We start from the raw sequence: 52,095 nt of genomic DNA on the forward strand, positions 1-52,095 counted from the left end.
GTAGCCGAGCATCGTGGTCGGGGAAGACGGCACGAACGGCGGGTTGTGGTGCTCGCCCGTCGCGAAGACGTCCAGACCGACCTCCTCCGCCTTCAACGCGATGGCGACGATCGCCTTGATGCGTTCGTGCTCCGACGGGGTACGGCCGTTGGTCGGATCGGGGGTGAGGTCCCCCACCGAGAAAATTCCGAACTGCATGGGCGCCTCTTCGTTCCGGCAACTGTCTGGGTTCCGGAAATGTAGGCACCGGCCGGACGGTCGTCGTGCCTGTGCGTGCAGAGGGGCTTGCCCGTCAGCGCCCTCTCCCTGACCCGGCGTGGTGGGCCGCGCTCCGTTCGACCCCGAGTGTGCGGCGTCGGACAGCGGCCGGAGACATGCGGGAGCCGGGCCGCCTTCGTCACGGACAGACTTGAGCCGCGCCTGAGGCAGGTGGCGTACGTGGGGCACATGACGCACGGACGCGCCTGATCCGGCCCTTCCGGCCGGGAGGCAGCCGTGAGCTCACTGCGAGCGGTCCTCCAGATACCGGGTGTGGGTCTCCTGCCGCCGTGCCTCGGTCTCCCGTACGGCCGCGGCCAGTCGGGCCGCCTCGTCGTGGAGGAGGCCCAGCTGTCGTTCCAGGTGGCGCTCCGGGGGCTCCTGCCCCGGCGCCAGCCGACTCCACCAGCGGGTTCGCACGAACGTGTCGACGGCTTCCGGTACGTCCTGCCGCACGGCCCGTGACAGCATGTGCACGCCCTCGGGGTCCTGGGCGAGCACCTCGGCGGCCCAGCCGGGGTCCAGCAGCGCGGCCAGCAGCTCGGTCAGCTCGGTCAGCCGCCCGGAGGCGGCGGGCGGCAGCTCGACGTCCGCCAGATAGCCGCGCAGCTTCTCGAAGTCGGCGCGCAGTTCGCCCAGTTGTGCGGAGGGGTCGGGGAAGTCGGGCGGCGCCGGGCGCTCGGGGGGCGCGATCAGTGCGCCCACTCCGTAGAGACCGGCGACCACGAGGGGCCAGTACGCGCCCGCGACGCCCGTGAAGGTGAGGACGAGGCCGACGAGTCCCAGGGCGCTCCCGCTGAGGTTCTTCCGGGACTCGACGTAGCGCATGAGCCTATTGGTAGCCACGGATCTCCTCGAAGGCTCCGTCGAGCGACTCCTTCCGGGAGTCGAAAAGGCGGCCGCCGGTGAGTTCGGCGATGTGCTCCAGCTCCGCCCGGTCGGAGTCGCCGAAGAGGATGGGGAAGACGGGGATGTCGCGCTGGTGGCCGTCCAGTCGGCGGTGGAAGGTGTCGAAGTCGCCGGCCTCGGATCCGGTGGTGTTCTCGCCGTCCGTCATCAGCACGATCGACGTGAAGGTGTCGCGGTCGTCGCCGAGCTGCCGGTACGCCTTCTCCAGGGAGGTGTAGATCGCGGTGTCGCCGCCGGCGTCGAGAGCGCGGGTGTCCTCGCGGATGGCGCCCAGGCCCTGCTGCGGATCGGCCGGCTCGACGACATGCGTCGTCACGTTCTTCACGTCCGACCCGAACGGCATCAGCGTGACCTCCTCGCGGTCACGGAAGTCGCCCGTGAGACCGAGAAGGGCCTTCTTCAGCCGTGCGAGGCGGTCGCCCTCCATCGATCCGGAGGTGTCCAGGACGTAGACCGTCCGGGAGGGCCGGCGCAGCGTGTTCTCGTAGGAGTCGAGGAGGTGGTCGGCGACGGAACGGGTGCCGGGAAAGGGCAGTTCGCGCCGTCGACCGGTGTCCAGACCGGCGGCCGGCGTCACGGACGCGACCACCGGGCGGCGGTGCGTACGGTCGGTGATCAGCCGCTGCACGGCCGGGGTGCGCAGGGCGTCGGCGAGGCGGCGGACGTCCTCGCGGATGCCCGGGCTCGTCGACGCCAGGGAGGAGAGCGGGTAGTCGGCGGTGACGACGCCGTCGCGGGGGCGGATCACGGTCAGGCCCGGAATGCCCTTGAGGACGGACTCGTAGTTGAGCAGGGCGTCGACGTCGTCTCGGCGGGCGTAGGCGGAGGCGAGCCATCCGGACGAGCCCGACGTGAGCTTCTGTCCCTTGAAGAACTCCTTGAGCTGCGGGGTGGCCCTGGCGACGTCCGCGTCGGTGAGGGCGGACTGGGCGCCGGACAGCCCGGAGGCCACGGAGATCAGCGTGGAGAAGCCCGAGTTGGAGCGGGCCGGGTCCGTCATGCCGTAGGTCAGCCTGCCGTCCCGCACTGCCTGCTCGATCTGCGACCACGTCACGTGGTCGGGCTTCCAGCGCAGGGCGTTCACCGTCTGCGGCTTGACCCCGATGGCGACCGGACTGGACATGACCGGCGTCTCGGAGACGATCTTCTTCGCGGCGTCGGGGCGCAGCCGGAGGTAGTCGTCGGAGGAGAGCCACAGCGCGTCGTAGCGCCCGTCCACCTTCCCCTTGGCAAGCAGGTCCACGGCGTCGAGGGTGCCCATGTAGGTGGGGCGAACAGTGATGCCGGTGGACGTGCGAACCTGGTCGAGGACCGGGGTCATGTCGCTGAGTTCGCTCGATGCGAGGATGCGGAGGGTGCCGGGTTGCGGGGCGCCGTTGTCGACGTTGCCCTCGGCGCTGTGCTTCTGTGCCGTGCACGCCGTCAGCAGGGCGACGAGCCCGGCGAGCACTGCCGTATGCCGTCTCCGTCTCATGCGAGCCCTCCCTCCAGCGCCCCCTGCGACCGGCTCCGCTCCAGATACGCGCTCGCCTGCTGCAGTTCCGCCGTCAGCGACTCCACGGTGGCCGCCATGGTCTCGGTGGCCTGGACCTTGTAGGTGTCGATGGCGTCGAGGGTGCGGTAGATCTGCTGGAAGGCCGAGCGGAGGGTCTCCGCGCCGACCGCCGGATCGGCGGCGATGCGCTGGATCTCGCCGCTCTGGGTGGCGAGCATCTCGGAGTTGCCGCGGACCAGGTCCTCCGTCGTGCCGCGCAGGGCGTTCACCTGGTCGACGACCTTGCGCTGGTCGTCGAGGGCGGAGGCCAGCATCACCGAGATGCGCAGGGCGGAGACGGTGGTCATGGCGGCGCGGTCGACGCCCTTGATCAGTTCGTCGTTGTTGCGCCGTACGACGTCCATGGCGAGGTAGCCCTGCGCGCACACCGCGAGCTGGGTCAGCAGGTCCTGGTGCTTCTGGCGGACGGGGAAGAGCACGTCGGCGCGGAGGGTGTCGGCCTGTGCGGGGTCGGTCGCCTCGACGCCGGAGACGTGCTGCTCGACGGCCGTGTCCAGGGCCTCGGTGAGCACGACGTACTCCTGGAGCTTGCCCATGGTCTCCCACAGGCGGACGCGTTCGGTCTGCAGGGCGGCGTTGTCACGGCGCAGTTCGTCCTGACCGCCGCGCAGGGATCCCACGATCTTGTTCAGGGTGCCCTGTGCGGAGGCGTACTTGGCGACGTGGTCGCGCAGCTTGTTGCCCCCGGGCAGCCGGGAGAGGAACTTCCGCCCCTTGCTCGCCGGCAGGTCGCGCGGGTCCAGGTCCTCGACCACACGCCGCAGTTCGACGAGCGAGCCGCCGACCCTGGACTGGGCGTCCTCGCCCTTGCCGGGCAGGCTGCGCAGGGTGCGTTCCAGCATGCGGTTGGACTGGGCGGCGGCGGTGCGCATGTCGCTCGCGCCGAGAGCGGTGATCTCCCCGACCTTGCCGGCGAACTCGGGGGAACGGGCGTCGAGGGCCGCGAGCCCGTCCACGTAGGCGGCGGCCTTCTGGGCCATCTCCGCACGGACGGAGGCGTCGAGCGGTACGAGCCCGCCGGCCTTCTCGCGCGGCACGGGCGCGACGGGCTCGGGCGGCGTGAGGGTGAAACTGTCGTTGTCGATGCCGGTCATGTCTGGTCCCCCTGGTTCCGGGCCCGGCGCGCCATCTCGTGCAGCACCGCGGAGGTGGGCACGGGCGCCTGCCGGATACCGGTCAGCTTCTGGTTGAGGTACGAGGTGTACGGGGCGGTGGCCGCCGTGAACTCGGCGGCGTCGCCCTGCGGCCGGAACCCGTGCCGGACGGCGAGCTCGCGCAGCGTGGGGTCGGCGCCTAGGAGTTCCCCGAGGGCGCGGCCCGTCTGAGTGAGCGGCACGACCGTGTGGTCGCTGTTGGCCGTGGTGTCCGGGTACAGGACGGTGAGGTCGTCCGCGCCGTGGCCCTCGCGCAGCAGGGACGCCACCTGGGACTCGTACACCAGGACGAGCGGGTTGCCGACGCCGCTGACGAAGTCGCGGAACGCGGCGTCCGTGCTGGGTTGTTGGGCGCCCTGGACGCTGATGAGTTTGCGCAGGAGGGGCGCGGTGCGGTCGACGTCGGCGTCTCCGGCCGCGACCCGGCCGCCGTTCGCCACGTAGCCGGCGGCGGCGAGGTAGAGAGCGCCGGAGTTGGAGGTCTCCGGATCGGTGGTCGCGATGTAGAGGGTCCCGGTCAGCTCAGCGTGCGCCTGGGCACCCTTGAGCTGCTGCCAGGTGCGGTCGTGCCGCGCGGCGTCGAGGTAGGCGGTCATGTGGAGGGTGCCGCGGTCGTGGTCGAGGGTGGCGAGCCCGTTCTCGGCGAGCACCTGGGCCGCGCTGCGGTGCGCGACGACGACCAGCGGCGAGTAGAAGGGCCGCGGCAGGGGCTGCCGCGCGTGGTACTTGGCGGCCAGCGCGTCGGCCGGCGCCTGGCTGGAGGGCAAGGCGAAGTCGTAGCCCTTGAGGTTCAGTTCCTCCATGGCCCAGGAGCCGGACGTCTCGGTCCTGACGGTGTAGCCCTTGGCGGCAAGGGCCTTCACCACGGCGGGATCGGCGAAGAAGTCCGCCTTCTCCGATCCGATCACGCCTCGCACGGTCTTCGTTGCCGTGCCCGTGTCCCGTCCCTCACGGCCCGCCACGACGGCTGCCACCACGCCGCCGATCAGCAGCACCGCCAGGACGATTCCTGCGATACGTCTCACGCGAGGAGCGTTCTCCCGGAATCCAACATTCCACACGGCGTCACATGAACACCGGGTGACGGGCGGATCCCGGTATGCAACGGGAGCGGGGAGTTCCGGTGGAGGAGGAGTGAGAGGAAGAACGCAGGCACCCGCACTCCACGCCCCGGCAAACCCTGAACGCGACGCCTATGCAGGGAGAATTCTTGGCATGAACACTTCCCATGAGTGGTTGCCCGCTGTACGACATGAGAGCCGGCTTTCCCGCTCTGGGAGGTTTCGTGAGACGCATCAAGTCGCTGTCAGCCCTTGCCACGCTGAGCCTCGCGATCATGTTCAGCCTGGTACTCACCGGTCCGGCACATGCCGCCGGACCCGCGTACGTCGCGCTGGGAGACTCGTACTCGGCGGGCAACGGCGCGGGAAACTACGACAGTTCGAGCGCCGACTGCCACCGCAGCTTCAGCGCCTACCCCTACCTGTGGAAGAACGCCCACGCGCCATCCTCGTTCGCCGACACCTCCTGCTCGGGCGCGGCCACCACGGATGTCACGGGCAGCCAGCTCGGCCCGCTGAACTCCGGCACCGGGCTCGTCTCGCTCACCGTGGGCGGCAACGACGCGGGCTTCTCGGACGTCATGACCACCTGTGTGACCGGCTCGGACTCCGACTGCGTCAACCGCGTCGACCAGGCCGAGAGCTACGCCCGGAACACACTGCCCGCCCGCCTGGACGCCACCTACGACGCGATCCGCGCCAAGGCGCCCAACGCCAAGGTGGTCGTACTGGGTTACCCGCACGTGTACACCCTCGACGTCTTCTGCGTCGGCCTCAGCGACACCAAGCACCGCAAGATCGACGAGGCAGCGGACGTCCTGGACAGCGTCATCGCCGGCCGGGCCGCCGCCCACGGCTTCGTCTTCGGCGATGTGCGCACCACCTTCAAGGGCCATGAGCTGTGCTCCGGCGACGGCTGGCTGCACTCTCTGGTGGCATCGCCGAGCTGGGAGTCGTACCACCCCACCGCCACCGGGCACGCGAACGGCTACTACCCGGTCCTCAACGCCAACAGCTGACCGCAGGCGAGCCGCCGGAGCGTCCGACGCCGGACCAGTGGCGCACCTCACAACACTTCAGCGGTTGCGCAACTCTAAAGTTCAGACATGGATCTTCATGTCGCGACGAAGTGGGAGACGGCGGTGCTCGCCGGAGGGCCGGCCGACGGCCTGCGCATGCAGGTCGCGGGCCGGCCCTCGGTGCTGCAGGTGACGTACCCGTGCCGGGTGGAGTCCCCGGCGGACGGCGTACGCGTGGAGGCGCTGTACGTCTACCGGCGCCAGCTGGGCGTGAACTGCGAGCCACTGGCCTACGGCTACGACAGCGCCAGCCCCTGACGGGCGCGGCCTCAGCCGGCGGCGGCCGGCGGCCGCTCCGTGGCCGTCTCCGCGGAGGTCCGGACGGCCGTCGGCTCCACCGGAGTGGGCGCGGAGGCGGCGGGCGCGGACGCGTTCTCGTCCTTCATCGCCTTCGCCTCGCTCTTGAGGATGCGCATCGACTTGCCCAGCGCCCGGGCGGTGTCCGGGAGCTTCTTCGACCCGAACAGCACGATGACGACGATCGCCACGATCAGCAGGTGCCAGGGTTCCAGTCCGTTACGGAGCATGTCGCGCCCGCCCTTCCTCGCGTCGGCCGAGGACGCCTCTCGCCGCTCGCCCGTGCCATGTTGGTTGCTACGTTGCGCAACTGTACAACCCGTGGTCGGCGGCGAAGCCGAGCCGAAGACGAATCGAGCGGAAACGACAGAACCCGACCGGCCGGTCAGCGCTGCGCGCCGGACCGTCGTTCGTAGCGCGCTTTGACCGCCCACAGGGCGAGCGCGTACAGGGCGAGGACGGCGGCGAGCAGCAGGTAGTACGCCACCGGCAGCGCGGTCAGGCCGAGCACGGAGCCCAGCGGGGACAGCGGCAGCAGCAGCCCCACGGCGGCCAGAACGGCCGCGGCCCGTCCGAGCGGGCCCGGCGTGCGCCCCTCCGCGACACGCCGGCCGGACCTCAGCAGCAGCATCACCAGGGCCTGGGTGAGCAGGTTCTCCGTGAACCACGCCGAGTGGAACACCGCGTGGTCGTCGAGCGCGTCCGGCCCGTGCAGCGCGAGCGCCAGGACGCCGAAGGTGGCGAGGTCGGCGACCGCGTTGAGCAGTCCGAAGCCGGTGATGAAGCGCAGGAAGTCACGCGGTCGCAGCACGGTGGGCCGGGCGAGGGCCCGAGCCGCGGGGCGGTCGTAGGCGAAGGCGAGCTGGGCCGCGTCGAAGCACAGGTTCTGGGCGAGGACCTGGGCCGGGAGCATCGGCAGGAAGGGCAGCAGCAGGCCCGCGGCGAGCATCGCGACGACGTTGCCGAGGTTCGAGGAGAGCGTGACACGCAGATACGAGGCGATGTTGCCGCTGGCGTGACGGCCGGCGGCGACGGCGTGGTCGATCGCGGTGAGGTCCTTGTAGACGAGGACGACGTCCGCGCTCTCGCGGGCCACGTCGACGGCGTCGCGCGGGGCGACGCCCACGTCGGCTGCGTGCAGCGCGGGCACGTCGTTGACGCCGTCGCCGAGGAAGCCCACCGTGTGCCCGGCCGAGCGCAGGTCGGTGACGATCCGGGCCTTGTCCTCGGGGGTGCAGCGGGCGACGACGGTCGCGGCGGCGTCGTCCGGGGCGCCCGCGGCCCGCACCCGGCCGGGGTCGAGGCCGAGGTCACGGCAGACGCGGACCGCGGTGCCGGGGTGGTCGCCGGTGAGGATCCGCACGGTGACGCCGCGGGCGGCGAGGTCCCGCAGGGCGCGGGCGGCGGTCGGGGCGAGGGCGTCCCGGAAGGTGACGAAGCCGCGGAAGGTCAGGCCGCGTTCGTCGGCGGGGGTGTAGGGGCGGGTGCGAGCGGGACGGTCGGCGGTGGCGACCACGAGCACCCTGAGGCCGTCGCCGGCCTCGCGCGCGGCCCGTGCCAGCAGGCGCTCACGCTCGGCGGGCTCCAGCGCGCAGCGCTCCAGTACGTCCTCGGCGGCGCCCTTGACGACGAGGACGTGCCGGCCGAGGCCGCCGCGGACCACGGCGGTGGCGCGCCGGCGGACCGGGTCGAACGGCAGCGCGGCCACGCCCTGGCAGTCCTCCCAGGCACCGTCGGCCGCGTCAAGGATCGCCTCGTCCAGGGCGTCCGGGGCGGGCAGGTCGGCGAGCTGGAGGGTCCACCAGGCGCTGACGGCCGCCCAGCGCAGCGCCTCGGGCGCGTCCTTGCCGTCGCCGTCCAGGGCGCGTTCGACGACCGGCCGGCCCTGGGTGAGGGTGCCGGTCTTGTCCAGGCACAGCACGTCGACGGCGCCGAGGTCGTGCAGTGCCGGCAGACGTTTGACGATCACTCCGTGGCTGCGGGCGAGCAGGGAGGCGCCGCGGGCCAGGCAGGTGGTGACGATGACCGGCAGCATCTCGGGGGTGAGACCGACGGCGACAGCGACGGCGAAGGGCAGCGTCTGCAGGCCCCGGCCGCGCAGCGCCGCGCCCGCCATGAGGACCAGCGGCGGGGTGAGCAGCATGAACCGGATCAGCACCCAGGAGATGCCGTGCACGGACCGGTCGAAGGCGCTCGCCCCGCGTGCGGCGGGCGTGCCGTGGGCCCGCGCGAACCGGGTCCGGGCGCCCGTGTGGAGGACGAGCGCGGTGCCGCTGCCGGAGGCCACGCTGCTCCCCTGGAAGCAGAGGTGGGGCTGGGCGAAGGGTCCGCCGCCGAAGGCGCCGGGGACGTCGGGCGCGCTCTTGGCGACCGGCGCCGACTCGCCGGTGAGCGCCCCCTGGTGCACGGCCAGGCCGCCGACGCGCAGCAGGCGTACGTCGGCGGGGACGAGGTCGCCGGGCCCGAGCCGGATCACGTCGCCCGGCACCAGTTCGGCGGCCGGTATCTCGCGCTCGCACGGCGGACGATCCGCCTCCGGTCGGCGCACCACGGTCGCGGTGGTGGCGACCAGGTCGCGCAGCGCGGCCATGGAGCGGTCGGCCCGGTGCTCGCCGGTGGCGCGCAGGACGCAGCTGACCACGACGAGGGAGAGGATCACACAGGCGGTGCCCCAGGCGGTGACGGTCGCCGAGACCAGGCCGAGGCAGAGCAGCACACTTGTGAACGGGTCGCGCAGCCCGCGGACGAAGCGCCGGGCCCAGGAGGCCGTACGGGCCTCGGGGAGCACGTTCTCCCCGGCCTCACCGAGCCGGGCCTCCGCCTCCGCCTCGGTGAGCCCGCGCAGACTGCTCTCCAGGCGGCGCAGCTCCTGAAGGGACGTGGGGCCGCCGGCGCCGGGGTCCGGGCCGGGCGGGGGTGCCGGCGCCGCGGCGGTCTCAGAGACCACGGAGCCGGGGTGCCGGGACGTCGGCCCGGGCGGCACGGTCGGTCAGCCGGCCGACCAGGAGGCGCACCACGGTCACGACGTCCGCGTCGTCGACGAAGTACACCTGGCGGCGGCCCTCACGGCGGGAGCCGACGAGTCCGGCGAGCTTGAGCTTCGTCAGGTGCTGGCTCACGGCGGGCAGCGCGCCGCCGACCCGCTCGGCGAGCCCGGTGACATCGCTCTCGCCCTGCGCGAGCGCCCACACGATGTGCAGCCGCGCGGACGAGGCCAACAGCCCGAAGGCGGCGGCCGCCTGGGACAGCACCTCGGCGGACGGATCCTCGAAACCACCGCCGACTGCCGTCACCGTGGGCCTCCTGTTCACACCGGGGTCATCTCGTCCTTGCAAGGGGTCAGTCTAGGCGGGCTCGTCGGGCCACGGCCGCAGAGCCGGACGCCGGGGCGGTGCTGTCCCTACCGCTCCGCTGGCGACCAGCCCTGGCGGCGCAGGACCGCCGAGACGTCAGGGGCGCGGTAGTGGTCGCCCTTGAGGACCTTGCCGTCGACCCGGCGCGACACGGTGCCGTCCGGGCCGATCTTCGTCATGTTGGCGCGGTGGATCTCGGCGATGACGGCGTCGAGGTCGATGCCGTGCACCAGGGCCGTCCCGTACGCCACGTACACGAGGTCGGCCAGCTCGTGCGCCAGCCGGTCGAGCGGGCCGGTGACGGACACCTCGGCGACCTCCGCCGCCTCCTCGGCGAGCAGCTCACCACGGTGCGCGGCCAGCTCCGGGGAGACCTCCGTCGGCTCGGTACGCACGTCGAGACCGAAGGCGAGGTGGAACTCACGGACGAGGGAGGCGGGGGAAGGACGCATCCGCCGACCCTACCGTTCGCCTCCACCCGTCCTTCGCCCTCCCCTTGTCGGTCCCGGCCTGGTCAGAGGGGCCGCGGCCTGGCAGGATCGCGCGCATGCTTCAGGCACTCCCCCGTATCGGCAGACGCCGCGCGCTGCTGGGCTCGGCGGCCGCGTGCGCGGTCCTCGGGCTGCTGCTGTGGTGGCTGCTGCCGATCGGCGGGGAGTCCCCGAGCGGCACGGTCACCTTCAGTACGGGCACCCCGAGCGGCGTCTACGAGAAGTACGGCACCCTGCTGCGGCAGACGATCGCCCGGGACATGCCGCAGCTGGACGTACGGCTGCAGAACAGCGACGGGTCGCAGGAGAACGTGCGCCGGGTGGCCACCGGGAAGGTGGACTTCACGATCGCGGCGGCCGACGCGGTGGAGACGTACCGGCTTCAGAACGGGCCCGGCGCCGGCCGGCTGCGCGGCTGCGCCCGGCTGTACGACGACTATGTGCACCTGGTGGTGCCGCGGTCGTCCGCCGTGCGGTCGGTGGCGGACCTGAAGGGCCGCACGGTCGCCGTCGGGCCGGGCGGCTCCGGGGTGCGGCTGATCGCGGAGCATGTGCTGAAGGCGGCCGGGCTGGACCCCGAGAAGGACATCACGCCGCTGTCCGACGGCATCGGGACGATGCCCGGGCTGCTGAGGCAGCACCGGATCGACGCGTTCTTCTGGTCGGGCGGGCTGCCCACCGGCGCGATCACGGATCTGTCGCAGCACTTCCCGGTCCGCCTGGTGCCGATCGGCGGCGACCTGGTGGCGAAGCTGCACGCGCAGGGCGGCGCGTCCCGCTACTACCGTGCCGCGGTGATGCCCGCCGACGCCTATCCGCAGGCACAGCAGGGCGTCTCCGTGCAGACCGTGGCCGTCGCCAACCTCCTGGTCACGCGTCAGGACATGAACGCCGACCTGACCGACGAGCTGACCCGCGTGGTCATCGACAGCCGCGACCGGATCGGCGCGCAGGTGCACGCGGCACAGCTGGTCGATCTGCGCACGGCGATCTACACGGACCCGCTGGAACTGCACGACGGCGCGCGGCGGTACTACCGGTCGGTGAAGCCGTAGTTCCCGCCACGTGGTCGCGTGCTCCCCTGGAGGCTTGGCTCCAGACCCCCGATCGGCCTGAACGGTCTCGTCCTCGAACGCCGGACAGGCTGATGGCGCCCTGCCCCGGCCGCGCGTCCCTCAGACCCCGGCGCGCCCCGCCCCCGTCGCCGTCCGCGGGAGCGACACCGTCACCCTGAGGCCGTGCGGCTCGCGATGCGCGTACGAGATCGAACCCCCGCCCGCCGCCAGCAGCGTATGGGTGATCGACAGACCGAGGCCCGAGCCCTTGATGTTCTGGTGGGCGGCGCTGCGCCAGAAGCGGTCGCCGACACGGGAGAGTTCCTCGTCGCTGAGGCCCGGGCCGCCGTCGGTGACCACCACCGTGGCGGTGTCGCCGGCGGCCGCGACCTCCACTTCCACGTCCTGTCCCGCGGGAGTGAACTTCACCGCGTTGTCGATGACCGCGTCCAGCGCGCTGGACAGGGTCACGGGGTCCGCCCAGGCCGTGGTGGCCGGGCAGGTTCCGGTCAGCCGTACGCCCTTGGCCTCGGCGGCCGGCCCCCAGGCCGCGACCCGCTCGGCGGTCAGCGCGCCGATGTCGGTGAGCCGCAGGTCCGCCTCCGCGTGCTCGGCCAGCGCCAGGTCGAGCAGGTCGTCCAGGACCTGGGCGAGGCGCTTGCCCTCGGTCCGCACCGAGGCGATCTCCCCGTTGCCCTCCGGCAGTTCCAGCGCGAGCAGTTCGATGCGCAGCAGCAGCGCGGCCAGCGGATTGCGCAACTGGTGGGAGGCGTCGGCGACGAAGGCGCGCTGCTGCTCGAGGACCTGCTCGACGTTGTCCGCCATCTCGTTGAACGACCGGGCGAGCCGCCTCAGTTCCGGCGGCCCGCCCGCCGCCGCGACCCGGGACTTCAGGCGTCCGGTCGCTATGTCGTGGGTCGTCGCATCCAGGACCCGCACGGGCCTGAGCACCCATCCGGTCAGCCGCAGCGCCGCGCCGACGGCGAGCAGCATCGCGGCGACCTCCCCGGCGCCGATGAACAGCCAGCCGTGCAGGATCCCCGACCGCATCTGCCCGGTGGGCGAGTCGGTGACGACGACCGCGACGACGTCACCGTCGCGGATGACCGGCGAGGCGACCACGAGCCGGCTGCGCTGCCAGGGCCAGACCTGCTCGGGATCGTGGCTGCGCCGCCCGAGCAAGGCCTCGTTGAAGGCGTCGCGGCCCTCGCCCTTCTCGGGCAGGAACCAGTCCCCCGGCGCGTTGGCCATGGGCGTGTCGTCGCGGTAGAAGACGCCGGCCCGAATGCCGTACACGCTGTAGTACATGCGGAGTTCACCGGCCAGGGTCTCGCCGCGCTCGTCCGTGACGTCGGCCCGGGAGCCGGTGGGCCGGTCGGTGACGAACTGTGCGAGGGCGGCGAAGCGCGCCGTGTCGTCGATGCGGTCGACGACGACCCGCTGCTGCTGTGCGGCCGCGAGGCTCACCGCGAGCGGCACACCGAGCGCGAGCAGCACGGCCGCCATCAGGACGATGAGTAGCGGAAGGAGACGTGTGCGCACCCGTACCCGCTACGCGGCCGGGGCGACGAGCCGGTACCCGACGCCGCGCACGGTCTCGATCAGCGAGGGCATGCGCAGCTTGGAGCGCAGGGAGGCGACGTGCACCTCCAGCGTGCGCCCGGTCCCCTCCCAACTGGTCTGCCACACCTCGCTGATGATCTGCTCACGGCGGAACACCACACCGGGGCGCTGGGCCAGCAGGGCGAGCAGGTCGAACTCCTTGCGGGTCAGCTGGATGACGGAGCCGTCCACGCTGACGCGGCGGGTGGGGAACTCGATGTGCACGGGGCCGAGGCGCAGCGCGGTCTCGGTGACGCCGGTGTCGTCCAGGTGCGGGGTGCGGCGGCTGACAGCGTGGATGCGCGCGAGCAGTTCCCCGGTGTCGTACGGCTTGACCACGTAGTCGTCGGCGCCGAGGTTCAGGCCATGGATCCGGGACCGTACGTCCGAGCGCGCGGTGACCATGATCACCGGGGTGCCGGTGCGCTTGCGGATCTTGGCGCAGACCTCGTAGCCGTCCTGGTCGGGCAGGCCCAGGTCGAGGAGGACGACGCCGAAGCCGGCGCTCTCGGGGACCAGCGCCTGGAGTGCCTCCTCGCCGCTGCGGGCGTGTGTGACCTCGTAGCCGTGCCGGGCCAGGACCGCGGACAGGGCCGCCGCGACGTGGTTGTCGTCCTCGACGAGAAGCAGTCTCATGCCGGCCCCCTCCGGTTATATCGGCCCTACGGTCTCTGTGCGCTCCCTACGTGCGCGAGGGCGGTGCCCCCGCGCCGCACCGGAATGACGTCACCCACCCGAACGCGTGGGCACGCGCGCGTGCACCAAGGAAGTCACGCCGATGAACGAGGACGCCGTCAAGAGGCTTCGGGTCGCGGGCGGCTTCCGTTACCCAGCCGGTACGCGGTCCGCCGGATTCGCTACGACCCGTGTCCGGCCGCTACCGGATCGTGATGCTCAGATCTCCCTCAGATGTAATGACGCAGGTCGTGCGGCCTCACTACTGTCCTCCGAAACCGAGCGAGGACGGAGCCAGTGAGCACATGACCGAAGTATCGGTGGCCAAGGACTCGGTGGCCGCGACCGACGAACTGGTCGTCCTGAGGAGCGTCAACAAGCACTTCGGCGCGTTGCACGTGCTCCAGGACATCGACCTGACCATCGCGCGTGGTGAAGTCGTCGTGGTCATCGGCCCCTCCGGGTCCGGCAAGTCCACCTTGTGCCGCACCATCAACCGTCTGGAGACCATCGACGCGGGCGAGATCCTGATCGACGGCAGGCCGCTGCCCCAGGAGGGCAAGGAGCTGGCCCGGCTGCGCGCCGACGTCGGCATGGTCTTCCAGTCCTTCAACCTCTTCGCGCACAAGACGGTGCTCGAGAACGTGATGCTGGGCCAGATCAAGGTCCGCAGAACCGGCAAGCAGAAGGCCGAGGAGAAGGCGCGCGCGCTGCTCGACCGGGTGGGCGTCGCCACCCAGGCGGACAAGTACCCCGCGCAGCTCTCCGGCGGCCAGCAGCAGCGTGTCGCGATCGCCCGCGCGCTGGCGATGGACCCCAAGGTCATCCTCTTCGACGAGCCGACCTCGGCCCTGGACCCCGAGATGATCAACGAGGTCCTGGAGGTCATGCAGCAGCTCGCCCGGGACGGCATGACCATGGTCGTGGTCACCCATGAGATGGGCTTCGCCCGTTCGGCCGCCAATCGGGTGGTCTTCATGGCGGACGGGCGCATCGTGGAAGAGGCCACGCCGGAGCAGTTCTTCAGCGCCCCGCGCAGCGACCGCGCGAAGGACTTCCTCTCGAAGATCCTGCACCACTGAGGCCCCGCGCCGGGCGCCATCCGTCCGCGTCCTCTGTCCGCTCACCTCACCCCGAGCGTCCCACCGCCGACACCGCGCACGGCCCGCCTCCCGGGCGCCGGTCCCCGGTCCGCATCTCTTCACCACGCAAAGGATGTTCACCATGAAGCTCCGCAAGGTCACCGCGGCCACGGCCGTCGTCCTCGCCCTCGCCACCGCCGCCACCGCCTGCGGGTCGGACAAGAAGAGCGACAGCGGCTCGTCCTCCGGCGGCGGCAAGACGATCAAGATCGGTATCAAGTACGACCAGCCCGGCCTCGGCCAGAAGACGCCGCAGGGCTACTCCGGCTTCGACGTGGACGTCGCCACGTACGTCGCCAAGCAGCTCGGCTACAACGCCGACCAGATCGAGTGGAAGGAGTCGAAGAGCGCGGACCGCGAGACCATGCTGCAGCGCGGCGACGTCGACTTCATCGCCGCCACGTACTCGATCACCCCGAAGCGTCAGGCGAAGGTCGACTTCGCGGGCCCGTACCTGCTCGCCCACCAGGACGTGCTGATCCGCGCCGACGACAACTCGATCAAGTCGCCCTCGGACCTGAACTCCAAGAAGCTGTGCTCGGTGACGGGCTCCACCTCTGCCCAGAACGTCCACGACAAGCTCGCCCCGAAGGCCAACCTGCTGCAGTACCCGACGTACTCGGCCTGTCTGACGGGCCTGCAGAACGGTGCCGTCGACGCGCTGACCACCGATGACTCGATCCTCGCCGGTTACGCTTCGCAGGCCGCCTTCAAGGGCAAGTTCAAGCTCGGCGGCTTCAAGATGACCAACGAGAACTACGGCATCGGCGTCAAGAAGGGCAGCGACCTCAAGGCGAAGATCAACAGCGCCCTGGAGAAGATGGTCTCGGACGGCTCGTGGAAGACGGCCGTGGAGAAGAACTTCGGTCCCGCGAACTACAGGTACGAGCCCGCGCCGAAGATCGGCAACATCGTCCAGTAAGCAGGGCTCCGCGGGTGCGCCGTCCTCGGGGGAACGGCGCACCCGGGCCTGTCCGACACGCGGAAGCGCGGGACCTCATGTTCGACTTTCTTGATCACTACGACGTGCTGGGAGCGTTCTGGACGACGGTGCAGCTCGCCGTCCTGTCCGCGATCGGCTCCCTGATCTGGGGCACCGTGCTGGCCGCCATGCGGGTCGGCCCGGTGCCGCTGATGCGCGGTTTCGGGGCCGCCTACGTGAACACCGTGCGGAACATCCCGCTGACCGTGATCATCCTGTTCACCTCGCTCGGTCTCAACCAGACCCTGCAGGTCCAGCTCGGCGCGACCGACTTCAAGGTCGTCAACTTCCGGCTCGCCGTGCTGGGTCTGATCTTCTACACGGCGGCGTTCGTGTGCGAGGCGCTGCGGTCCGGCATCAACACCGTGCCCGTCGGGCAGGCGGAGGCGGCCCGTGCGCTCGGGCTGAACTTCACTCAGGTGCTCACGCTCGTCGTGCTGCCGCAGGCGTTCCGCTCGGTCGTCGGCCCGCTGACGAACGTCCTGATCGCGCTGACGAAGAACACCACGGTGGCGGCCGCGATCGGCGTCACCGAGGCGGCCCTGCTGATGAAGGAGATGATCGAGAACGAGGCCCAGCTCCTGCTGATCTCCGCGGTGATCGCCTTCGGGTTCGTGTGTCTGACGCTGCCGACCGGCCTGATCCTCGGCTGGGTGGGCAAGAAGGTGGCGGTGAAGCGATGACTTCCGTCCTCTACGACGCCCAGGGCCCCCGGGCCAAACGGCGCAACGTCGTCTACACGGTGGTGTTCCTGCTCGCCGTGGCCGGGCTGGGGTGGTGGGTGTTCACCAGTCTCGACGACAAGGGCCAGCTCGACTGGGAGAAGTGGAAGCCCTTCTTCGGTGGTACGGAGGCCTGGTCGACGTACATCTGGCCAGGCCTGCAGAACACGCTCGAGGCGGCCGCCCTCGCGATGCTCATCTCCCTGCCGCTGGGCGCGGTCCTGGGCATCGCACGGCTCTCGGACCACGCCTGGGTGCGGATCCCGGTCACGATCGTGGTGGAGTTCTTCCGCGCCATCCCGGTACTCGTCCTGATGATCTTCGGCCTCGCCCTGTTCGCCCAGTACACAAACGTCAGTTCGGACGATCGTCCGCTGTACGCGGTGATCACCGGCCTCGTCCTCTACAACGCCTCCGTCCTCGCGGAGATCGTCCGCGCGGGCATCCTGGCCCTGCCGAAGGGCCAGTCCGAGGCCGCCCTGGCGATCGGTCTGCGCAAGAACCAGGTGATGCGCTTCATCCTGCTGCCGCAGGCGGTCACCGCGATGCTGCCGGCGATCGTCAGCCAACTGGTGGTGATCGTGAAGGACACGGCGCTGGGCGGCGCGGTCCTCACCTTCCCGGAACTGCTGGCCTCGGTGTCACCGATGAGCTCGTACTACGGTGCCAACACCATCGCCAGCTTCACGATCGTGGCCGTCATCTACATCCTCATCAACTTCTCGCTGACGACGTTCGCGAGTTGGCTGGAGAAGCGGCTGCGGCGGGGCAAGAAGTCGACCGGCGCGGTGCTGCCGCCGGCGGCGGTCGGGGCGGCCGAGTCGACGGGCGCGGCCGCCTGACGGCTCCTCAATCCCTCGGGACCCGGAGGGCAGTGGCGTCACGCCACTGCCCTCGTGGCTTGACGGGCGCTGCGGCAATGGGTTGCATACGGTGTGTGATCGTGCACCCCGCTCCACCTGCCTGTTCCCGAACGTTCCCCCACACACCACGCAGGGCGGGGGGCGCCACACCGTGGACCCGGTGATCATCGTGGGAGCGGGGCCCGTCGGGCTCTCGCTCGCGTTGGCTCTGGCACGGCAGGAGGTGCCGTCCGTGGTCCTCGACGAGGGCCCGGGCAAGGACGAACAGCGGGCCGCACGCACGGTCGTGCTGCGCGAGGACACGGCCGCCCTGATGGAGCGCCTGGCCGGAGTGCCGCTCACCGGGCCGGGGCTGCGCTTCACCGGGTGGCGGTCGATGCGGCGCAAGCAACTGACCCGGAAGGTCGCCTTCGAGCCGGACGGCACGGCGCACGAGCGTGGCAGCGGATACGGCCCCACGGCCGAGCGGGCCTCCGAGGGCCGCAAGGGCACGGCGGAGGACCCCGGAGGGCCGGCACCGCTGCACATCGCCCAGCATGTGCTGACCGGAGCCCTGCGCACCGCCATCGCCGGACAGCCACTGGTCAAGGTCGCCGTCGAGAGCCGCCTCGACGCCCTCGAACAGGAGCCCTCCGGCGTCACCGCGCACACGCGCGGCCCCCGGAGCACCTGGTGGCGCGGCAGCCACCTGGTCGGCTGCGACGGCCCCCGCTCGACGGTGCGCAAGCTCCTCGACATCCGCTTCCCCGGCCGTACGGCGGTGGAACGGCACGCCGTCGCCGCCCTGCGCGCCGAACTGCCGTGGGCCGGCGAGGCGTTGCTGCACCGCATGCCGCCGTGGCGGACGTCGGGCCCCTCGGGCGGCGAGATCACGGCACGGCCCCTGCCCGACGGGGTGTGGCGGCTGGACTGGCTGCTGCCGCCGGGCAAGGACCTGGTCACGCCCGAACTGCTGGTGGCCCGCATCCGGGAGACCCTCGCCGGATGGAACGGGGGCACCGCCCCCGCCTACGACCTGCTGGACACCGGCGTCCACACCGCCCACCACCGGCTCGCCCGCCGCTGGCGCGCCGGCCGGGTCTTCCTCGCCGGGGATGCCGCGCACCTGCTCGGAGCGCTCGGCACACAGGGCCTCGACGAGAGCCTGCGGGACGTCGACAACCTCGCCTGGAAGCTGGCACTGGTCTGGCACCACGGGCCGCACGAAGCGCTGCTCGACAGCTACCAGGCGGAGCGCCGCGCCGCGGTCGCGGCCCGGCTGCGCGCCGCCGACCAGTCGCTGCCGCTGCTGCGCGGCGGCGGGGGCCTGCGGTCCTACGTACCCGGGTCCGCCCGCGGCCATGACGCGCTCCTGACGGACGGCCACCTGGGGCGGGGCGCGCTGGGCACGCCGGGGACGTACGCCGCCTCCCCGCTGGCGGCAGCGGACGGCGAGTCGACGGCGGTCGTGGGCACGGAGCCCGGAGCGCAGGTGGTGGACGTGCGGGTGACCGCGGAGGACGGGGCGTTCGTACGGCTGCGGGACCGGCTCGGCCGCGGATCGCTGCTGGTGGTGCTGGTCGCGCCGGGCACCGGCGTATGGGAGCGCAAGCACTGGGTGTCGGCCGGGATCATGCCCCGGCTCGCGGCGGCGGTGACGGCCCTGCCGCACCCCGCGGAACTGCTCGTCGCCGAGAGCTACCCGGGCGCCGCCGCCCACACCGTCCTGCTGATCCGACCGGACGGCCATCTCGTGACGGCGCTCGCCGGGGTGCGCCCCGCGGATCTGTACGCTGCGGCCGAGGCGGCACTGGGCGGCCCGGCGAAGACGCAGGCGACGGCGAGCGCGCGCTGAGGCGCCGTGCCGCCGTGTGAAGCAAGGCCGTTGCCTCAACGCACGGTCACCATGAGGTCCACATGGTGACCGTGAGTTGACCGGTCGGCACCGCCATGGTGTACTCCGGAGCATGACCGACACGTATGCGCGCCTGTGGCGGAGGGTCCATATGGACCTCGTCCGCTATGCGGGCTGCGTGTGTCGCCCGTCCTGTTGATCTCGCTTCCTTCACCGCGCGCAGTGCCCCTGCCGCCGCGCGCCCCGGCGAACCCTCAGGACGGTACCCCTTGTCTGTCTCCCCTTCTGTGCCCCTGTCCGCGGACTCCGCCCGGACCGAGGCTCCCACCCAGGCCGAACTCCTCGACTTCGCGCGCCGTACGGCCGCCGACGCGGAGCTGATCGCCTCACTCCCGCTGGACCCCGAGGGCCGTACCTGGGTACGGCTGGAGGGCCCCGGCGGCAGCGAGGCCTGGCTGATCGGCTGGCCGCCCGGCACGGGCACCGGCTGGCACGACCATGCCGAGTCCGTCGGCGCCTTCGTCACCGCATCGGGCGAACTCAAGGAGAACTCCCTCGCGGTCCGGCTGCCGTCCGACGGCTGGAAGACCCTGGAACTCACCGACGGAGTCGACCGCGAGCGGCGGCTGCCGGCCGGTAAGGGCCGCTCGTTCGGCCGGCATCATGTGCACGAGGTGCTCAACGAGTCCACCGAGCGACACGCCGTCTCGGTGCACGCCTACTACCCGCCCCTGCCGCAGATCCGCCGCTACAGTCGCACGGGGCAGGTGCTGCGTCTGGAGCAGGTCGAACGCCCGGAGGACTGGCATTGAGTTCCGCACCCGAACGCCCTATGGGCATCGACGAGTTGCTGGAGCGGGTCCGCGAGGACCTGGACCGGGTGGAGCCCGCGGAGGCCCACGAGGCCGCACGGGCCGGCGAGGCCCTGCTCGTGGACATCCGCTACGCCGCACTGCGGGAGCGTGACGGACTCATCCCCGGCGCGCTGGTCGTCGAACGGAACGAACTGGAGTGGCGCCTGGACCCGCAGGGCAGCCACCGCCTCCCCGAGGCCACCGGCCACGACCTGCGCGTCGTGGTCGTCTGCAACGAGGGCTACGCCTCCAGCCTGGCCGCCGCATCCCTCCGCCAACTGGGCCTGCACCGCGCCACCGACCTGGTGGGCGGCTTCCAGGCCTGGAGAGCGGCGGGGCTGCCGGTGGCGTCGTAGGGGGTTTTGCTGGGGTTGGACGTTGGGGGCTCTGGGCTTGTTGGGGCTTGGGCTTCGTGACGGGGAGGGCCCCGCCCCGCCCCCCTCCCCCGCCCCCGGCTTCAGAACCCCTCGTCCCCCAGCCCCTCCGTGTCCTCCCCCTCCTCCGCCAGGGCCTGGCGGACCACGCGCAAGGCCATCCCCTCGGAGTAACCCTTGCGGGCGAGCATGCCCGCGAGGCGGCGCAGGCGTTTGTCACGGTCGAGGCCCCGCGTGGCGCGCAGCTTGCGGTCGACGAGCTCGCGCGCGGTGGCCTCTTCCTGCTCGGCGTCCAGCTGTCCCACCGCCGCGTCGATCAGCGCGGAGTCCACGCCCTTCGTCCGCAGCTCCTGGGCGAGCGCCCGGCGGGCCAGGCCCCGGCCGTGGTGCCGGGATTCCACCCAGGCGTCCGCGAAGGCGCTGTCGTCGATCAGGCCGACCTCCTCGAACCGCGACAGCACCTCGTCCGCGATGTCCTCGGGGATCTCCCGCTTGCGCAGGGCGTCCGCGAGCTGTTTGCGCGTGCGTGGAGTTCCGGTGAGCAGACGCAGGCAGATCGCCCGCGCCTGCTCAACCGGGTCCCCCGGGTGCTCCCCCGTCCCGGCCCTCGACGAGAAGGAAGAGCCTCCGTCCTGTGGGGCGTCGGCCGCTTCCCCGCCACCGCGCCGCCGTCCTCGCCCGCGTCCGCCGCGCACGCGGCCCTCGCCGCGTGGAGCGTCCTCGCCGCGTGGAGCGTCCTCGCCGCGTGGAGCGTCCTCGCCGCGTGGAGCGTCCTCGCCGTGCGCGTCCGCGTCGCCGCGCACGTCGTCGTACGCCCCGTCACCGCCCCCGACGAACCCCGTGTCGCTCCCGCTTCCCCGCCGCTGCGGGGACACGGGGTGGGCGTATTCGGCCCAGTCGGTTCGCCGTGTCATGGGCTAGCTCTTGGCCGCCGGGGCCTTCGCCGCCTTGGCCGCCTTGGCCGCCGGTGCGGGCACCGCCTTGGCGGTGTCGTCGGCCGCGGGAGCGGCGGCACTCGCCGCGTCCGTGCCCGGCTCGGCGGCGGGCTCCTCCGGCCGGACGCCGACGCCCAGCTTCTCCTTGATCTTCTTCTCGATCTCGTTGGCCAGGTCGGGGTTGTCCTTCAGGAAGTTGCGCGCGTTCTCCTTGCCCTGGCCGAGCTGGTCGCCCTCGTACGTGTACCAGGCGCCGGCCTTGCGGACGAAGCCGTGCTCCACGCCCATGTCGATCAGGCCGCCCTCGCGGCTGATGCCCTGGCCGTAGAGGATGTCGAACTCGGCCTGCTTGAAGGGCGGCGCGACCTTGTTCTTGACGACCTTGCATCGGGTGCGGTTGCCGACCGCCTCCGTGCCGTCCTTCAGGGTCTCGATGCGACGGATGTCGATGCGCACCGAGGCGTAGAACTTCAGCGCGCGGCCACCGGTCGTGGTCTCCGGGGAGCCGAACATCACGCCGATCTTCTCGCGGAGCTGGTTGATGAAGATCGCGGTCGTCTTGGACTGGTTGAGCGCGCTGGTGATCTTCCGCAGGGCCTGGCTCATCAGGCGGGCCTGCAGACCCACGTGGCTGTCGCCCATCTCGCCCTCGATCTCCGCGCGCGGGACGAGCGCGGCGACGGAGTCGATGACGATGAGGTCCAGGGCGCCGGAGCGGACCAGCATGTCCACGATCTCCAGGGCCTGCTCGCCGTTGTCCGGCTGGGACAGGATCAGGTTGTCGATGTCGACGCCGAGCTTGCGCGCGTACTCGGGGTCGAGGGCGTGCTCCGCATCCACGAAGGCGACCTGACCGCCGGCCTTCTGGGCGTTGGCCACCGCGTGCAGGGTCAGCGTGGTCTTGCCGGAGGACTCCGGTCCGTAAATCTCCACGACGCGGCCGCGCGGCAGGCCGCCGACACCGAGGGCCACGTCGAGCGCGGTCGACCCGGTCGGGATGACCTCGATGGGCTCCTTGGACCGCTCGCCCATGCGCATGACCGCGCCCTTGCCGAATTGTCGTTCAATCTGTGCGAGGGCGGCGTCGAGGGCCTTCTCGCGGTCGGTACCTGCCATGGGTTCCACCCGGTTTGCTTGAGTCGATCGCTTCACGTCAAAGACGCTAACGCCTGCCACTGACAATGCGCCCCGACGCTCGTCCGGCTGTGGATAACTCGGGTACTTCTCCGTCAAAACCGTGTCGAAATCCCCGCCGTGAGGCCGCCGGAGCCTCCATAAGAATGGACGTTCGATTTTTGTGTCAAGCGCACCGGCAAGGACCTGCGGGCGTACGGTCGCGCGCTGACAGCGGCCCGGTGCGGGCTACTCCCCGCGGGGTACGGCGGGTGCCTTCGGCCGGAGGACGACGGGCCGAGGCCGCTCCCGGGAGCCTTGGCCCATGAAAACCGAGAGGATCGCTCTGGCGCGCGGAACCGGCATGCGCCCCGTGGAGCGTCTGTGCCATGCGACCGGCGCCTTCCTGGTCGTTTCCGGTCTGGCGCACCTGGTGGTCTTCCTCGTCGACGGTGGCCCCTGGGACGGTCCCGTCTCCTGGCGCAAGCCCTTCACGTTCGGGCTGTCCTTCGGGTTGACGCTGATCGCGGTTACCTGGGTGACGTCGTACCTCCGCGTCGGGGCGCGGCTCCGCGCGGTGCTGCTCGGCGTGTTCGCCGCCGACTGCGTCGTGGAGGTCGCCGGGATCACCCTCCAGGCGTGGCGGCGCGTACCCTCGCACCTCAACACCGAGACACCCTTCGACACGGCGGTGGCGATGACGCTCGCGCTGGGCGGCGCCGTCCTCGTCGTCGTGCTCTCGGCGTTCGCCGGCGCCGCGTTCCGGCACCGGCCGGGCGGCCCCCTCGGCATGGCGCTCGCGCTGCGCTCCGGGTTCGCGATGCTCATCGTGGCGCTGCTCTCGGGCGCCGCGATGATCGCGCGCGGGACCGTGCTGTCCCGCACCGGGCACCAGCAGGCGGCGTACCACTCCACGGCGCCGCTCAAGCCGCTGCACGGGGTCAGCCTGCACGCCGTGCTGGTGCTGCCCGCGCTGGCCTGGCTGCTGTCCCGCACGTCCTGGCGCGAGGCCACCAGGCAGCGGGTCATGTACGCGGCGGTCGGCGGCTACGCGGCCGCCGTGCTCGGCGCGGGGATCTGGGCGGCTCTCTCCTGGTGAGCGGGGCCCTCAGCGCGCGAACAGCCGCCGCACGCGCGCTGTGAGACTGCCCGAGCCGCGCGTGCGGTGCCCATGGACGCGGGGGTCGTCGGTGACGTCGTACCGCTTCACGTACGCCCCCAGGAAGGCCTGCAGCGTGGCGACCGCGGGGATGGCGATCAGCGCGCCCACCGCGCCGAGGAGGGCGGTGCCCGCTATGACGGACCCGAAGGCCACCGCGGGGTGGATGTCCACGGACCGCGCGGTCAGCTTGGGCTGCAACATGTAGTTCTCGAACTGCTGGTAGACCACGACGAAGATCAGCACCCACAGCGCGTACCAGGGGGCCACGGTGAAGGCGATCAGCATCGGCAGGGCACCCGCGAGATAGGTGCCGATGGTGGGGATGAACTGGGAGACCAGGCCGACCCACACGGCGAGCACGGGCGCGTACGGAATGCTCAGCGCCTGCAGCAGGACGTAGTGCGCGATGCCGGAGATCAGCGCCATCAGGCCGCGCGAGTAGAGGTAGCCGCCCGTCTTGTCGACGGCGATCTCCCAGGCGCGCAGCACCTCGGCCTGCCGGGCGGGCGGCAGCACCGAGCACAGCGCGCGCCGCAGCCTGGGCCCGTCGGCGGCGAAGTAGAACGAGAACAGGCCGATCGTCAGCAGCTGGAAGAGGCCGCCCAGGACCTGGGCGGAGACGTCCAGGACACCGGTCGCGCTGTTCTGGACGTACTTTCTGAGCCAGTCGGAGTGGACCACGCTGTCCTGCACGTCCACGCGTCTGAGGTGGGTGTGGAACGTGGTGTTGATCCAGTTGATCACCGAGTCGAGGTAGCCCGGGAAGCCCTCGACCATCTTGATGATCTGGCCGGCGAGCATGGAGCCGAGCAGCGTGACGAACCCGGCGACGGCGATCGCCAGGCCGAGGAACACGAGGAAGGTGGCCAGCCCCCGGCGCATGCCGTGCGCGGCCATCCAGCTGACCGCGGGCTCGATGGCGAGCGCCAGGAAGAACGCGATCAGGATGTTGATCAGCAGGCCGATGAGCTGGTGGAACGCCCAGCTGCCCAGTTGGAAGACGGCGATGAGCGCGAGGGCGAGCACCATGGCGCGCGGCAGCCAGCGCGGCATACGGGCGCCCGGCGCGGCGCCGCCGCCCGAAGGGGGCGGCTGGGGTGGTGTCGTGCCGAGCGGTGATGCCTGCTGGGGGACCTGTGCGGTCTCGTCTGTCGGGGCCACGGAGCAAGTCTCGCCCACACCGGCGGCATCCGGGGACCCCTGTGGATCTCGGCGCTTCTTCAGCGCTTCTCCCGCGGAACGTCCACGGCCGTGCACACGGCGCGCCACACGTCCTTGGCCTCCCAGCCGGCCTCCAGCGCCTGGTGCACGGTGCGCCCGCCGAGTTCCGCCATCACGTGGTCGCGCGCGAAGGTGTCGGCGTAGGCCTCACCGAAGTGATCCGCCATCCGCTGCCAGAAGACCGTCAACCGCATGACACCAGTATCCCGCCCCTGAGAGTGGGGCCGGGCCGGGACGGCTTGCCGAGAACGCTTTCCGTCCTACGGTCTGATCCATGGCCGAAACCGGAGCATCCCCACTCCTCCCCGCGCCCTCGGCGCGCACCCCTCTCTCCCGCGCCGAGCACTTCGTGTGGCTCACCGCGCGCGTGCTGGAGCAGCGCCGTTTCGCGTACCACTTCCTGGGCGGCGGCGCCGACCCCGTGGAGACCGCGCTGGCCGCCTACCGCAACGAGGACGAGGGGTACGGTCACGCCCTCGAACCCGATCTGCGCGGCCCGGTCAGCCAGCCCCTGCACACCGCGCACGCCCTGCGGGTGCTGGACTCGATCGGCCGGTGCGGCGGCCAGCGGGTGGAGCGCGTGTGCCGCTACCTGACCGCCGTGTCGACACCGGACGGCGCCCTTCCGGCGGTGCATCCCGTGCAGCGCGGCTATCCGGCCGCCCCCTTCGTGCCCATCACCGACAACCCGCCGAGCGACCTGCTCGCCACGGGCCCGGTGGTGGGCCTGCTGCACCGCAACGAGGTGTGGCACGCGTGGATGTTCCGGGCCACCGACTTCTGCTGGCAGGCGGTCGAGTCCCTGGACAAGTCGCATCCGTACGAGGTCGAGGCGGCCGTGGCGTTCCTGGACTCGGCGCCCGACCGCCCGCGCGCCGAGGCCGCGGCCCACCGCCTGGGCCACCTGGTGCGCGAACAGCGGCTCGCGGTCCTGGACCCGGACCGTCCGGGGGCGTATCCGGTCGCCTCCGGGTACGCACCGGGCGAGCACCACTTCCCGTACGACTTCGCGCTTACCCCGGACTCCCTCGCCCGCGCGTGGTTCACCGACGAGGAGATGGCGCGCGCCCTGGACTTCCTCGCGGCCGAGCAGCAGGAGGACGGCGGCTGGCCGGTCCGGTGGTGCCAGTGGGCTCCGGGCACCTCTCTGGAGGCCCGTCCCATGGTGACCATCGACGCGCTGCTCACCCTCAGGGCGTACGGACGGCCCATCGGCTGACGGAGGGCGGCCCCACGCCCGCGTGGGGCCCCGGGGCACACGGACGGCCGGCCGCCGGCCGCCGAGCCCGTCACCTCCGGCATCCTGGCCGTCATCGGGCACGAACCGCACCTGCCACGGCCCCTTCCGCGCGGCCGCTCGGCCCCGCCCACGATGGCCGCCCAGCCCCGGCGGGTCGCCTTGCCGTACGTCTCCGCAGGTCACGGGCATTGTCAGTGGGCGGGTGCAGGATGGATCCATGGTCAGCTCCGCACACCCGGCCCTCGACGGCTTCTCACCCGCGACCCGCGCCTGGTTCACGGGGGCGTTCTCCGCGCCCACCGCGGCCCAGGCCGGGGCGTGGCGTGCCATCGCCGCGGGCTCGGACGTGCTCGTGGTGGCCCCGACCGGCTCCGGCAAGACGCTGGCCGCCTTCCTCGCCGCGCTGGACCGGCTGGCGGCCACCCCGCCGCCCGCCGATCCCAGGAAGCGCTGCCGGGTGCTGTACGTGTCCCCGCTGAAGGCCCTCGCGGTCGACGTGGAGCGGAACCTGCGCAGTCCGCTCACCGGCATCCGCCAGGAGTCGGTCCGGCTCGGCCTGCCCGAGCCGGAGGTGAAGGTGGGCATCCGCTCCGGCGACACCCCGGCCGCCGAGCGCCGCGCCCTGGCCACGCGCCCGCCGGACATCCTGATCACCACTCCGGAGTCGCTGTTCCTGATGCTGACGTCGTCCACCCGCGACGCACTGACGGGCGTGGAGACGGTCATCCTGGACGAGGTGCACGCGGTCGCGGGCACCAAGCGGGGCGCGCACCTGGCGCTCTCCCTGGAGCGGCTCGACGAGCTGCTGCCGAAGCCCGCGCGCCGCATCGGCCTGTCCGCCACCGTGCGCCCGGTGGACGAGGTGGCCCGCTTCCTCTCCCCGCGCCGCAAGGTGGAGATCGTCCAGCCCGAGTCGGGCAAGGAGTTCGACCTCTCGGTCGTCGTGCCCGTCGAGGACCTCGGCGAGCTGGGCGGCTCCCCGGTCTCCGACGGCACCGGGGGCGCGGAGCGCCCGTCCATCTGGCCGCACGTCGAGGAGCGCATCGCCGACCTGGTCCAGGCGCACCGCTCCACCATCGTGTTCGCCAACTCCCGCCGCCTCGCGGAACGACTGTGCAACCGGCTGAACGAGATCGCCTACGAGAGGGCGACGGGCGAGACGCTGGAGGAGCACCACGCGCCCGCCCAGCTGATGGGGGGCTCCGGCGCGGCACAAGGGGCACCCCCGGTCCTCGCGCGCGCCCACCACGGGTCGGTCTCCAAGGAGCAGCGCGCTCTCGTCGAGGAGGACCTGAAGGCGGGCCTGCTGCCGGCGGTGGTCGCCACCTCCAGCCTCGAGCTGGGCATCGACATGGGCGCGGTGGACCTCGTCGTCCAGGTCGAGTCGCCGCCGTCCGTGGCGTCCGGGCTGCAGCGGGTGGGCCGGGCGGGACACCAGGTCGGCGCGGTCTCCACCGGCGTGGTCTTCCCCAAGTACCGCGGCGACCTCGTACAGGCGGCCGTGGTCACCGAACGGATGCGCACGGGCGCGATCGAGTCGCTGAAGGTTCCGGCGAACCCGCTGGACGTGCTCGCGCAGCAACTCGTCGCGATGACGTCGCTCGACACCTGGCAGTTCGACGACCTCCTCGCGGTGGTGCGCCGGGCGGCGCCGTTCGCCTCGCTGCCGGAGTCGGCGTTCACGGCGGTGCTGGACATGCTCGCGGGCCGCTACCCCTCCGACGCGTTCGCGGAGCTGCGGCCGCGCGTGGTCTGGGATCGCGTCGCGGGCACCATCACCGGTCGCCCCGGGGCCCAGCGGCTCGCCGTCACCTCCGGGGGCACCATCCCGGACCGCGGGCTGTTCGGGGTGTTCCTCGCCGGTGCCGATCCCAAGAAGGGCGGCGGCCGGGTCGGCGAGCTGGACGAGGAGATGGTCTACGAGTCCCGGATCGGGGACGTGTTCACCCTCGGCACCAGCTCCTGGCGCATCGAGGACATCACCCGCGACCGCGTCCTCGTCTCCCCCGCGCCCGGCGTCCCCGGCAGGCTGCCGTTCTGGAAGGGCGACCAGCTGGGCCGCCCGCTGGAACTGGGTCGCGCGGTGGGCGCGTTCCTCCGCGAGGTGGGCTCGATGCCCAAGGAGGACGCGCGCCTGAGGCTGCTCGCGGCGGGCCTGGACGCCTGGGCCGCGGACAACGTGCTGTCGTACCTGGACGAACAGCGCGAGGCCTGCGGCCACCTCCCCGACGACCGCACGATCGTCGTCGAGCGGTTCCGTGACGAACTGGGCGACTGGCGGGTAGTGGTGCACTCCCCCTTCGGCGCCCAGGTGCACGCCCCGTGGGCGCTCGCGCTGGGCGCCCGCCTGTCCGAGCGCTACGGCATGGACGCCCAGGTCATGCACGCCGACGACGGCATCGTGCTGCGCCTGCCGGACGCCGACCTGATGGGCCTGGACCTGCTGGACCAGGAGCCGATGAAAGCCGGCTCGGAGTATGACGCCGAGCGGGCACCCGTCGGCGCGGCCGACGTCGCCTTCGACAAGGGCGAGGTCGACCAGATCGTCACCGACCAGGTCGGCGGCTCGGCGCTGTTCGCGTCCCGGTTCCGTGAGTGCGCGGCCCGCGCGCTGCTGCTGCCGCGCCGCAACCCGGGCCGGCGCACCCCCCTGTGGCAGCAACGCCAGCGCGCGGCCCAACTGTTGCAGGTGGCGAGCGAGTTCGGCTCGTTCCCGATCGTCCTGGAGGCGGTACGCGAATGCCTGCAGGACGTCTTCGACGTCCCGGGCCTGATCGAGCTGATGGGCGACCTGGAGTCCCGCAAGGTGCGGCTCGTCGAGGTGACCACCCCCGAGCCGTCACCGTTCGCCCGCTCGCTGCTGTTCGGGTACGTCGCCCAGTTCCTCTACGAGGGGGACTCTCCGCTCGCCGAGCGGCGCGCCGCGGCGCTGTCGCTGGACTCCCGGCTGCTGGCGGAGCTGCTGGGCCAGGCGGAGCTGCGGGAGCTGCTCGACGCGGAGGTCCTGACCGAGCTGGAGCGGGAGCTGCAGTGGCTCACCGAGGATCGGCGCGTCAAGGACGTCGAAGGGGTCGCGGACGTGCTGCGGGTACTGGGGCCGCTCACTGACGCCGACCTGGTGGCGCGCGGGGCCGACCCGCAGTGGGCCCGTGAGCTGGCGGCGGCCCGCCGCGCGATCAAGGTCCGGATCGCGGGCACCGACCACTGGGCGGCGGTCGAGGACGCGGGCCGGCTCCGCGACGCGCTCGGCACGGCGCTGCCCGTCGGCGTCCCGGAGGCGTTCACCGAGCCGGTCAAGGACCCGCTCGGCGACCTCCTCGCCCGGTACGCGCGCACCCACGGTCCCTTCACATCGGCGACGGCGGCCACGCGGTTCGGACTCGGGGTCGCTGTCACCGAAGGCGCGCTGCAACGGCTGGCGGCGTCCGGGCGGATCGTCCAGGGCGAGTTCCATCCGGCGGGCATCGGCCAGGAGTGGTGCGACGCGGCGGTACTGCGCAGGTTGCGGCGCCGTTCGCTGGCGGCGCTGCGGCACGAGCTCGAGCCGGTCCCGGCACCGGCCCTGGCGCAGTTCCTGCCGCAGTGGCAGCACGTCGGCAGCGGGCACGGACTGCGGGGCGTGGACGGACTGGTGCGCGCCATCGAGCAGTTGCAGGGCGCCTCCGTGCCCGCGTCCGCCCTGGAGAAGCTCGTCCTGCCGTCCCGCGTCGCGAACTACACCCCCGCGATGCTGGACGAACTCACGGCCGCCGGCGAGGTGGTGTGGGCGGGCGCGGGCGCGCTGCCCGGAAAAGACGGCTGGATCTCCCTCTACCTGGCGGACGCCGCCCCCCTGCTGCTGCCCGCCCCGCACCCCCTGGAGCTGACCGCCCTGCACCAGTCGATCCTGGACGCCCTCTCGGGCGGCTACGGACTGTTCTTCCGGCAGATCGCCGACCAGGTCCGCGCCACCACCCACCCGGACGTCACCGAGCCCCAACTCGCCGACGCGATCTGGGACCTGGCGTGGTCCGGGCGGCTCACGAACGACACGCTGGCGCCGATGCGGTCCCTGCTCGGCTCGGGCCGCACCGCGGGAGCCACGGCCCACCGCGCCAAGCGCGCCGTCCCGCGCGGGCGCTACGGCTCACTGACGGCCGCCGCCCGGCCCCAGTCCCGTACGGGTCCGCCGACCGTCGCCGGCCGTTGGTCCCTGCTGCCCGCCCACGAGGCCGACCCCACCGTCCGCGCCCACGCCCTGGCCCGGACGCTGCTCGACCGGCACGGCGTGGTGACCCGGGGGGCGGTGGCCGCGGAGGGGGTGGAGGGCGGCTTCTCGGCCGTGTACCGGGTCCTGTCCGCCTTCGAGGAGAGCGGTCAGGCACGGCGCGGTTATGTCGTCGAGGGGCTGGGCGCGGCACAGTTCGCGATGGACGGCGCGGTGGACCGGCTGCGCGCGGTGGCGAACGCCCGCGAGCGGGGCGAACCGCTGCCGGGCGCCGGAGCGGGACCCGGCGCGGGGAACGGTTTCGCCGGAGCTTCCACAGACCCGTTCGCCTCCGACACGGGCCCGGCCGGCCCGGGCAGCGACGGACCCGAGGACCCGTTCGACATCGACTTCGCCGACGCCTTCGACATGGGCCCGGCCGCCCAGGACCCGCTGTCCGCCGCGGGCTTCGGAGGCCCCCGCTCGGGGTCCGGCTTCTCCTCCGGGGCTCCCGCCTCCCGGTCGCCCTACGGGCAGCACGGACGAGGGAGCCTCCCGCCGAACCGCACGCGCGCGTCCGGGCCGGCCCGGGCCGTGGTCCTGGCCGCCGCCGACCCCGCGAACGCGTACGGCGCGGCGCTCCCCTGGCCCGAGCCGCCGACGGGTGCGGGGCACAAGCCGGGGCGGAAGGCGGGTTCGCTGGTGGTCCTGGTCGACGGCGAGCTGACGCTCTACGTGGAGCGGGGCGGCAAGACCGTGCTGGCCTGGCCCTCCGCCCCGGAGGCCGGGCCGACCGAGGACGAGCGGCTGCGCATGGCCGCCGAGGCCCTGGGGACGGCCGCCAGGGCGGGTTCCCTCGGCACCGTGACGGTGGAACGGATCAACGGAGCCTCGGCCCTGTCGTCCCCCTTCGGCGTCCTCCTGGAAGGAGCGGGCTTCATAGCGACCCCACGGGGGCTGCGGATCCGTGCCTGAGCCCGACGTGCCACTCTTGACCCATGCCCGAAGGTGACACCGTCCACCAGGCCGCGAAGCGTCTGCACGGCGCGCTCGCGGGGAAGGTGCTGACCCGTTCCGACCTCCGGGTGCCCAGGTACGCGACGGCCGATCTCACCGGCCGTACCGTCCTGGACGTCACCCCGCGCGGCAAGCACCTGCTCACCCGTATCGAGGGCGGGCTCACCCTGCACTCGCACCTGATGATGGACGGGGCGTGGAAGGTGTTCGCGGCGGGGCAGCGCTGGAGCGGGGGTCCCGCCCACCAGATCCGGGCGATCCTCGGCACCGCCGACCGCACGGCGGTCGGCTACCGCCTGCCCGTCCTGGAACTGCTGCGCACCCACGACGAGCACCGCGCCGTGGGGCACCTCGGCCCGGACCTCCTCGGCCCCGACTGGGACCCCGGCACGGCCCTGGAGAACCTGTTGCGCGACCCCGCCCGCCCCCTCGGCGAGGCCCTGCTCGACCAGCGCAACCTGGCCGGCATCGGCAATGTCTACAAGAGCGAGCTGTGCTTCCTGCTCCGGGTGACCCCGTGGCTCGCCGTCGGGGAGCTCCCGGCCGAGCACGCCGCCCACCTGCCCACCCTCGCCAAGAAGCTGCTGGAGGCGAACCGCGACCGCCCGGCCCGCAACACCACCGGACGGCGCGAACAGAACCTCTTCGTCTACGGCCGCGCGCCCCGCCCCTGCCTGCGCTGCGGCACCCCGGTCCAGGTGGCGGAGCAAGGCGACGGCTCCCGGGAGCGGCCCACCTACTGGTGCCCGGCCTGCCAGTGGGGCCCGGCTCCCGCCCCGGGCGTGGCGGACCACCGCCACAGCCGCACCCGCCCCGCCAACTGACGCCGCCCAATTGACGGACCGTCAGATGGGGTTCGTAGCGTCGCTGTCATGCCCGTCACGGCGTACGACCTCAGCGAACGCACCGTCTTCGTCACCGGCGCCGCGAGCGGCATCGGCCGGGCCTCGGCCGTGCTGCTCGCCGAGGCAGGCGCGTCCGTGCACTGCGCCGACCGCGACGCGCCGGGACTGCGCGAGACGGCGGCGCTGATCGAGGACCGGGGCGGCACGGCACACACCCACCACCTCGACGTGACCGACCGGGCCCGGCTCAGGCAGGCCGTCGCTTCCTGCGAGCGCCTCGACGCGCTGGCGGCCGTCGCCGGGATCATGCACAGCAGCCCGGTCCTCCAGACACGGGACGAGGACCTGGACCGGGTACTGGGCGTCAACTTCAAGGGGGTCCTGTAGGCCTGCCGGGAGGCGGCGCTCCGGATGATCGCGGACGGGACCCGCGGCAGCATCGTCACGATGGCGTCGAGCGCCGTCGACACCGGCGGCCCAGGGGTGCTCTGCTACGGCGCGGCGAAGGCGGCCGTGGTGCAGCTGACGAAGACCCCGGCGACCGAGGTCGGGTCGCACGGCTACGGGTCGACGCGGTGGCACCGGGCTGGACCCGTACGCCGATGACCGACCGGCACGGGGAGGCGCAGGAGCGCACGGAGGCCTTCATGGCGCGGCTGTCGCCGCTGGGCCGGATCGGCGAACCGCAGGACATCGCGCAGGCGCCTGGCCGGCGACGCCTCGTCCTTCGTCACGGGACAGATCCTCCGCCCGAGCGGCGGCGTGGCGATGCCCTGGTGACAGCCACAGGTGACAGCCTCAGCGCCAGGGCCCGGGGGCGGGCGCGGCCGGACCGGTCACGAGCCGCCCTCCAGGAGTCCCCTGAACACCCCCGGACGCCGTCGTACCGACCCCGCACACTCCCCCTGCGTCCCGCCCCCTCACCCTGGTTGCGCGCCCCTCCCGCGCCCCCTCACGGCCTGCCACCGCCGCCAGGCCCGAGCCCACTGATCCGACCCGGCCGCCCCCACGGCCCTGGTCTTCGGCACACAGTGCACCGGCAGCAGACTCAGTCCCCATCCCCCGATGGCGACCGCACCTTCCAGCACCCCTGCGTCGGGTGCCAGCACGAGTCGGAGTACCCCCCACCACCACAGCGCACCCAGCGCCAGCGCAACCCCCCAGCGCGCCGTGCGCCCCGCCATGGCCGTCACCTCCAACCCGAGGAACCAGACCCTAGACCGGGCCGTCAGCGCCAGGGAGGGCGCACCAGCGGCACACAGGCGCACCGGACCCAGCGCATGCCCCCGGCATCTGGCGCACGCGGCGCACCCCGCGCACACCCCGGTCGGGCCGCCCCGGATCGCTGTGCGCTCACGCGTTCTCCGCCTGGAACATCCAGTGGTGCTTCTCCAGCTCCGCGGTGACGTTGATGAAGATGTCCTGGCTCACCGGGTCGGCGTCGGCGGTCGTCTGCACCCGTTCCCGCATGCGCGTGATGACCGCGCCGAGGGCGGACACGAGGGTTCCCACCGCGTCCGTGTCCTTGACCCAGCCCTGGGGCACGGAGCCGATGCCGCTGCTCTGGGCGACCGTCGCGGCGCGGCCGTCGGGCGGGACGCCGAGCGCGGAGGCCCGTTCGGCCACGGTGTCGGAGTGCCGCCGTGCGGTGTCGACGACCTCGTCGAGCTGGAGGTGGATGGAACGGAAGCGCGGCCCGATGATGTTCCAGTGGATCTGCTTCGCCACGAGGGAGAGGTCCAGCAGGTCGACCAGGGCGCCCTGCAGCGCCCCGGAGACGGTCTTCAGGTCCGTCTCGGGCAGCGGGCTCTTCACGACGTACATCGGCATCCTCCTCGAGCGTTCGTACGACCCCGAGCCCCCGCCCCTCCACCATGACGGCCTCGCCCGAACCCGGCAAACGGGAGTCCCGCCGGCGCCGGGAACGCGCAAGAGCCCCGGCGGTCCCCTCCAGGTCTCCCCGGAGAGGCCCCGGCCGGGGCTCTCGTAGAGTTTGCCGCCTCACCCGCTCCCGCGCGTGAGGATCAGGCGGCCACCACGTCCACTGCTTCGGCGGGGGCCTTGATCGTGACCCGTTCCGGTGGGACACCGGTGACGGACACGGAGTTGAGCATCGGGCGACGCACCGGTGCCGGCACCGGCTCGGTGGCCGCCGCCGACTGTGCCAGCTCGGCGAGCGCGAGCTCGTCGCTCACTTCCCGCATGAGCTCGGACATCCGTACGTCCAGCGCGTCGCAGATCGCGGAGAGCAGTTCGGAGGACGCCTCCTTCTGCCCCCGCTCCACCTCGGAGAGATAGCCGAGCGAGACTCGGGCGGTCGAGGAGACTTCGCGCAGAGTACGGCCCTGGCGCTGGCGCTGCCGACGCAGCACGTCACCCAGCAGGCGACGGAGCAGAATCATCGGTGGCTCCCTCCTCGGACCGCGTAGCCGCATCCTTCTCGCCCCACCGTACCGCCTTGCGCCGCGGCCGTGCGGGGAGCGCTGTTGTGTTCACTGAAAGCTGCAAACATCAAGTCCCCCCGTTCTGTTCCGTATCCTGTGCCCGCTCGTTCCCGGTCTGTTCGCCCGCAAGCTGCTCCAGGAGCAGTGCGAGCACGCTCCGTACACTCTCCATACGGATTTCCGCACGGTCGCCGTTCAACCGCAGGGAGGCCACTTTCTCGCCACCAAGTTCGTCGGAAACCTCTTCGAAGGGCCCGGCGACGGCCACGAAGACCGTGCCGACCGGCTGTCCGTCCTGTGGGTCGGGGCCGGCCACTCCTGTCGTGGCGAGCCCCCAGTCGGCGCCGAGCGCCTTGCGCACGCCGGTCGCCATCTGCCCCGCGACCTGCGGGTCCACCGCACCACGGGTATCCAACAAGGTACCGTCCACACCGAGCAGGTCCCGCTTGAGATCGGTGGCGTACGCGGTCACGGAGCCGCGGAAGACCGCGGAGGCCCCGGGCACCGCCGTGAGCTCCGCGGCCACCAGGCCACCGGTCAGCGACTCGGCGACGGCGAGCGTCTCGCCTCTCACCGTGAGTAGTCGCAGCAACTCGGCGGCCATGGAATTCACCGTTTCGCCTCCTCGGCCGCAGCCCGGCGCTCGGCGATGCCGCGCCTGCGCAGCACAATGGCCTGTCTCACATAGTCGAGCCCGGTGACCACCGTCAGCACGATGGCCACGGCCATCACCCAGAACCTCAGAGTCGCCAGCCAGCCTGTGAGCGCCAGCACATACATGCCGACCGCCACGCCCTGCGTCAGCGTCTTCAGCTTGCCGCCCCGGCTCGCCGGGATCACCCCGTAGCGGATGACGAGGAAGCGCAGCAGGGTGATACCGAGCTCCCGGCCGAGTATGACGGCCGTCACCCACCACGGGAGATCACCGAGGGCGGACAGACAGATCAGCGCCGCACCCATGATCGCCTTGTCGGCGATGGGGTCGGCGATCTTCCCGAAGTCGGTGACCAGGTTGTAGGTGCGGGCCAGATGGCCGTCGAACAGGTCGGTGATCATGGCGATGGCGAACGCCGCCCAGGCGAGCGAGCGCCATGCCGGGTCATACCCGCCGTCGGTCAGCATGAGGGCGACGAAGCCCGGGACGAGGAGCAGGCGGAGCATCGTCAGGAGGTTGGCGACGTTCCAGACACTGGCCTGGTTGACCGCGGCGGCCGTCAGCTTGCCGCCCCGCGCCGGGCGAGCGCCCTCCTGCCCGTCGGCAGGGCTGGAGCCGCCGGGTGCGTCCGGGCCGTCCGGGCGGCTGACCGACTCGGCGACCGAGGCGCCGGCGGGCCCTTTGGCCGGCTTGGCCCCGGACCTGCCGGTCGCGCCCGAGGCGCCCGGCGTGGACGCCGCTCCGCGCGCACCGGAGGAGCCACCCGCCGCGGAGGCTGGGATTCCAGTCATCTGCCCGCCTCCTCAGGACACCCGAGCGCCCCCGCGAGGGGCTCGGCCACCAGATCGACACCTTCCGTACCGACCACCTTCGCCTCGACCATACGGCCGACGCTCAGGCCCTCGCCCCTCGTGAACAGCACCTGGCCGTCCGTCTCGGGCGCCTGGTGCGCGGCTCGGCCGTACGCGGCGACCTCGTCGTCGTCCTCGTCCACCGACTCCACGAGCACATGGACGGTCTCGCCGACGCGCTCCTCGGCGCGCTGGGACACCAGTTCCTCGGCGAGCCGCGAGATGTGCGCGAGCCGCTCGGCGACGACGTCCTCGTCGAGCTTGTTGTCGTACGTGGCGGCCTCCGTGCCCTCCTCGTCGGAGTAGCCGAAGACACCGATCGCGTCCAGCCGGGCACCGTTAAGGAAGCGCTCCAGTTCGGCCAGGTCGGCCTCGGTCTCGCCGGGGAAGCCCACGATGAAGTTGGAGCGCACGCCCGCCTCGGGCGCCTTGCCGCGGATCGTGTCGAGCAGCTCCAGGAAGCGGTCGGTGTCACCGAAGCGCCGCATGGCGCGCAGCACGCCGGGCGCGGAGTGCTGGAAGGACAGGTCGAAGTAGGGCGCGACCTTCGGGGTCGAGGTCAGCACGTCGATCAGGCCCGGGCGCATCTCGGCGGGCTGGAGGTAGCTGACACGGACCCGCTCGATGCCGTCCACCTCGGCCAGCTCCGGCAGCAGGGACTCCAGGAGGCGGATGTCGCCCAGGTCCTTGCCGTAGGAGGTGTTGTTCTCGGAGACCAGCATGATCTCCTTCACGCCCTGTTCGGCCAGCCAGCGGGTCTCGTTCAGCACGTCGCTCGGGCGGCGTGAGATGAAGGAGCCCCGGAAGGAGGGGATGGCGCAGAAGGAGCAGCGCCGGTCGCAGCCGGAGGCGAGCTTGACCGAGGCGACGGGCGAGCCGTCGAGCCGGCGGCGCAGCGGCGCCCGGGGGCCCGAGACCGGGGCGACGCCCTCGGGGAGGTCCGCCGGGGCACCGTGCCCGGGCAGGGCCACGTCGGCCGCCGACTGCCGCTCCGCGGGGCTGATCGGCAGCAGCTTGCGGCGGTCGCGCGGGGTGTGGGAGGCGTGGATGCCGCCGGACAGGATGGTCTGGAGCCGGTCGGAGATGTCCGCGTAGTCGTCGAAGCCGAGCACGCCGTCGGCCTCCGGGAGGGCCTCGGCCAGCTCCTTGCCGTACCGCTCGGCCATGCAGCCGACCGCCACCACGGCCTGCGTTCTGCCATGTCCCTTGAGGTCGTTCGCCTCCAGGAGGGCGTCCACGGAGTCCTTCTTGGCTGCCTCGACGAAGCCGCACGTGTTCACCACGGCGACGTCCGCGTCCTCGGCGTCCTCCACGAGCTGCCAGCCGTCCGCCTCCAAACGGCCTGCGAGCTCCTCCGAGTCCACCTCGTTACGGGCGCAGCCAAGGGTGACCAGTGCGACGGTACGGCGTTCAGGCATGGGCTCAAGACTACTTCGTCCCACTGACAGCCCACGTCGACGGGGTTGGCCGATCTTGGCCAACCCCGTGTGTCCGTGCCCCTTGAGTACCGCCGAGCCGCTGAGTGCCGCTCGGTCAGCCGGTGACGGGGTCGCCCTTGGTGTAGGTCAGACGCTCGACCTGGCCGGGCCGGAAGTCGTCCTGGATCTTCTTGCCGTTGACGTAGAGCTGGATGGCGCCCGCGTCGCCGAGGACGAGGTCGATCTTCTCCTTGTCCTGGAAGGTCTGCGAGTCGCCCTTCTTGAGCAGCCCGTCGAAGAGGGTGCGGCCGTTGTGGTCCTTGGCGGAGATCCAGCTGCGGCCGTCGGTGGCGCTCACCTGGACCGTCACCTTGTCCCGGGGCGCGGCCGCGATGGCGCTCTCGGACGGCTCGGGCTTCTGTTCGACGGGCTTGCTGCTCTTGGGCGTGGGCGAGGCGGGCTTGCCGGTGCTCGCCGCGGGGCCCTTGGCGACCGGCGTGTCGGCGGTGTCCGAACTGCCGGTCCCCTTGATCAGGGTGAACCCGACGAAGCCGATCACCACGACTATGGCGGCGACCATGGCCGCGGTCCAGTTGGGCGCCCGCCGGTCGGGCCGGATGCGCTCCGCCTCGAAGAGCGGGGCCGCCGGGGTCGGGGCGGGCCGTGCGCCGTGCTCGGCGGCGTACTGATCCAGCAGCGGGGCCGGGTCGAGGTGCACCGCGCGCGCGAGCGTGCGGATGTGACCGCGGGCGTAGACGTCACCGCCGCAGGGGGCGAAGTTGTCCTCTTCGATCGCGTGCACGATGGCGACACGGACCCGGGTGGCGTTGCTGACGTCGTCGACGGTCAGCCCGGCCGCGATCCGCGCCTGTCGCAGGGCCCGGCCGATCGAGGGGCGATCCGACGCGGAGGCGTCGTCACGGCCGTCATCGAACGGACGAGCGTCCTCAGGGGAGTTGCCGTCAGGGGAGTTGCCGATGGACACGGGGGCGCCTTTCGAGCGTGTAGCCACCTGTGCTGGAAGTTCAGTCTAGGAGGGGTGCGAAAGGGTGGGGCAACCGGGCGGTAGGACTTTGTACGCCATCAGAATGGCCGGTCATCCTGATGCCGGGAGACAGGTCTGTTCTCTCTCAACTTGACGTCCGACGGCGGGAAACGGTTGCTCACGGAACACTTACGAGTGGGTCACGGCCGAGCGTCCGACCACCCCGCCGGGCGCACTCGGACCCGCTCGGCCGGCCCTCTCGCGGGGCGGCCCGGGACCGTCCGGATCCCTACGGTTGAGACTCCCCACGGATGAGGGCGAGCACGCCGTCCAACTCGTCGGGTTTCACGAGAACGTCACGTGCCTTGGACCCCTCGCTGGGACCGACGATGTTCCGCGACTCCATGAGGTCCATCAGCCGCCCGGCCTTGGCGAAGCCGACGCGCAGCTTCCGCTGGAGCATCGAGGTGGATCCGAACTGGGTGGAGACGACCAGCTCGGCGGCCTGGCACAGCAGGTCCAGGTCGTCGCCGATGTCCTCGTCGATCTCCTTCTTCTGCTTGCTGCCGACCACGACGTCGTCCCGGAAGACGGGCGTCATCTGGTCCTTGCAGTGCCGGACGACGGCCGCGACCTCCTCCTCGGTCACGAACGCGCCCTGCATGCGCACCGGTTTGTTCGCGCCCATCGGCAGGAACAGCCCGTCGCCCTTGCCGATCAGCTTCTCGGCGCCGGGCTGGTCGAGGATGACGCGCGAGTCGGCCAGGGAGGAGGTGGCGAAGGCGAGCCGGGAGGGCACGTTCGCCTTGATCAGGCCGGTGACGACGTCCACGGACGGCCGCTGCGTGGCGAGCACCAGGTGGATGCCGGCGGCGCGCGCGAGCTGCGTGATGCGCACGATCGCGTCCTCGACGTCCCGGGGCGCGACCATCATCAGGTCGGCCAGCTCGTCGACGATCACCAGCAGGTACGGGTAGGGCTGCAGGTCACGTTCGCTGCCCTCCTGCGGCTTCACCTTGCCGTGCCGGACGGCCTCGTTGAAGTCGTCGATGTGCCGGAAGCCGTACGCCGCCAGGTCGTCGTAGCGCAGGTCCATCTCGCGTACGACCCACTGGAGCGCCTCGGCGGCCCGCTTGGGGTTGGTGATGATCGGCGTGATCAGGTGCGGGATGCCCTCGTACGCGGTCAGCTCGACCCGCTTGGGGTCGACGAGGACCATGCGCACGTCCTCCGGGGTCGCGCGCATCATGACCGAGGTGATCAGGCAGTTGACGCACGACGACTTGCCGGAGCCGGTGGCGCCGGCGACCAGCAGGTGCGGCATCTTGGCCAGGCTGTGCATGACGTAGCCGCCCTCGACGTCCTTGCCGAAGGCGACCAGCATCGGGTCGTCGTCCTCCGCGGACTCGGCGAGGCGCAGCACGTCACCGAGGTTGACCATCTCCCGGTCGGTGTTCGGGATCTCGATGCCGACCGCGGACTTGCCGGGGATCGGGCTGATGATCCGCACGTCGGGGCTGGCGACGGCGTACGCGATGTTCTTGGTGAGCGCGGTGATCCGCTCCACCTTGACGGCGGGGCCGAGCTCGACCTCGTACCGGGTGACCGTCGGGCCGCGGGTGAAGCCGGTGACGCGGGCGTCGACCTTGAACTCGGTGAAGACGTTGGTGAGTGCGTCGACGACGGCGTCGTTCGCGGCGCTGCGCGCCTTGCCGGGACCGCCCCGGTGGAGCAGGTCCAGGGAGGGCAGGGCGTAGGTGATGTCGCCGGACAACTGCAGCTGCTCGGCGCGCGGCGGCAGCTCGCGGGGCTCATCCGGGGCCTTCTTCGTCAGGTCGGGCACCCCGGCCTGGGACGCGGGCTCCTCCGGCTGGGGGCGCGCGGCCGGCACGGGCGTCGGCGTGGTCGGCTCCCGGTCGGTGACGCTCACGCCCTGGGTGAGGTCGGCGACGACCGGGGACGGCGGCATGCCGTGCAGGACGGCACCGTCCAGGGCCGCGGCGGCGGCCGCCGCGACGTCCACGGCGTCCATCTCCCTGCCCAGGGCGGGCTGCTGCACGGCGGGGCGCCGGGGGCGGCCGCGGCGCCGGGAGAGCGCCTCCTGCTCGGCTCCGTCCGGGTCGTACCCGTCGGGGGCGGGGCCACGGCGCCGGGTGCGGGGCAGCCCCTCGCGCCACTGGTCGTCGTAGCGTTCGTCGTCCTCGGTCAGGACCTCGTCCTCCGGGGCGTGCAGGAGCCCGAGCCTGAGCCCGAGGTCGCGCAGCCGCCGCGGGATGGCGGTGACGGGGGTGGCGGTGACGACGAGGACGCCGAAGAACGTGAGCAGGACGAGCAGCGCCACGGCGAGGGCGTCGCCCATGGTGTACGTCAGCGGGGTGGCCGCGGCCCAGCCGATGAGCCCGCCGGCGTCCCTTATCGCCTGCATGCCGTCGCTGCGCGCGGGGGCGCCGCAGGCGATGTGCACCTGGCCGAGCACGCCGAGGACGAGCGCGGACAGGCCGATGACGATGCGGCCGTTGGCCTCCGGCCGCTCCGGGTGGAGGATCAGGCGCACGGCGATCACGCCGAGCAGAAGCGGCACCAGCAGATCGAGGCGGCCGAAGGCGCCGGTCACCAGCATCTGGACGAGGTCACCCACGGGACCGCGGAGATTGGCCCAGGTGCCGGCGGCGACGATCAGCGACAGCGCGAGCAGCAGGAGCGCAAGACCGTCCTTGCGGTGCGCCGGGTCAAGCCCCTTCGCGCCCCGCCCCAGGCCGCGGAACAGGGCTCCGACGGCGTGCGCGGCGCCGAGCCACAGGGCGCGTACGAGTCTGTACACGCCCGCGGTCGGGTTGGGCGCCGGTGCGGGGGCGGCCTTCTTCGCCGCTGCCTTCCTGGCGGGCGCCTTCTTGGCGGCGGCTTTCTTGGCGGGGGCCTTCTTCGCCGGAGCCTTCCTGGGAGCGGCCGCCTTCTTCGCGGGCGACTTCTTGGCTGCGGGACGTGGGGCCATGGGTGTGAGATTACCGGTGGAAAGGGCAGGGAACACACGCCTCTGCGGCTTCACCCGTTCGTGTCGCCTCAGGAGAGGCGCGAAGTTGACGTCGCCTCAACCGGGCGTTCACGGCGCCGACCCGGTCCCCGCCCCGCGTCAGTTCTGCGAAGGCACCGACGGCGCCCCGCTGCCCGTCCCCGGCTCCAAAGCGTCCAGCGCCCTGCGCAGGCCGGTGAGTTTGCGCTCGAGGTGGGCCGCCGTCGCCACCGCGGCCGCGTCCGCGGACTCGTCGTCCAGCTGCTTGGACAGTGCTTCCGCCTGCTCCTCCACCGCCGCGAGCCGCGCCGAGAGCTCGGCGAGGATGCCCGCCGGCTCCTTGCTGTCGCCGCCCCCGGACTTGCCGCCCTCCAGCTGGAGCCGCAGCAGGGCCGCCTGCTCCCGCAGTTGGCAGTTCTTCATGTACAGCTCGACGAAAACGGAGACCTTCGCCCGCAGCACCCACGGGTCGAACGGCTTGGAGATGTAGTCCACCGCACCCGCCGCGTACCCCCGGAAGGTGTGGTGCGGGCCGTGGTTGATGGCGGTCAGGAAGATGATCGGGATGTCCCGGGTGCGCTCGCGCCGCTTGATGTGCGCGGCGGTCTCGAAACCGTCCATGCCCGGCATCTGGACGTCCAGCAGAATCACCGCGAAGTCGTCCGTCAGCAGCGCCTTGAGCGCTTCCTCCCCGGACGATGCCCTGACCAGCGTCTGATCGAGCGCAGAGAGGATGGCCTCCAGCGCCAGCAGATTCTCCGGCCGGTCATCGACCAGGAGGATCTTGGCCTTCTGCACCATGGCCCGCCCTCCTCGCCCCGGCTTGGGGCCTCCCCTGTCCGCAGGACTCGGGATGACGCCCGGCGCCGCCCCAGGGGACGACTCCCTTGCGCCGCCCGTCCTTGTGCCGGTCATCGTAGCCGCACCCCGCCCGTCGCCACACCCTGTCACCGTGATGTCACTGTGCACATAGCAGAAACGCGGCAGGAGACGAGAAGGTTCCCCGCACACCGCACTTCTACACGGCTCTCGCCCCCTCAGTGGGCAGCTCCGCGTGAACGGCAGGCGTTCTCCGCCATCCCTTCACTCTGCGCGCATCCACTGTTCCATCACCGAAAGAAGATGATCGGGATCGACCGGCTTGGTCACATAGTCGGATGCGCCCGACTGGATGGCCTTCTCCCGGTCGCCCTTCATCGCCTTCGCCGTCAGCGCGATGATCGGCAGCCCTGCGAACTGCGGCATCCGCCGGATCGCGGTGGTCGTGGCGTACCCGTCCATCTCCGGCATCATGATGTCCATCAGGACGACCGCGACGTCGTCGTGCTGCTCCAGGACCTCGATGCCCTCACGGCCGTTCTCGGCGTACAGCACCGACAGACCGTGCTGCTCAAGGACACTGGTCAGCGCGAAGACGTTGCGGATGTCGTCGTCGACGATCAGCACCTTCTCGCTGTCGAACCGCACGCCCTGCCGCGGCAGCAAGCCCCCCTGAGGCTCACCGCCGACCTGTTCCTGGCCCGCTCCGCCCCGGCCCGCGGTCACGGCCCTGCGGCGGCGCCGGAAGAGCGCCGCGGGACCGTTCTGGGTCTCCTGGTACGACTTCACCTCGGCCGGGGTCTCGATGTCCGGCGCGGACAGCTCGGCCTCGGAGGCCAGCAGATCACCGGCCTCCAGGGCGGGCGCGAGCTGCGGGTAGCCGTGCGGCGGCAGTTCGCTGGGGTGCAGCGGCAGGTACAGGGTGAACGTGGAGCCGCGGCCGGGTTCGCTCTGCGCGTGGATCTCACCGCCGAGCAGCCGGGCGATCTCCCTCGAGATGGACAGCCCGAGGCCCGTACCGCCGTACTTGCGGCTGGTGGTGCCGTCGGCCTGCTTGAACGCCTCGAAGATCACCCGCATCTTGCTGGCCGGGATGCCGATACCGGTGTCGGCCACGGAGAACGCGATCATCTCTGCGTCCGCGTCCCTCAGCGAGCCCGCCTCCAGGAGCTGCTCCCGGATGGCCATCGGGACGTCGCCGCCCGCGGGCCGGATGACCAGCTCCACGGCCCCCGTGTCGGTGAACTTCACCGCGTTCGACAGCAGGTTGCGCAGCACCTGCAGAAGGCGCTGCTCGTCGGTGTGCAGCGTGGCGGGCAGCTCCGGCGACACCCGGACCGAGAAGTCGAGGCCCTTCTCCGCGGTCAGCGGCCGGAATGTGGCCTCCACGTAGTCGACGAGCTGGACGAGCGCGATACGCGTCGGCGAGACGTCCATCTTGCCCGCCTCGACCTTCGACAGGTCCAGGATGTCGTTGATCAGCTGGAGCAGGTCGGAGCCGGCGCCGTGGATGGTCTCGGCGAACTCGACCTGCTTCGGTGAGAGGTTGCCCTCGGCGTTGTCGGCCAGCAGCTTGGCCAGGATCAGCAGCGAGTTGAGCGGCGTGCGCAGCTCGTGCGACATGTTGGCCAGGAACTCGCTCTTGTAGCGCATGGACACCGCGAGTTGCTCGGCGCGCTCCTCCAGGACCTGCCGCGCCTCCTCGATCTCGGTGTTCTTGACCTCGATGTCGCGGTTCTGCTGGGCCAGCAGCTCGGCCTTCTCCTCCAGTTCGGCGTTGGACGCCTGGAGGGCCTTCTGTCGCTGCTCCAGCTCCTCCGACCGCAGCCTCAGTTGCTCGGTCAGCTCCTGCGACTGCCTCAGCAGCACCTCCGTCTTGGTGTTGACGGAGATGGTGTTGACGCTGGTCGCGATCATCTCGGCGATCTGGTTGAGGAAGTCCCTCTGGATCTGCGTGAACGGCGTGAAGGACGCCAGCTCGATGACGCCGAGCACCTTCCCCTCGAAGAGCACCGGAAGGACGATCACCTGTGCGGGCGGCGCCTCCCCGAGCCCGGAGGAGATCTTCAGGTAGCCGCTCGGTGCGTTCTCCACCAGGATGGTGCGCTTCTCCGTGGCGGCCGTTCCGATCAGCGCCTCACCCGGCCGGAACGACGTCGGCATGGAGCCCATCGAGTAGCCGTACGAGCCCAGCATGCGCAGCTCGTACTGGTCCTCGTTCTCGACGCTGACGTCCTGGCCGTCGACCAGCGGCATGGCGACGAAGAACGCGCCGTGCTGCGCCGAGACCACCGGGGTCAGCTCGCTCATGATCAGCGAGGCCACGTCCTCCAGGTCGCGACGGCCCTGCATCAGCGCCGAGATACGGGCCAGGTTGCCCTTGAGCCAGTCCTGCTCCTTGTTCGCGATCGTGGTGTCGCGCAGGTTGGCGATCATCTTGTTGATGTAGTCCTGAAGCTCCTGGATCTCCCCGGAGGCGTCCACGTCGATCTTCAGGTTGAGATCGCCGCGCGTCACCGCGGTCGCCACGCGCGCGATGGCGCGCACCTGCCGGGTCAGGTTCCCGGCCATCTCGTTCACGGACTCCGTCAGGTCCCGCCAGGTGCCGTCGACGTCCCGCACGCGTGCCTGACCGCCGAGCTGACCCTCCGTGCCCACCTCGCGGGCCACGCGCGTGACCTCCTCCGCGAAGGAGGACAGCTGGTCGACCATCGTGTTGATGGTGGTCTTCAGCTCCAGGATCTCACCGCGCGCGTCGATGTCGATCTTCTTGGTCAGGTCGCCCTTGGCGATCGCCGTGGTCACCATGGCGATGTTGCGCACCTGGCCGGTCAGGTTCGACGCCATCTGGTTCACGGACTCGGTGAGGTCCTTCCACGTGCCGGCCACGCCCGGAACGTAGGCCTGGCCGCCCAGGATGCCGTCCGTGCCCACCTCGCGGGCCACCTTGGTGACCTGGTCGGCGAACGAACTCAGCGTCTTCACCATCGTGTTGAAGGTGTCCGCCAGCTGCGCGACCTCACCGCGGGCCTCGATCGTCACCGTCCGCGTCAGGTCACCGTTGGCGACCGCCGCCGCGACCTGGGAGATGTTCCGCACCTGCATGGTCAGGTTGTTGGCCATGAGGTTGACGTTGTTGCTGAGGTCCTTCCAGATGCCCGTGACGCCGGGGACGTGCGCCTGACCGCCCAGGATGCCCTCGGTCCCCACCTCACGGGCCACCCGCGTCACCTGCTCCGCGAACGACGACAGCTGGTCGACCATCGTGTTGACGGTGGTGACCAGTTCGAGGATCTCGCCCTTGGCGTCGACGGTGATCTTCTTGGACAGGTCGCCCTTGGCGACCGCGGTCGTGACCTCGGCGATGTTGCGCACCTGCATGGTCAGGTTGTTCGCCATGCCGTTCACGGACTGCGTGAGGTCCTTCCAGGTGCCGGAGACGCCCTGCACCTCGGCCTGACCGCCCAGGATGCCCTCCGTACCGACCTCACGGGCGACGCGCGTGACCTCCTGGGCGAACGACGACAGCTGGTCCACCATCGTGTTCAGCGTGTTCTTCAGCTCCAGGATCTCCCCGCGCGCGTCCACGGTGATCTTCTGGGACAGGTCACCGCGCGCCACGGCGGTGGCGACCTGCGCGATGTTGCGCACCTGCGCGGTGAGGTTGCCCGCCATGCCGTTCACGGAGTCCGTCAGGTCGCGCCACACGCCGGCCACGCCCGGCACCTGCGCCTGACCGCCCAGCCGGCCCTCCGTGCCCACCTCGCGGGCCACCCGCGTCACCTGCTCGGCGAAGGCGGAGAGCTGGTCGACCATCGTGTTGATGGTGTTCTTCAGCTCAAGGATCTCCCCGCGCGCGTCGACGTCGATCTTCTGCGACAGATCGCCGCGCGCCACGGCCGTCGTCACCTGCGCGATGTTGCGCACCTGACCGGTCAGGTTGGACGCCATCGAGTTGACGGAGTCGGTGAGCTCCTTCCACGTGCCCGACACGCCGTCCACGCGGGCCTGGCCACCCAGGCGGCCCTCCGTACCCACGTCCCGGGCCATGCGGGTCACCTGGTCGGCGAAGCTCGACAGCTGGTCCACCATCGTGTTCACGGTGTTCTTCAGCTGGAGCATCTCGCCGGAGACGTCCACGGTGACCTTCTGCGACAGGTCGCCGTTGGCCACCGCCGTCGTCACCTGCGCGATGTTGCGGACCTGGCCGGTGAGGTTGCGGAAAGCGGTGTTGACGGAGTCCGTCAGGTCCTTCCACGTACCGGCCGCCCCCGGCACCTGCGCCTGACCGCCCAGCTCACCCTCGACGCCGATCTCCCGCGCCACGCGCGTGACCTCGGCACCGAACGCCGACAGCTGGTCGACCATGCCGTTGACGGTGTTCTTCAGCTCGAGCATCTCGCCGGCCACGTCGACCGTGACCTTCTGCGACATGTCGCCGTTGGCCACCGCCGTCGTGACCGCGGCGATGTCCCGCACCTGGGTGGTCAGATTCCGGAAGACCGTGTTCACCGAATCGGTGAGGTCCTTCCACGTTCCCGCCGCACCCGGCACGTTCGCCTGCCCGCCGAGCTGACCTTCGGCGCCCACCTCGTTGGCGACGCGCGTGACCTCGTCCGCGAAGATCCGCAGCGTCTCCGTCATCTGGTTGATCGTCTCGGCGAGGCGGGCGACCTCGCCGCGCGCCGGCACGGTGACCTTCTGCGACAGGTCACCGTTGGCGACGGCCGTGGTGACCTGCGCGATCCCGCGCACCTGGGCCGTCAGGTTGCCGGCCATCACGTTCACCGAGTCGGTGAGGTCCTTCCACACCCCGGCGACGCCCGGCACCTGCGCCTGACCGCCGAGGATGCCTTCGGTGCCGACCTCGCGGGCCACTCGCGTCACCTCGGACGAGAACGCGGACAGCTGCTCCACCATCGTGTTGACGGTGTTCTTCAGCTCCAGCATCTCGCCGGCGACATGCACGGTGACCTTGCGCGACAGATCACCCTTGGCGACCGCCGTCGTCACCAGCGCGATGTCCCGCACCTGCGCGGTCAGCCGGTACGCCATCGTGTTGACCGACTCCGTCAGGTCCTTCCACGAACCGGACATACCGCGCAGCCGGGCCTGCCCGCCCAGCTTGCCCTCGGTGCCCACCTCGATGGCCACCCGCGTGACCTCGTCGGTGAACGTCGACAGCTGGTCGACCAGATTGTTGACGGTACGGGCGACCTTCAGGAACTCGCCTCGCAGCGGATGCCCCGTCCCCTCCGGACCAGGCGTCCGCAGCTCCATGCGCGGCGACAGATCGCCGTCCGCCACCGCGGACAGCACCCGGCTGACCTCGGCGACCGGATGCACGAGATCATCGACGAGCGCGTTGGACGCCTCGATCGCCGACGCCCAGGAGCCCTCGCAGGCCCCCGTCTCCAGCCGCTCGGTGAGCTTGCCCTCACGGCCGACCACACGCCGCACCCGCGCCAGCTCGCCGGTCAGATGCATGTTCCGGTCGGCCACCTCGTTGAAGACGGCGGTGATCTCGGAGATCACCCCGTCACCGGAGACGGTCAGCCGCTTACGGAAGTTTCCGTCCCTCATCGACACCAGGGCCGCCAGCAGCCGGTTCAGGGCCGCCGTGTCCACCTCGGTGGTTCCGTTGCGCCCCGTGCGCTGGTTGCCCAGGGACTGTCCGCCTTTCGCGCGCGTCTTCGTGCCACGCGTCGCTGCGCCAGACTCCACTGTGTCCCTCCCGCAGGGGTCGACCATCATGCTGTGCTCAGGGGTACTGCTCGACATACCGGTTACCGATGCGTAGTCCTGCCCGATCCAGCCGGGCACACGCGCCTGTCCTGCCCGGCGTGGCGAACGACACTCGGCCTGCCGGACCTTCTTCCATAAGCTTGCCCAGTGTTTCACCATGCCGGAACCAGGCCATAACAGTTCGGCAGCTTCGCACACGCTCCGCACACTCTCCGGACGTAAACACCGGCGACCGGCATCCGCATGGACGGCGAAGGTAAGTAACCTTGCATGCGGCTGTCCAGCCGCAGCGGTCGACCGGCCTGGGCGGTGGCACGAGCACGAGCGGGCAGGCATCGGAGGGGCGCCGCACCATGACCACCGGACTGCATCCCGGGGGACCACCCCAGGATCCCCGGCAGAGTGAGGACGAGCCACTGCCTCGGCAGGAGGGGGTCGGCCCGGGAGCCCTGCACGTCGAGAACCGGACGAGGAGTTCTGTGATCACCGCGCGCGCGGCCGCCAGCTTCGAGCCCGTCGGACGATCGGTCGCGAGCGCCCGGTCCTTCGTCCGCGACACCCTCCAGGGCTGGGGTTTCGCCGACATCGTCGATGACGCCGTGGTCCTCACCAGCGAGCTGGTCACCAACGCCGTCGTCCACGCGGGCACCGCCGCGGACGTCCTGTGCCTGCGCAGCGACGACGGCGTACGCATCGAGGTCGCCGACCGGTATCCGGAGCGCGAGATCCCGCTGCAGTCGGCCGCCGTCGACATGGGCAGCCCCGACCGGGAGGGCGGCCGCGGCCTGCAGCTCTGCGCCGCCCTGGCCGGCCGCTGGGGCGTGGAGTACACACCCACGCACAAACAGGTCTGGTTCCAGCTCCACCTGCCCGAGCGCCCGGTCGGCACGCGCGCGGCGGGCCCCGCCCTCCCCGCCGACCTGCTCCCGCTCGCCGACGGCCGGGTCCGCGTCGCGGTCGTCCAGATCGACCGCTCCGGCTGCATCACCGCCTGGAACGAGGACGCGGAGGAACTGTTCGGCTACGCCGGGGAGCAGGTCACCGGAAAGCCGCTCACCGACCTCGCGGCCTGGCCGCACACCCCGGGCATCGGCACGGGCATCGCCGAGGCCCTCCAGCTCTCCCGCTGGGAGGGCAGCTACGGCATCCGCGGCGCCGACGGCCGCGTGCTTCCCGTCTACGCCTCCCACCTGCGTGTACGCGACACCGCGGGCGAGCCGTCCACGGTCTGCCTGCTGGTGCGCGACCACGAGCGGGCCGTCCTGCAGACCCCGCTGCGCGGCCCGGCCTCCGACACGACCACGGCCGCGGACGGCCAGACGGCGGACCCCTTCGAGGTCTTCATCGGCTCCCCCGCCCCTGACGACCTCGACGGCCTGCTGCAGCGCACGGTGGAACGCGCCCGCGACATGCTCGACGGCGACGCGGCCTTCCTGCTGCTGGCCACCGACGACGAGACGGAGCTGGAGGTACGCGCCTCCACGGGCCTGCCCTCCGCCCGCCAGCGCTTCGCCCGCGTCCCCGTCGAGGCCGGCCCCGGCCGCTACGGCTCGGCCCGCATGCCGGCCGTCCACGACGACCTGACGGCCGTACCGGGCGCGGTCCCGCTGCTGAACGGCACCGGTATGCGCTCGGTGGTGACGGTCCCGCTGAAGGTCGAGGGCCGGCTCACCGGCTCCCTCGGCGTGGCGGCGGAGGCACCCTCCCGGTACTCCAACGAGGAGGCGCTGCGCCTGCAGTTCGCGGCCGACCGCATCGCCCTCGCCGTGGAATCGGCCCGCCTGGGCGAGCTGGAACGCCTGCGCCGCGGCTCCCTGAGCTTCCTCGTGGAGGCCTCCGACCTCCTCGCGGGCACCCTGGACAGGGACCAGACGCTGGCGCTGATGGCCCAGATGACGATCCCGACCCTGGCCACCTGGTGCGCGGTCTACACGATCGCCGACCAGGCTTCGGAGCCGTACCTGTCGTACGTCCTGCACGAGGACGAGGACCGCATCGACGGCCTCAAGGCCCTCCTGTCCAAGATCCCGCCCCCGGAGCCGATCCCCACACCGGGCGCCCGCATCTGGACGGCCCCCGGGGAGGCGGCCCACCAGGCGGCCCTGCGCACCTCCATGCGGAGCCTCGGCCTCGGCGAGCCGGCGACGGTCAGCTCCGGCATCGGCACGACGCTGGCGACGGCCTCGGCGGTGGGAGGCGAAACGGTCGTACTGCCGCTGGTGGCCCGCAACCGCGTCATCGGCATGCTGACGCTGGGCAAGCCGACGGACGAACACTTCCGGCAGGAGATCCTGGAACTGGCCGAGGACTTGAGCCGCCGGGCCGCCCTCGCCCTGGACAACGCCCGGCTGTACTCGGAGCGCACGGCCATCAGCCAGTCCCTCCAGCGCAGCCTGCTCCCGCCGGGACTGCCGCAGATCGACGGGGTCGAGGTGGAAGTCATCTACCGCGCGGCCGGCGAGGGCAACGAGGTCGGCGGCGACTTCTACGACCTGTTCCCGATCCGCGACGGCGCGTACGGCTTCGCCATCGGCGACGTGTGCGGTACGGGACCGGAGGCCGCCGCGGTCACGGGCCTGGCCCGTCATGCCCTGCGCCTGCTGGCCCGCGAGGGCTTCGGCGGCCCGGCTGTCCTGGAACGCCTGAACTCCGCGATTCTCGACGAGGGCGCCCGCAGCCGCTTCCTGACGCTCCTCTACGGCGAGTTGTGGCCGCAGGAGGACGGCAGCGCGGTGCTGAAGGTGGTGTGCGCCGGCCACCCGCTGCCGCTCCGGCTGCGCCAGGACGGCACGGTGGAGCCGGCGGCCGAACCGCAGCCGCTCCTCGGCGTCATGGAGGACCTGGAACTGTACGAGCAGACGGTGACGCTCGGCCCGGGCGACGTCCTGCTGTGCGTCACGGACGGCGTCACGGAACGCCGCGAGGGCCGGCGCATGCTGGGCGACGACGGTCTCGCGGACGTGCTGACCACCTGCACGGGCCTTACAGCGGGCGCGGTGGCGGCCCGCATCATGCGGGCGGTGGAACGCTTCGCCTCCGACGCCCCGTCGGACGACATGGCGATTCTGGCGATGCGGGTCCCGGACCTTCCCAAGGAGTGAGGGTCCGGGACAGGAATTCGGGGCATAAGAAAAGGCCTCGCCCTGTTGGGCGAGGCCTTTTCTTTGAGCCCCCAAACGGAATCGAACCGTTGACCTTCTCCTTACCATGGAGACGCTCTGCCGACTGAGCTATAGGGGCTTGTCGCTCTTTCCGAGGTTTCCCTCGCGGCAACGGGATAGATCATACCCCGAACTGACGTGTGCTCCCAACCATCGAGGCACCGGTTCAGAAAGCGGGCTCAGCAGTCCGCCCAGGGCGTTGCACGCGGAGACGATCCTGTTCATCTCACGCTTGGTCAGGGACGCGTCCACCGGAAGCGAGAGCGTCTCGTCGGCGGCCCGCTCGGTCTCCGGCAAATACACGTCGCGCCGGAACGCCGGCATACGGTGCGCGGGCGTCTTGACCGGAACCCGGCACTCAACTCCCCTGGCCCGCACGGCTCGTGCGAAGGCATCCCGGTCGGGCCGACCGTTGCCCGGCACCCGCACGACGTATTGCTGATAGGTGTGGCCGCCGCCGTCCTCGGGCGTGCGTACGCCCCGCAGCCGCTTGTCGAGGTAGGCCGCCCGCTCCCGCCGCTGCGCCACCTCGGCGTACGGTGTCTCGGACTCGCCCTGCTCCAGCACCAGCAGACCGTGTCGCTGCCCGACCTCGTGAAGCACGGCGACATCGGCCGGCCGTCCGAAGCGGTGCACGACGACGACCGCGGCGGTCTGGGAGGTCACCACGGCCTCCACGGCCGCCGGGTCCAGACAGTACGTCGCCGGGTCTATGTCCGCGAAGACCGGCGTCGCACCCGCCGACGCCACGGCCTCGGCCACCTCGATGTTGCCGAACGCCGGCACGATGACCTCGTCACCGCGGCCGACACCTGCGGCCATGAGCATTCCAGCAGTACCCATGGCTGGGATGCTGGTCCGGCAACGTGAACGCAAAGTGACGCGCAACGCAAAAGAGCGGGTCCCTGAACCGAAGTTCGGGGACCCGCTCTGAAGAATTGTTCGGCGGTGTCCTACTCTCCCACAGGGTCCCCCCTGCAGTACCATCGGCGCTGTAAGGCTTAGCTTCCGGGTTCGGAATGTAACCG

Annotated in this window: 41 protein-coding genes, 1 tRNA gene, 1 rRNA gene and 2 pseudogenes; 17 read left to right on the forward strand and 28 right to left on the reverse strand. The window is 71.5% G+C overall.

The genetic code is table 11. The features are described 5' to 3' along the window. From AB0N14_RS33445 to AB0N14_RS33465, 5 genes are all read right to left on the reverse strand, one after another. A partial coding sequence (locus AB0N14_RS33445) for an LLM class flavin-dependent oxidoreductase (RefSeq protein ID WP_366029460.1) occupies positions 1 to 198 on the reverse strand: 198 nt, incomplete at its 3' end. A 303-nt stretch (positions 199 to 501) separates the two neighbouring features. After that, positions 502 to 1,086 carry a hypothetical protein gene (locus tag AB0N14_RS33450; protein ID WP_366029496.1) on the reverse strand — a complete coding sequence of 195 codons (585 nt, stop codon included), beginning with the start codon at positions 1,084 to 1,086 and terminating at the stop codon, positions 502 to 504. 4 nt (positions 1,087 to 1,090) lie between these two features. Then, the gene (locus AB0N14_RS33455; RefSeq protein WP_366029461.1) at positions 1,091 to 2,641 is read right to left on the reverse strand and encodes a substrate-binding and VWA domain-containing protein; all 1,551 of its coding nucleotides are present in this window, start codon (positions 2,639 to 2,641) and stop codon (positions 1,091 to 1,093) included. Then, positions 2,638 to 3,816 (reverse strand): toxic anion resistance protein, encoded by a 1,179-nt coding sequence (locus tag AB0N14_RS33460; RefSeq protein ID WP_366029462.1) that lies wholly within the window; start codon positions 3,814 to 3,816, stop codon positions 2,638 to 2,640. The genes AB0N14_RS33455 and AB0N14_RS33460 overlap by 4 nt, the downstream gene beginning before the upstream one ends. Then, on the reverse strand, positions 3,813 to 4,901 hold the full coding sequence (locus AB0N14_RS33465) for a substrate-binding domain-containing protein (protein WP_366029463.1): 1,089 nt from the start codon (positions 4,899 to 4,901) through the stop codon (positions 3,813 to 3,815). The genes AB0N14_RS33460 and AB0N14_RS33465 overlap by 4 nt, the downstream gene beginning before the upstream one ends. A 311-nt stretch (positions 4,902 to 5,212) precedes the next feature. Between AB0N14_RS33465 and AB0N14_RS33470 the strand changes: the two genes are divergently transcribed. Both AB0N14_RS33470 and AB0N14_RS33475 read left to right on the forward strand, forming a co-directional pair. After that, positions 5,213 to 5,956 carry an SGNH/GDSL hydrolase family protein gene (locus AB0N14_RS33470; RefSeq protein WP_366029497.1) on the forward strand — a complete coding sequence of 248 codons (744 nt, stop codon included), beginning with the start codon at positions 5,213 to 5,215 and terminating at the stop codon, positions 5,954 to 5,956. Between the two features lie 87 nt (positions 5,957 to 6,043). Then, entirely contained in the window at positions 6,044 to 6,274 is a 231-nt protein-coding gene (locus tag AB0N14_RS33475; protein ID WP_366029464.1) for a hypothetical protein, read from the forward strand. Between the two features lie 11 nt (positions 6,275 to 6,285). On the opposite strand, the gene tatA is transcribed toward AB0N14_RS33475, so the two are convergent. The 4 genes from tatA to AB0N14_RS33495 form a co-directional block, all read right to left on the reverse strand. Further along, positions 6,286 to 6,543, reverse strand: coding sequence for a Sec-independent protein translocase subunit TatA (tatA, locus tag AB0N14_RS33480; protein ID WP_366029465.1), 258 nt, complete (start codon positions 6,541 to 6,543; stop codon positions 6,286 to 6,288). Positions 6,544 to 6,698: 155 nt separating this feature from the next. Beyond that, positions 6,699 to 9,260, reverse strand: a complete 2,562-nt coding sequence (gene mgtA, locus AB0N14_RS33485; protein ID WP_366029466.1) for a magnesium-translocating P-type ATPase — start codon at positions 9,258 to 9,260, stop codon at positions 6,699 to 6,701. After that, complete coding sequence (locus AB0N14_RS33490) at positions 9,250 to 9,606, reverse strand: metalloregulator ArsR/SmtB family transcription factor (protein ID WP_366029467.1); 357 nt, start codon at positions 9,604 to 9,606, stop codon at positions 9,250 to 9,252. The genes mgtA and AB0N14_RS33490 overlap by 11 nt, the downstream gene beginning before the upstream one ends. Before the next feature lie 107 nt (positions 9,607 to 9,713). Continuing rightward, positions 9,714 to 10,118 (reverse strand): MazG nucleotide pyrophosphohydrolase domain-containing protein, encoded by a 405-nt coding sequence (locus AB0N14_RS33495; protein ID WP_366029468.1) that lies wholly within the window; start codon positions 10,116 to 10,118, stop codon positions 9,714 to 9,716. A gap of 95 nt (positions 10,119 to 10,213) precedes the next feature. Between AB0N14_RS33495 and AB0N14_RS33500 the strand changes: the two genes are divergently transcribed. Beyond that, on the forward strand, positions 10,214 to 11,212 hold the full coding sequence (locus AB0N14_RS33500; RefSeq protein ID WP_366029469.1) for a TAXI family TRAP transporter solute-binding subunit: 999 nt from the start codon (positions 10,214 to 10,216) through the stop codon (positions 11,210 to 11,212). A 120-nt stretch (positions 11,213 to 11,332) separates the two neighbouring features. On the opposite strand, the gene AB0N14_RS33505 is transcribed toward AB0N14_RS33500, so the two are convergent. Together AB0N14_RS33505 and AB0N14_RS33510 are read right to left on the reverse strand one after the other, a co-directional pair. Beyond that, entirely contained in the window at positions 11,333 to 12,754 is a 1,422-nt protein-coding gene (locus AB0N14_RS33505) for a HAMP domain-containing sensor histidine kinase (protein WP_366029470.1), read from the reverse strand. Between the two features lie 9 nt (positions 12,755 to 12,763). Next, the gene (locus AB0N14_RS33510) at positions 12,764 to 13,450 is read right to left on the reverse strand and encodes a response regulator transcription factor (protein WP_366029471.1); all 687 of its coding nucleotides are present in this window, start codon (positions 13,448 to 13,450) and stop codon (positions 12,764 to 12,766) included. 344 nt (positions 13,451 to 13,794) lie between these two features. Here AB0N14_RS33510 and AB0N14_RS33515 point away from each other — a divergent pair, with 344 nt between their 5' ends. From AB0N14_RS33515 to AB0N14_RS33550, 8 genes are all read left to right on the forward strand, one after another. Further along, on the forward strand, positions 13,795 to 14,571 hold the full coding sequence (locus AB0N14_RS33515; protein ID WP_366029472.1) for an amino acid ABC transporter ATP-binding protein: 777 nt from the start codon (positions 13,795 to 13,797) through the stop codon (positions 14,569 to 14,571). Between the two features lie 142 nt (positions 14,572 to 14,713). After that, positions 14,714 to 15,553, forward strand: a complete 840-nt coding sequence (locus tag AB0N14_RS33520; RefSeq protein WP_366029473.1) for a glutamate ABC transporter substrate-binding protein — start codon at positions 14,714 to 14,716, stop codon at positions 15,551 to 15,553. Between the two features lie 77 nt (positions 15,554 to 15,630). Further along, complete coding sequence (locus AB0N14_RS33525) at positions 15,631 to 16,296, forward strand: amino acid ABC transporter permease (protein WP_366029474.1); 666 nt, start codon at positions 15,631 to 15,633, stop codon at positions 16,294 to 16,296. After that, positions 16,293 to 17,177, forward strand: coding sequence for an amino acid ABC transporter permease (locus AB0N14_RS33530; protein ID WP_366029475.1), 885 nt, complete (start codon positions 16,293 to 16,295; stop codon positions 17,175 to 17,177). Before AB0N14_RS33525 ends, AB0N14_RS33530 begins: the two co-directional genes overlap by 4 nt. A gap of 172 nt (positions 17,178 to 17,349) precedes the next feature. Beyond that, positions 17,350 to 19,032 carry an FAD-dependent monooxygenase gene (locus AB0N14_RS33535; RefSeq protein WP_366029476.1) on the forward strand — a complete coding sequence of 561 codons (1,683 nt, stop codon included), beginning with the start codon at positions 17,350 to 17,352 and terminating at the stop codon, positions 19,030 to 19,032. A 112-nt stretch (positions 19,033 to 19,144) separates the two neighbouring features. Then, a complete protein-coding gene (locus tag AB0N14_RS33540) occupies positions 19,145 to 19,231 on the forward strand; it encodes a putative leader peptide (RefSeq protein WP_315986099.1) in 87 nt (28 codons plus the stop codon). A gap of 70 nt (positions 19,232 to 19,301) precedes the next feature. Further along, complete coding sequence (locus AB0N14_RS33545; RefSeq protein WP_366029477.1) at positions 19,302 to 19,844, forward strand: cysteine dioxygenase; 543 nt, start codon at positions 19,302 to 19,304, stop codon at positions 19,842 to 19,844. Between the two features lie 20 nt (positions 19,845 to 19,864). Further along, on the forward strand, positions 19,865 to 20,242 hold the full coding sequence (locus AB0N14_RS33550) for a rhodanese-like domain-containing protein (RefSeq protein WP_366029498.1): 378 nt from the start codon (positions 19,865 to 19,867) through the stop codon (positions 20,240 to 20,242). Positions 20,243 to 20,343: 101 nt separating this feature from the next. Here the strand turns inward: AB0N14_RS33550 and recX are convergent, their stop codons facing one another. Continuing rightward, complete coding sequence (recX, locus tag AB0N14_RS33555) at positions 20,344 to 21,174, reverse strand: recombination regulator RecX (protein WP_366029478.1); 831 nt, start codon at positions 21,172 to 21,174, stop codon at positions 20,344 to 20,346. A gap of 3 nt (positions 21,175 to 21,177) precedes the next feature. Beyond that, entirely contained in the window at positions 21,178 to 22,311 is a 1,134-nt protein-coding gene (gene recA / locus AB0N14_RS33560; protein ID WP_366029479.1) for a recombinase RecA, read from the reverse strand. A gap of 322 nt (positions 22,312 to 22,633) precedes the next feature. On the opposite strand from recA, the gene AB0N14_RS33565 reads away from it, so the two are divergent. Beyond that, positions 22,634 to 23,407 carry a hypothetical protein gene (locus tag AB0N14_RS33565; protein ID WP_366029480.1) on the forward strand — a complete coding sequence of 258 codons (774 nt, stop codon included), beginning with the start codon at positions 22,634 to 22,636 and terminating at the stop codon, positions 23,405 to 23,407. Between the two features lie 9 nt (positions 23,408 to 23,416). Here AB0N14_RS33565 and AB0N14_RS33570 read toward each other — a convergent pair whose 3' ends face one another. Beyond that, entirely contained in the window at positions 23,417 to 24,631 is a 1,215-nt protein-coding gene (locus tag AB0N14_RS33570) for an AI-2E family transporter (RefSeq protein WP_366029481.1), read from the reverse strand. A gap of 59 nt (positions 24,632 to 24,690) precedes the next feature. Beyond that, positions 24,691 to 24,885 carry a DUF3046 domain-containing protein gene (locus AB0N14_RS33575; protein ID WP_366029482.1) on the reverse strand — a complete coding sequence of 65 codons (195 nt, stop codon included), beginning with the start codon at positions 24,883 to 24,885 and terminating at the stop codon, positions 24,691 to 24,693. An 80-nt stretch (positions 24,886 to 24,965) separates the two neighbouring features. Between AB0N14_RS33575 and AB0N14_RS33580 the strand changes: the two genes are divergently transcribed. The 4 genes and pseudogenes from AB0N14_RS33580 (at position 24,966) to AB0N14_RS33595 (ending at position 32,759) form a co-directional block, all read left to right on the forward strand. After that, entirely contained in the window at positions 24,966 to 25,910 is a 945-nt protein-coding gene (locus AB0N14_RS33580; protein WP_366029483.1) for a hypothetical protein, read from the forward strand. Between the two features lie 238 nt (positions 25,911 to 26,148). Then, on the forward strand, positions 26,149 to 31,092 hold the full coding sequence (locus tag AB0N14_RS33585) for an ATP-dependent helicase (RefSeq protein WP_366029484.1): 4,944 nt from the start codon (positions 26,149 to 26,151) through the stop codon (positions 31,090 to 31,092). Between the two features lie 23 nt (positions 31,093 to 31,115). Continuing rightward, positions 31,116 to 31,958, forward strand: coding sequence for a DNA-formamidopyrimidine glycosylase family protein (locus tag AB0N14_RS33590; RefSeq protein ID WP_366029485.1), 843 nt, complete (start codon positions 31,116 to 31,118; stop codon positions 31,956 to 31,958). A 48-nt stretch (positions 31,959 to 32,006) separates the two neighbouring features. Further along, positions 32,007 to 32,759, forward strand: a pseudogene (locus AB0N14_RS33595) (SDR family oxidoreductase). Between the two features lie 140 nt (positions 32,760 to 32,899). On the opposite strand, the gene AB0N14_RS33600 reads toward AB0N14_RS33595, so the two are convergent. The 10 genes from AB0N14_RS33600 to AB0N14_RS33645 all read right to left on the reverse strand — a co-directional run bounded on the left by AB0N14_RS33600 (position 32,900) and on the right by AB0N14_RS33645 (position 47,885). Beyond that, positions 32,900 to 33,163: a hypothetical protein gene (locus AB0N14_RS33600; protein ID WP_366029486.1), complete on the reverse strand. Its 264-nt coding sequence runs from the start codon at positions 33,161 to 33,163 to the stop codon at positions 32,900 to 32,902. Between the two features lie 169 nt (positions 33,164 to 33,332). Then, positions 33,333 to 33,803: a DNA starvation/stationary phase protection protein gene (locus AB0N14_RS33605; RefSeq protein WP_366029487.1), complete on the reverse strand. Its 471-nt coding sequence runs from the start codon at positions 33,801 to 33,803 to the stop codon at positions 33,333 to 33,335. A 200-nt stretch (positions 33,804 to 34,003) separates the two neighbouring features. Then, positions 34,004 to 34,381, reverse strand: coding sequence for a helix-turn-helix transcriptional regulator (locus tag AB0N14_RS33610; protein ID WP_103845022.1), 378 nt, complete (start codon positions 34,379 to 34,381; stop codon positions 34,004 to 34,006). Positions 34,382 to 34,490: 109 nt separating this feature from the next. After that, positions 34,491 to 35,036 (reverse strand): CinA family protein, encoded by a 546-nt coding sequence (locus AB0N14_RS33615; protein ID WP_366029489.1) that lies wholly within the window; start codon positions 35,034 to 35,036, stop codon positions 34,491 to 34,493. Beyond that, positions 35,033 to 35,869: a CDP-diacylglycerol--glycerol-3-phosphate 3-phosphatidyltransferase gene (pgsA, locus tag AB0N14_RS33620; protein WP_366029490.1), complete on the reverse strand. Its 837-nt coding sequence runs from the start codon at positions 35,867 to 35,869 to the stop codon at positions 35,033 to 35,035. Before pgsA ends, AB0N14_RS33615 begins: the two co-directional genes overlap by 4 nt. Further along, a complete protein-coding gene (gene rimO, locus AB0N14_RS33625; RefSeq protein WP_366029491.1) occupies positions 35,866 to 37,347 on the reverse strand; it encodes a 30S ribosomal protein S12 methylthiotransferase RimO in 1,482 nt (493 codons plus the stop codon). The genes pgsA and rimO overlap by 4 nt, the downstream gene beginning before the upstream one ends. A gap of 115 nt (positions 37,348 to 37,462) precedes the next feature. Further along, complete coding sequence (locus AB0N14_RS33630; RefSeq protein ID WP_366029492.1) at positions 37,463 to 38,332, reverse strand: RodZ domain-containing protein; 870 nt, start codon at positions 38,330 to 38,332, stop codon at positions 37,463 to 37,465. A gap of 289 nt (positions 38,333 to 38,621) precedes the next feature. Continuing rightward, positions 38,622 to 41,324, reverse strand: coding sequence for a DNA translocase FtsK (locus tag AB0N14_RS33635; RefSeq protein ID WP_366029493.1), 2,703 nt, complete (start codon positions 41,322 to 41,324; stop codon positions 38,622 to 38,624). Between the two features lie 138 nt (positions 41,325 to 41,462). Next, positions 41,463 to 42,143 carry a response regulator gene (locus AB0N14_RS33640; protein WP_263232409.1) on the reverse strand — a complete coding sequence of 227 codons (681 nt, stop codon included), beginning with the start codon at positions 42,141 to 42,143 and terminating at the stop codon, positions 41,463 to 41,465. 282 nt (positions 42,144 to 42,425) lie between these two features. Next, positions 42,426 to 47,885 (reverse strand): HAMP domain-containing protein, encoded by a 5,460-nt coding sequence (locus tag AB0N14_RS33645; protein WP_366029494.1) that lies wholly within the window; start codon positions 47,883 to 47,885, stop codon positions 42,426 to 42,428. Between the two features lie 374 nt (positions 47,886 to 48,259). Between AB0N14_RS33645 and AB0N14_RS33650 the strand changes: the two genes are divergently transcribed. Further along, the gene (locus AB0N14_RS33650; RefSeq protein WP_366029495.1) at positions 48,260 to 51,007 is read left to right on the forward strand and encodes a SpoIIE family protein phosphatase; all 2,748 of its coding nucleotides are present in this window, start codon (positions 48,260 to 48,262) and stop codon (positions 51,005 to 51,007) included. Between the two features lie 66 nt (positions 51,008 to 51,073). Here the strand turns inward: AB0N14_RS33650 and AB0N14_RS33655 are convergent. The 3 genes and pseudogenes from AB0N14_RS33655 to rrf all read right to left on the reverse strand — a co-directional run. Continuing rightward, positions 51,074 to 51,146: transfer RNA gene (locus AB0N14_RS33655), tRNA-Thr, on the reverse strand. Positions 51,147 to 51,247: 101 nt separating this feature from the next. Further along, positions 51,248 to 51,895: pseudogene (locus tag AB0N14_RS33660) on the reverse strand (DegT/DnrJ/EryC1/StrS family aminotransferase); the annotation flags it as partial. A 112-nt stretch (positions 51,896 to 52,007) separates the two neighbouring features. Next, a 5S ribosomal RNA gene (gene rrf, locus AB0N14_RS33665) occupies positions 52,008 to 52,095 on the reverse strand; the annotation flags it as partial.

Source organism: Streptomyces sp. NPDC051104 (assembly GCF_040682835.1).
Lineage (GTDB): Bacteria > Actinomycetota > Actinomycetes > Streptomycetales > Streptomycetaceae > Streptomyces > Streptomyces cynarae.

What these genes read in the sequence shown, in the direction of transcription:
- tatA (WP_366029465.1), bottom strand. Translation starts at nt 6,543, where the DNA reads ATGCTCCGTAACGGACTGGAACCCTGGCACCTGCTGATCGTGGCGATC.
- AB0N14_RS33590 (WP_366029485.1), top strand. Translation starts at nt 31,116, where the DNA reads ATGCCCGAAGGTGACACCGTCCACCAGGCCGCGAAGCGTCTGCACGGC.
- recA (WP_366029479.1), bottom strand. Translation starts at nt 22,311, where the DNA reads ATGGCAGGTACCGACCGCGAGAAGGCCCTCGACGCCGCCCTCGCACAG.
- AB0N14_RS33635 (WP_366029493.1), bottom strand. Translation starts at nt 41,324, where the DNA reads ATGGCCCCACGTCCCGCAGCCAAGAAGTCGCCCGCGAAGAAGGCGGCC.
- AB0N14_RS33605 (WP_366029487.1), bottom strand. Translation starts at nt 33,803, where the DNA reads ATGTACGTCGTGAAGAGCCCGCTGCCCGAGACGGACCTGAAGACCGTC.
- AB0N14_RS33580 (WP_366029483.1), top strand. Translation starts at nt 24,966, where the DNA reads ATGGCCGAAACCGGAGCATCCCCACTCCTCCCCGCGCCCTCGGCGCGC.
- AB0N14_RS33475 (WP_366029464.1), top strand. Translation starts at nt 6,044, where the DNA reads ATGGATCTTCATGTCGCGACGAAGTGGGAGACGGCGGTGCTCGCCGGA.
- AB0N14_RS33515 (WP_366029472.1), top strand. Translation starts at nt 13,795, where the DNA reads ATGACCGAAGTATCGGTGGCCAAGGACTCGGTGGCCGCGACCGACGAA.
- AB0N14_RS33500 (WP_366029469.1), top strand. Translation starts at nt 10,214, where the DNA reads ATGCTTCAGGCACTCCCCCGTATCGGCAGACGCCGCGCGCTGCTGGGC.
- AB0N14_RS33610 (WP_103845022.1), bottom strand. Translation starts at nt 34,381, where the DNA reads ATGATTCTGCTCCGTCGCCTGCTGGGTGACGTGCTGCGTCGGCAGCGC.
- AB0N14_RS33470 (WP_366029497.1), top strand. Translation starts at nt 5,213, where the DNA reads ATGTTCAGCCTGGTACTCACCGGTCCGGCACATGCCGCCGGACCCGCG.
- AB0N14_RS33540 (WP_315986099.1), top strand. Translation starts at nt 19,145, where the DNA reads ATGACCGACACGTATGCGCGCCTGTGGCGGAGGGTCCATATGGACCTC.
- AB0N14_RS33565 (WP_366029480.1), top strand. Translation starts at nt 22,634, where the DNA reads ATGAAAACCGAGAGGATCGCTCTGGCGCGCGGAACCGGCATGCGCCCC.
- AB0N14_RS33460 (WP_366029462.1), bottom strand. Translation starts at nt 3,816, where the DNA reads ATGACCGGCATCGACAACGACAGTTTCACCCTCACGCCGCCCGAGCCC.
- AB0N14_RS33585 (WP_366029484.1), top strand. Translation starts at nt 26,149, where the DNA reads ATGGTCAGCTCCGCACACCCGGCCCTCGACGGCTTCTCACCCGCGACC.
- pgsA (WP_366029490.1), bottom strand. Translation starts at nt 35,869, where the DNA reads ATGACTGGAATCCCAGCCTCCGCGGCGGGTGGCTCCTCCGGTGCGCGC.
- AB0N14_RS33550 (WP_366029498.1), top strand. Translation starts at nt 19,865, where the DNA reads ATGGGCATCGACGAGTTGCTGGAGCGGGTCCGCGAGGACCTGGACCGG.
- AB0N14_RS33530 (WP_366029475.1), top strand. Translation starts at nt 16,293, where the DNA reads ATGACTTCCGTCCTCTACGACGCCCAGGGCCCCCGGGCCAAACGGCGC.
- AB0N14_RS33510 (WP_366029471.1), bottom strand. Translation starts at nt 13,450, where the DNA reads ATGAGACTGCTTCTCGTCGAGGACGACAACCACGTCGCGGCGGCCCTG.
- AB0N14_RS33650 (WP_366029495.1), top strand. Translation starts at nt 48,260, where the DNA reads ATGACCACCGGACTGCATCCCGGGGGACCACCCCAGGATCCCCGGCAG.
- AB0N14_RS33455 (WP_366029461.1), bottom strand. Translation starts at nt 2,641, where the DNA reads ATGAGACGGAGACGGCATACGGCAGTGCTCGCCGGGCTCGTCGCCCTG.
- AB0N14_RS33495 (WP_366029468.1), bottom strand. Translation starts at nt 10,118, where the DNA reads ATGCGTCCTTCCCCCGCCTCCCTCGTCCGTGAGTTCCACCTCGCCTTC.
- recX (WP_366029478.1), bottom strand. Translation starts at nt 21,174, where the DNA reads ATGACACGGCGAACCGACTGGGCCGAATACGCCCACCCCGTGTCCCCG.
- AB0N14_RS33575 (WP_366029482.1), bottom strand. Translation starts at nt 24,885, where the DNA reads ATGCGGTTGACGGTCTTCTGGCAGCGGATGGCGGATCACTTCGGTGAG.
- AB0N14_RS33600 (WP_366029486.1), bottom strand. Translation starts at nt 33,163, where the DNA reads ATGGCGGGGCGCACGGCGCGCTGGGGGGTTGCGCTGGCGCTGGGTGCG.
- AB0N14_RS33450 (WP_366029496.1), bottom strand. Translation starts at nt 1,086, where the DNA reads ATGCGCTACGTCGAGTCCCGGAAGAACCTCAGCGGGAGCGCCCTGGGA.
- rimO (WP_366029491.1), bottom strand. Translation starts at nt 37,347, where the DNA reads ATGCCTGAACGCCGTACCGTCGCACTGGTCACCCTTGGCTGCGCCCGT.
- AB0N14_RS33525 (WP_366029474.1), top strand. Translation starts at nt 15,631, where the DNA reads ATGTTCGACTTTCTTGATCACTACGACGTGCTGGGAGCGTTCTGGACG.
- AB0N14_RS33520 (WP_366029473.1), top strand. Translation starts at nt 14,714, where the DNA reads ATGAAGCTCCGCAAGGTCACCGCGGCCACGGCCGTCGTCCTCGCCCTC.
- AB0N14_RS33640 (WP_263232409.1), bottom strand. Translation starts at nt 42,143, where the DNA reads ATGGTGCAGAAGGCCAAGATCCTCCTGGTCGATGACCGGCCGGAGAAT.